Here is a 57,671-nt window from a genome sequence, read left to right on the forward strand (position 1 = left end):
CTGGCTGGGGAACCCGTCCACGCCATGGACATCGCCGCCATGGCGGCGATCCTGGTCGGGGTCGGCGTCCTGCAATCAGGGCGACGCCTGTCGGCGAGAGACCTCTGACATATCCCTCCTGCACCACATACTTGGACAAGGCTCGTCCATGCCCGACCCGGTCGCAATGGTATCGCCGGGTCGACCGGCCTTGAGCCGGCAAAGCCGTGCGCTCTAGGAGAGATGCCGGGGGCGTGAGCCCCCGCATCGATCAGGCGTTCGCGCCGCCGTCGACGGTCAGCGCCGTCCCGGTGATGTACTGGGCCTTCGGGCCCGCCAGGAACGCCACCATGTTTCCGATGTCCTCGACCTTGCCGTATCGGCCCAGGGCGGTGATCGACCGGAGCGTCTCGCCGAACGGCCCGTGGGCCGGGTTCATGTCGGTGTCGATGGAGCCGGGCTGCACGACGTTGACCGTGATGTCGCGCGGACCGAGTTCCCGGGCCAACCCCTGGCTGAAGGCGGTCAGCGCGGACTTGGACAACGCGTAGACGGGAAGTCCCGCGCCCCCGGGAACCTTGTCGGCGAAGAAGCTGCCGATGTTGATGATGCGGCCACCTTGACCGAGGTGCGGGATGGCGGCCTTGCTCGCCACGACCGGCGCCCGGACGTTGACGTTCAGGAGCGCGTCGATGTCCTCCAGTGACATGTCCGCGACGGTGGACAGCCGGAGGATGCCGGCGTTGTTGACCAGAATGTCGAGGCCGCCGAGCTTCTCGACGGCCGTCGCGATCGACGCCTGCACGGCGGTGACGTCCGCGTTGTCGGCCTGGATCGCCACGGCGCGCCGGCCCAGCGCCTCGATGGCGCGGACCACCTCCGCCGCGGCGTCGGCCGACTTCTCGTAGGTGATGGCGACGTCCGCCCCTTCGGCGGCCAAAACCTTCGCGATACCCGCGCCGATGCCTCTGCTGGCGCCCGTGACGAGGGCGCGTTTTCCCGTGAGTGTCATCGTCTTACCCCTTATGTGCTGATCGACACATAAGTCGCTAAACCGATTGATCCGGGCGGTCAACGGTTTTATGCTGATCGTCACAAAAGGAAGGGTCATGACGACGATCGGGCGGCCAAGGGAGTTCGATCGCGACGCGGCGCTGAAGGCCGCCATGCTCGTCTTCTGGCGCAAGGGCTTCCTCGCGACCTCGATGAACGATCTCTGCGATGCAATGGGCATTCGCTCGCCGAGCCTCTATGCCGCCTTCGGCAGCAAGGAGGATCTCTACCGCGCCGCCATGGAAAACTACGTCGAGACGATCGTGCCGCTGGTCTGGGGTCCGCTCGCGGATGGACCCACCGCGCGCGCCGGCGTCGAGGGCTTCCTGCTGGCGGCCGTCAAGCTGCTGCCCGAATGCGGCGCTGTGCCGGGCGGCTGCATGGCGACCCTGGCCGCCCTCGGCGAGGACATGCCTGGCACGATCCCGGACATCGTGAGAAGCGGCCGGGTTCAGTGCCTGGAGATGCTACGGACCCGGTTGAATGGAGCCGTGGCAACAGGCGAACTGCCGGCCTCGACAGGTGTCGAGCGCTGGAGCCGGTTCTATCTCGGCGTCTATCAGGGGATGGCCGTCCAGGCGCGCGACGGCGCGACCTCGGCCGATCTGAAGGGGATCGCGGAGACGGCCATGGACGCGTGGCCCGGCCAGGGGCGATGATTCAGGCCGCACATCCCGGATGAGGTTGCGTGTAGCGCTCCGTCTGCGCCGGAAAAGCCGCGAGCTTCGACCGAGGACGCGACGGACGAGATCGCCACCGCAGTTCGGACAGCAACCGCCCAGCCTGTTCTCCACGCAGTCGGCGCAGAACGTGCATTCGAACGTACAGATGCGTGCGCGAGGGTCGCCGTTCGGCAAGTCGCAATCACAACACTCGCAATTTAGACGCAGAACCAGTGGCATAGCGTCGGCTCCAATGTCGGGACGATCGTAGTCCACCCTCCCATCGCCGTTCCAGAGCCGCTTCGCGCGGCTAATAAGAATTGCCACGTCCAGGAATTCGGGTCGTCTCAGCACAAGCCGCTATGGCGCCGAGCTCGTGGAGCCCGGATGTTGCCCTCCTGGCGCCAACGGGATCGTCGGTCGCACCCAACTCGACCAGGAACCGCCACACGGGCGCGGCATCGTCAAACATGCCAGACGCCGCGGCGCGAGCGCTACGTGAGGTTCAAACCTCCATCCGAGAGCAAGATCTCCCCGGTAAGATAGTCCGACGCCGCCAGCAGTGCGACGGCCTGGGCGATGTCCTCCGGCTTGGCAGCCCGGCGCATGGGCGACCGCTCCCGCCAGAGCGCCTGGGCGGCAGTCCAATCGGCTGTCAGGGGTGTATCCACCAACCCGGGAGCAACGGCATTCACCCGAATGTCCGGAGCCAACGATACGGCGAGCAGACGGGTCATGTGGTTCAACGCCGCCTTAGATGCGGCATAGGGGATCGATGCGCCCTTGGGTCTGACCCCGGCGTGCGAGCTGATGTTGACAACACAGGCTGAACGACCTCGCCGCGCGGCGTCCCGCAAAGCGGGTTCGGCTTCTGCCACGAGGCGGAACGGCGCCACCACGTTGACCTCGTGCAACTCGTGCCAGACGGCCGGCGAGGCGGCATTGAGATCGGCGTGAGGGATGACCTGGCTGATGCCTGCGTTGTTGACCAAAACATCGAGGCGGCCCCAGCGGGCGATGGCCTGCCGCACCAGCCTGACCCTGTCGGCGTCATCGGCCAGATCGGCCTGGACGTATGCGGCCTTCCCGAGTTCGGCGGCTAGCGCGTGTCCCGTCTCCGCAGAACTGCGCGAGTGCAACACGACCGCGTAGCCATCACTGGACAGCCGACGAGCGATCGCCGCCCCGATGCCGGACGTGGACCCGGTCACGAGGGCGACGGGCGGCTCATCATCAGGGGCTTGACTCAAGTTCTATCCTCCATTCTGCGGCCATACGGTCTCGGACCCAACAGCGAACGCGCGATCGCCGCAATGGTCCAACGCGCGGCGCCGTCGTCGGCTTCGGATGCCAGAGTTAGCGCGTCCAGAGGCAGACATTCAGGGCGGCCTGCTTCGGGTCGATTGTTGCCATTCCGTGATACGAAGCGGCGTCTCAAACAAGCTTGAGACTCACGACCCCGGTTGCAGAACCCGTCACTGTTCGACAGGACCACGATGGGCCGTGACTTGCTGTTACGGAAAGGCTGGAGGGTCTGAAAGATTCAGACAAGGGATCTTTGGCGCCTTCCGCCTTCAGGCTGGGTCAGCCAATGCACGCAGCGTTGCGAAGGCTTGGTCAAGGTGTCCCCCGAGACGCTGCTGCATCAACTCGTTCCCGACCAACGCCCGTTAGGCATTACATGCGGATCATGGTCGAAGATGTTATCCAGACGCATCAGCGATGACGCATCATCTTTCACGTTCTTGATCGGTGGCGGCGCAATAGGCGCACTGATGCGTTCGCGGGATTGGTCCACGTCGCCGCTCGGCGACCCCGGGACATGGCCCGCGCCGCTTCGCATGACCGTCAGCCTGATGCTCGGTTCCGCGTTCCCGATGTTCGTGGCCTGGGGGCCCGACCTGGGGTTCCTCTACAACGACGCCTACGTCGACGTCCTTGGCGGAAAGCACCCGGATGCGCTCGGGCGCCCCTTTCAGGCGATCTGGGCCGAGATCTGGCCCGACATCGAGCCCCTGGTCCGGAGAGCCATGGCTGGCGAGGCCACGTTCGCGGAGGACCTGCCCCTTTGCATGCAGCGGAAGGGTTTCGAGGAAGACACGTGGTTCACGTTCTCCTACTCGCCCGTTCGCGACGAGGACGGCGTCGTTCAGGGCATGTTCTGCACCTGCACCGAGACCACGGCGCGCGTCCACGCCGAGGAGGCCGTGAAGCGGCGGGAGGACGAGCTGCGCGAACTGAACGCGACGCTCGAACAGCAGGTCGCCGAGCGGACCGAGCAGCTCAGGCTCTACGGCGACATCATACAAGCGTCCGGCGCACCCATCTGCGCCTTCGACACCGATTTCCGCCTGATCACGTTCAACCGGGCACACAGCGACGAATTCTACCGGATCTTCGCCCACCGCGTTCAAATCGGCGAGGTCTTCGCGGACCTCTTTCCCCCGACCAAGCGACGGTGATGAGGGGCTTCATGGCCCGCGCCCTTGCTGCGGAGGCCTACATCGTCGCTGAGGAGTTCGGCGACCCCGATCTAGCAAAGCCCCGCTGGAAGGTGTCCTACTCGCCCCTACGGGACAGGGACGGTCGGATCATCGGCGCGTTCCACTACGCCCGGGATATCTCCGCTCGGCTCCGAGCGGAAGTCGAACTCGCGGCCACGCAGGACGCGCTGCGCCAGTCCCAAAAGATGGAGGCCATCGGTCAGCTCACGGGCGGGGTCACCCACGACTTCAACAACCTGCTCACGGTCATCAAGTCGTCCACCGACCTGCTGAAGCGGCCAAGCCTTCCGCCGGAGCGTGCCGCACGGTACGTTGGAGCAATCTCCGCCAGCGTGAACCGCGCCGCCAAATTAACCGGTCAGATGCTCGCCTTCGCGCGTCGACAATCTCTGAAGCCCACGAAGTTTTCCGCCTGCGACAGCGTCCGGGCGCTGTCGGGCATGTTGGGTACCCTCATCGGTTCGCGCACCGACATCGGGACCGACCTGCCGGAGGAAACCTGCTTGGTCAACGCCGACCCCAACCAGTTCGACACGGCGCTCATAAACATAGTCATCAACGCGCGTGACGCGATGGACGGCGGGGGGCGGCTCACCGTCGCCGTCAGGGCCGTCGAGGAGATGCCGGCAGTGAGGACCCATTCCGGGGTTCCGGGCGAGTTCGTGGCCGTGTCCGTCAGCGACACCGGCATCGGCATTCCCGAGGAGAACCTCGGGAGGATCTTCGAACCGTTCTTCACCACCAAGGGCGTCGGCAAGGGGACCGGTTTTGGGCACAGCCAAGTGTTCGGGTTCGCCAAGCAGTCGGGCGGCGATGTAATCGTCAAAAGCGAGGTCGGGTCGGGCTCGACCTTCACGCTCTACCTAGCGCGCGTGGCCGGTGGGGAGCGGTCGGTGGATACGCAGGAACCCGAGCCGCTGATCGACCGTCACGGGACGTTCATTCTTGTCGTCGAGGACAATCCGGACGTTGGCACCTTCGCGGTCCAAACACTCGAAGACCTGGGCTACCGCACCGTGCTGGCGAAGGACGCTTCGGAAGCCTTGGCCGAGCTGGCGAAGGACGCCGACCGTTTCGACGTGGTGTTCACCGACGTTGTGATGCCCGGCATGAACGACATAGACTTGGCGCACAGGATCCGCGACGAGCATCCCGACCTGCCGTTGCTGCTCGCCTCCGGCTACAGTCACGTGCTGTCACAGAATGGAACTTACGGGTTCGAATTGCTGCATAAGCCTATTCGGTCGAGCAGCTATCCCGACTCCTGCACAAGGTCGCGACGTGGCAGCGGCGCATGCGGATCATGGGCCATTAGTAGGAGGCGCCCACCGCGTTGAGAAAGCGCTTGGCCGCCAGGTTGAAGACGGCCGTGGGCTCGGTCCTGGCAGTGTCGATCGTCCGGGCCTCGCGCACCGCCGCGAAGCCGATCGACATGGTGACTTATGGTCGTCAACGCCGATCACGCGTTGAGTTTGCACAAACGCTCCTTGTCGGCCTCGATCGCATCCGCGATCCGTTCGAACCGCTGCAACCGATCTTTCGTCGTCATAGGGGGCATCCAGGGTGTCGCCGCCGTCTGGCTCAGCCGGCGCGGAACATCGCGCAGTCGCAGGGATGGTCGAGCAGCGGGGTGAGTTCGTCGTCGAGTAGCATCAGGGTGATCGAGGCGCCCGCCATCTCCAGCGAGGTGCAATAGGGCCCGACCCAGGAGGCATGGATGCCGATGCCTTGCGCGTCGAGCCGTTGCTTGACGCGCCGCTGCAGCAAATAGAGCTCCATGAGCGGCGTGGAGCCGAGCGAATTGATCAGCACCGCGACCTTGTCGCCGCTCCTGGCCGGCATCTCGGTGAAGATGCGGTCCATGATGTCGTCGGTCACCGCATCCGCCGTCTTCAGCGTCTCTCGCGAGACGCCGGGCTCCCCGTGGATGCCCAGCCCGACCTCCATCTCGTCGTCGCCGATCTCGAAGTTCGGCGTCAGCGTCTGCGGCAACGAGCAGGGGCTGAGCGCCACGCTCACGGTGAAGGTACGGTCGTTGGCGTGCCGGGCGACGCGCTCGCATTCGTCGAGGCTCTTCATCATGTCGGCCGCCGCGCCGGTGACCTTGAACACGAAGAAGTTGCCGGCCACGCCGCGACGCTTTTCGCGCTGGTCGCGCGGGGCCGAGGTGACGTCGTCGGTGGTGACCACAATGCGGGCCTCCAGATCGTTCATGCTGGCCAGTTCAGCCGCCATCCCGAAATTCATGACGTCGCCGGCGTAATTGCCGAACACGAACAGCACGCCCTTGCCGCCATCGACCGCCTTGGCGCATTCGACGATCGGGTCGGGCGTCGGCGAGGCGAAGACGTTGCCGACCGCGCAGGCGTCGGCGAGGCCGCGCCCGACAAAACCGAGGAACGTCGGCTCGTGGCCCGAGCCGCCGCCGACGACCAGACCTACCTTGCCCGGCCGCGGCCCGTCGACCGCAACCAGCGAGCGGGGCGAATGCGGCAGGAGCCTGACGTGTCTTGGATGGGCGGCGACCACGCCCTCCAGCATCTCCTCGATGATGGTCCTGGCATCGTTGACGAGTTTCTTGGTCTTCACGCCCGACCCTTCCGGTTCTGTCGAGATCGATACGAGACCGTTCCGGTTGAAGATTTGCGGCGCGCCATCAGCCTTGAGCACGCCGCCCGCTGTCGCGGCATCCGTCACTAGCACCGTGGCGTGGCCGCCACGCAGGCACGCAAGGATCGCGGCAACCTTGTCGAGGCCTCCCGCCACCGCGATCCGCACCTTGATGGCGCCGAACTCCGCAAGAGTCAGCCCGAGTATCCGCTCGTCCTGGGGACCGTTCAGGGGCACGCCGTCCTGGTCGATGAAGCGCCCGGCGATCGCGGCGGTGGCGCGCTGGGCGAGCAGCATCTTCATCGATGCGGCATCGACCTGGCCGCTTGCGAACACGAGGCTGTCGCGGCGCATGTTGCAGACGCCGAAGATCAGCTTGTCCGCTCGCCGAATGAGATCAAATCGCTCGCGAACGACGGGTTCGGCCCACATCATGTCGCGCACGACCGGCGTCGAGACGAGCGCCGGCGCAGCCAGCGTGATGCAGCGGGCGCCGAGCGCGGCGGCCAGCCGGCTCGCGCAATCCTCGGGCGAAAAGTCGACAGCCACCTGCGTGCCGCCCGTCGCCTGCACGACCGACAGGTCGGGCAATCCGAGCCGGCGGCCGATGTGATCGGCCACGCTCATCATCGTCCGGCTCCAGGCGACCCCGAGCGTGTCGCCCGCCCGCAGCAAGTTGCGCAACACGCCGCCCCCCGCCTCGCCGAGGCGATCCATCAGCGGGCGACCACCGTTGCCGCCGGGGATCACGACGCAGTCGCTTAGCCCGAAATGCTGCTTCAGGGCCTGAGCGGTTTCCGTCGCGCGAAGGCGGTCTTGATCGATGCTGACCTGCACGATGCCACGGGCGCGAGCCTCGGCGAGATAATTGTTCACGGTCGTGCGCGACACGCCCATGACCGAGGCGATGTCGTTCTGGGTCAGTCCGTCCTGGACATAGAGCCAGCCGGCCCACACCAACGGGTCGTCCTGATATCGCAGGGGCACGGGATGCGGCTGCAAGGCCTCCTCACCGGGTGCGTTTGCCGCCCTTTTCGTCGTTCTTTTCGTCATTGACATTTTTCAGGTTGCCTTGAAATATGTCTAAACGACAATTTGACGCAATGGGTGTCGCAGCGGGATTATTTGCTGCACCGCACCAAACGTCAGAGACGAAACCGGTCTTTAGCCGGGTCGGACAGTCGCCAATGTGCGACATCGGGAGGGAAGCGATGGAAGAATCCTACAAGCGTGCCGGTCTTGCGTTGCCGCGCCGCACTCTGCTGAAGGGGGCCGGCGCGGCGGGCCTCTCGACGGCGCTGGGGGCGCCGTTCATCAACCGCCTCTACGCGATGGAAGCCCATCCGCTCGCTGGCAAGAAGATCGACATGAACATCCTGGGCATCGCCGGCTGGCTGCCGTCGTCGCTTGGGGTGAAGATGTCTCCCCTGTTTGCCGACTACGTGAAGCAGCGCTACGGCTACGACGTCACTTTCGGCTTCGCCGAGGCGCCGTTCTCCGACCTTTTTCAGAAGGCCGCCACCTCGCTCGCCACCAAGAGCCAGGAATACAACATCATCATCTCGGACTCGCAGTGGCTCGGGGCGCTCGCCAAGCCGGGCTGGATCCTTAAGCTCAACGACATCATCGCCAAGAACAAGGGGCTGCAGCTCGACTGGTACTCGCAGACCGTCATCGATACCTACATGGCCTATCCCGACGGCACCAAGGACGTCTGGGGTCTGCCGCAGGAGGGCGACACCAAGGCCCTCTATGTCCGCAAGGATCTGGTGCAGGACCCCAAGGAGCAGGCCGCCTTCATGGCGAAGTACAACATGAAGCTGCCCTCGACCTTCGAAGACTACGAGAACCTCAACGCCGACGACTACGAGAAGGTGATGGAGTTCTTCACGCGTCCCGAGAAGGGCCTGTGGGGCGCCGCTTGGCAGTACAGCCGCGTCTACGATTTCTGCACCTGCCCGCTGTTCTCCGCGATGTGGAGCTCGGGCGGCGAAATCTGGGACGCCAAGACCGGGCAGATCGAAGGCGTGCTCAACACCGACGCCAACGCCGCCGTGATGGAGCGCTACAAGTCCTGGTTGAAATACATGCCGCCCGGCGCGACCAACTACGGCATCGCCGAGGAGATCGACGTCTTTACCCAGGGCAAGGTTGCGACCTGCCTGCAATGGGCCGCCGTAGGCCTGGCGATGATCAACGCCGAGAACAAGGACAAGGTGATGGTCGTGCCGCCGCCGAAGTTCGGCAAGGGCGCGGAGGCCAAGCGCATCTACTGCATGGGCGGACAGCCTTGGGTGATCAACGCCTTCAACGACGACGCCAAGATGCGCGTCGCCATCGACTTCATGAACTGGTGGTACCTGCCTGAGACGGCCAAGGAATACGCCAAGCGCGGCGGTAACCCGTGCGACAAGGCGACCCTGTCGAGCTCCGAATTCGACGACGTCAATCCGTGGAACCGCGCCTACAAGTTCATGCTCGAGCCTGGCCGCTCGCGCGACTTCTGGCACGATCCGAAATATTCCGAGATGCTGTCGCTCCAGCAGGAGGGCTTCACCTCCTTCATGACCGGGCAGTCGAAGAGCGCACGCGGCGTTCTCGACTATATCGCCTGCGGCCAGCAGCAGATCCTCTACGACGCCGGCACGGCCAAGAAGGAGCCATCAGGCGTCTGCGGCAACGTCTCGCTGTAACGCGCCTTCGAGTCCTCGGGGAAACGGCACGGTCCGGCGCCGCTTCCCCCTCCAGCCGGTGCAGTTTCCTTCATGACGGCAGTCTCAGGCAGTCCCCGGTCGTCTCGCCTCCGCCGGACGCGCGTCGCCCAGGCCCTCGACAATCGCGGCACGCTGATCGCGACGCTGCTGGTGCCGGTGCTGATTTTCTTCGTGCTGTTCAACACCATCCCGACGCTGTGGCTGCTCGGGCTGTCCTTTTATAACTATTCGCTGACAAGCGGCTCCCCGCCGAGCTTCGTCGGGTTTCGCAACTTCATCCAGATTTTCAACAACCGGAACAACATCTGGGCCGACCTGTCGCGCACCTTCACCTTCGTGGTTTTCGGGGTCGGTATCCAGACGGTGTTGGGGCTCGCGCTCGGTTTCCTGTTCTGGGGGTCGAAGGAGATGCCGGGGCGGCGCGTGGCGCTCACCATGCTGTTCACGCCCATGGTGCTGACACCCGTCGCGACGGGTACCTTCTTCCGCTTCATCTACGATCCCGATTTCGGCGTGCTCAACGTGATCCTGCACGGGCTGTTCTCGACCCGGCCGATCAACTTCCTGAGCGAGCCCGGCACGGCCTTCTGGGCGGTGCTCGCGGTCGACTGCTGGATGTGGACGCCGTTCATGATCCTGATGGCGCTGGCCGCTCTCGGCTCCGTGCCGAAGGCGGAACTGGAGGCGGCCGAGGTCGACAGGTTGCCCTGGCGCAAGCGGTTGACGCTGGTCATCTGGCATCACGGCAAGTTCATCCTGATGCTCGGCATTCTCCTGCGCACCATCGACAGCTTCAAGACGCTCGACCTGATCATCCCGCTGACCAAGGGTGGCCCCGGCCAGGAGACGCGCCTCGTCGCCATGGAGGTCAACAAGCAGGCGTTCGAGAGCTTCAACATGGGCTGGTCATCAGCCTATTCGGTCCTGCTCCTGCTGATCTCCATCGCCATGACCTCCGTCTTCATCTTCATCCTCAACCTGCGTCGCCGGAGGGGTGCGTGAACGGCCGCGGTTTTCGCCAGCACCTTTACTACGCGGCCCTGTGGCTCGTGGCGCTGTTCTTCTTCGCGCCGGTCGCCTGGATTGTGCTGTCGTCGTTTAAGACGCGCGAGCAGATCCTCGCCGTGCCGCCGAAGCTGATCTTCGTGCCGACGCTTGCCAACTACACAGACCTGCTGTCCCGGCAGGGACTGCTGCTGCAAGTGTTCAATTCGATCTTCCTGTCGGTGGTCGCGGTCTGCGTCGCGGTCGTAGTGTCGTTCCTCGCCGCTTTCTGCTTTTCGCGCTTCAAACCGAAAGGTACCGACTTCCTGATGTTCCTGCTGTTGTCCATCCGGATGCTGCCCGGACCGGCGGTGATACTGCCGGTCTACCTCATGTATGCGGGATTCGGTTGGAAGGATAATCACTTCTGGCTGGTGATGTTCTATGCAATGTTCTCGATCCCCTTCTCGGTCTGGATCCTGAAGGGCTTCCTCGACGGCGTGTCGGTGCGGTTCGACGAGACAGGCCTCGTCAACGGGGGTTCCTGGTTCCACGTCATCTTCAGGGTCGTCATGCCGCAGGTGAAGCCCGGGCTGATTGCCGCCTTCATCTTCAACATGATCTTTGTGTGGAACGAGTTCTTGTTCAATTTCATAATCGGCGGCGTCTCGACACAGAATATTCCATATGCGCTGGCGGTCGGCACCTATTCCGACGGCGGCGTCAACTGGACCTTTATCGCCAGCATGACGACGATCTACGTGATTCCGCCGATCCTGTTCATCTATTTCTTTCAGAAATACCTCTTGGTCGGCATGACCTTCGGGACGGTGCGGGGAGAAGTCTAGCGATGCGGCTGACCTTTCCCGAGCGCGCGGAGCGCGTCCTCATCGCTGGCATGCTGGTCGGCATCGTGCTGATCCTGCAGCGCTACAGCCTGGCGCTGTTCAAGACGGGCCTGTGCATCCTCGTCCTGTCGACCCTGCTGCAGATCGCCGTCGGCAATATTCCGAAGACGGGGTCGACCGGCGGCAGCCTCGTCCGCATCGTCATCCTGCTCGGCGTTGTTGCCGCCGTCTTCGGGCTTGGCGTTCTGCTCGTGCCGACGCTGTCGCGGTTGGGGCGCTGATGTCGTCTCTCGCGTTTCGGGATCTGACCAAGCGTTACAAGGGACAGCCCGCCGTCGACCATTTCGACCTCGACGTGGAGCCGCGGAGCTTTACCGTGCTGTGCGGGCCGCCGAAATCCGGCAAGTCGGTGTTGTTTCGCCTGCTCGTCGGGCTGGAAAAGCCTGATGCGGGGCGGATCATGCTCGCAGGCGAGGACATCACCGATCGAGCGCCCGCCGCCCGCGCCATTGGTTATGTGCCGCAGAGCTTCGCGCTCTACCCGCACCTGACCGTGTACGACAATATCGCCTACCCACTGGCGCTCGCCGGCGCGTCGCGCGACGAGATCGCACGTCGTGTCGATCGCGCTACCAGCCTTCTGTCGATCGGCCACCTCGTGAAGAAGACGCCCGACCAGCTGTCCGGTGGTGAGAAGCAGCGCACCGCGCTGGCGCGCGGGCTGCTCAAGGATGCGAGCCTATTCGTGCTCGACGATCCGCTCGTCGGGCTCGACTACAAGCTGCGCGAGCGGCTGATGGACGAGTTGAAGGCGCTGCGCCAAGATCTCAAAGCGACCTTCCTCTATGCCACCTCGGACTCGCTCGAGGCCCTCACCATGGCGCAGAGCCTTGTCGTGATCGACCGTGGCCGTGTCGTCCAGCAGGGCGACGTCATCGGCCTCTATCACGCGCCGCGCCACGTGCGCTCGCTGGAACTCGTGGGTTTCCCCAAAGCCAACGTGCTGGCCGGCGTCGCCGCGGGGGGCGTAGTGACGGCGGGCCCGCTGCGCTGCCCGGTCGGCGCGTCGGTGCGAGACGGCCCGGTGACGGTGGGGCTCCGGCCCGAAGCCATCCGACTCGGTTCGAGCCGGGGTGTCGCGGGCAAGGGCCGGGTGCGGCTCGTAGAGAATCTCGGTGGCGAACTCGTCGTCTATGTCGATGTCTCCGGCACGGACCTCGTCATGAGTTTTCCGGTGACGGACGCCGCCGCGCCCGTTTTTGACAGCACGGTCGCCTTCTCGTTCGACCCCGCCGACGTTCTGGTGTTCGACCCCGGGGACGGCCGGCGGCTCGACAAGGCGACGACCCATGGCTGAGATCAACATCGACGGCGTCACTAAGCGGTTCGGCACCTTCACGGCGGTGCAGGACATGGACATCCGCTTTGCCGACGGCGAGGTCGCTTGCCTCCTCGGTCCCTCCGGCTGCGGCAAGACCACATTGATGCGGATGATCGCGGGGCTGGAGCACCCGACCTCCGGCCGCATCCTGTTCGGCGATCGCGACGTCACCGCGCTGCCGACGCATGCCCGCAATGTCGGCATGGTGTTCCAATATCCAGTGATGTACCCGACCCTCTCAGTCGCCGAGAACATCGCCCTGCCGCTGAAGCAGGACCGGTCGCTCTCGGCCGCCGAACGCGATCTGCGCGTCGCCGAGATGCTCGACGTGCTCGACATGCGCGAGCACGGTGGCAGCTTCATCGACGAGCTCGATTCGGGAAACCGGCAGAAGGTGGCGGTCGGGCGCGCCATCGCCCGGCGCTCGGACATCGTGCTCTTCGACGAGCCAACCACCAACGTCGAGGTCAATGCCAAGCTGCAATTGATCCGCGCCATCAAGACCGTGATCCAGCGCACGCGGCAAACCATCGTCTACGTCACGCACGACCAGACGGAGGCGATGACGCTCGCCGACAGGATCGCGCTGATGTACGGCGGCAAGATCATCCAGTACGACCGGCCCGACGTGCTCTACAATCAGCCCCTGACCGAATTCGGCGGCTGGTTCCTCGGCAATCCCGGCATGAACTTCGTGCCGGCAACCGTGGCGAACGGGCAGATTTCTGCACCGATCCTGGCCGAGCCCCTCCCGGCGCCCGCCAACCTGCCCTCGCAGGGCGCGATCAAGATCGGCATCCGCCCCGAATGGATCGCCATGCACGACACGCCGCAGCCCGGCTCAGTGGAGGGGACATTGGCGGACCAGACGGTCGGCATCGCGGGGCGCTATCTCACGCGCGTCTCGTTCGGTGATGTCGACGTGAAGGTGAAGACCGACGGCCGCCCGCCCGCGCCGATTGGCGGACGCGTTCACCTCGTGCCCCGTCGCGGGCGCATCACGCTGTATGCGGACGGCAACCGCCTGGCCTGAGCGCGCCCCAGCCCTTCCAACCGAGCGGGACCAGGACATGCGCTACGACGTTTCTGTGATCGGCCTCTATATCCTCGACATTCTGGGGCGGCCGGTCGTCGCGATCCCCGAACGCGGCAACGTGGACTTCATCGAGGAGATCCGGCTGACCGTCGCCGGCACGGCCGGCGGAACCGTCGTCGACACCGCCAAGCTCGGGCTCCGTAGCCTCGCGGTGGGTGCGGTGGGTGACGACGAGAAGGCGGATTTCGTTCTGGCCACCATGGCCAAGCATAGCATCGACACCTCGGCCATGCAGCGGCTGGCCGGCGTGCCGACCTCGGCCACCATCCTGAACGTCCGCCCCAACGGCGACCGCCCCGCCCTGCATGTGCGCGGCGCCTCCGATCATTTCGACCTGTCGCCCGGCCTCTACGATCAGGTCTTCGACGCCCCCATCGTCCACCTCGGCGGCACGGGCCTCCTGCGCAAGCTCGACGGCGAACCCAGCCGCGTTCTACTTGCCGAAGCAAAGCGCCGTGGCTGCACGACGACCTTCGACCTCATCGCGGCCCGGCCGGAGACCATCCGCGACGTCGAACCGCTTCTGCCCTTCATCGATTACTTCATGCCCTCGATCGAGGAAGCGCGCGACATGTCGGGGCAGATCAGCCCGGACGATTGCGCGCGGTTCTATCTCGACAGGGGCGCCCGCTGCTGCGTCTTCACCCTTGGCGGCGAGGGCGCTTATTACGCCCATGCCGACGGCACGCGCCTCGGGGCGCCGGCCTATGCAATCGACGTGGTCGACACGACGGGCTGCGGCGACGCTTTCGACGCCGGTTTCATTGCGGCGCTTGCCACGCGATGGACCCTGAGCGGAGCCTCTTCTTCGCGCAGGCCGCCGCCGCCCTTGTCGCCAGCGGGCTCGGGTCGGACGCGGGGATCAAATCCTTCGAGCAGACGATGGACTGGATGCGGGCGCACCGTTGAACGCCGACGCTGCCAGTCGTCAGAGCGGCGTCGACGGGTTCGAGGGGGCCTAGGTCCGCTTGGTCTTACGGGCTGCTCCAGAGCAGACTGACGGCCTTCCGCTCATGGCCGCCGCCGCATTCCTGGCAAAGCTCACCGCCGATCTCAAACGCGTGGCTTGGAACAAACCGAACGAAACGAGTCCAAACTCCAAAATCGCCGCCTGACCCTCATGGCGAGGCTCGTGCCCATCCTGCCGGAAATCCGCACCCTCTTTGCCAACCTGCTGGTCCGGCAAAGGTCCACAAAGGCCTTCATCTTCAAATGGTCGATATGGCGACGAAAGCACCATTACGCTGCCGCACTCTCCCACTACAAAAGACACCAATGGTCGGATGCACAACTGTAGTATTAGAGTCGATGTGGTGATCGCCGTCAGGACAGGATGCCCAGGGCGGGCATCAAGGCGGAAGTACCGGTGCCCTGTCAGCTTGGCGAGTTGGATGACGAGCCGATACGCGACATCAGGCTCCGTCATCCAGTCCCGGTGTTGCTCCAGCACGGCATGGGCTAGCGACGCGACATCCGGCATGGTGTCGAAGTCCATCGCATCCGGGCTGTCCCGCAGGGCGAACTCGCTCGACACGGACTGATGGATCGCAACCGCGAAGCCCCAGGCCGCCGGTCCTGTGACCGCGTGCAAGCCAACGCGCGACAAGACGACTTTCGAGAATCTGCCCCAGGGGTAGAGACCTTCCCTAAAGCAGATATCGTACCAAGCCTCGACCGCCCTCCCCAATTCGATGAGCATCTCGGGCGTCGCACGTTCCAACTTGTCGACCAGCTGCCGACATCAAGATGCCAGCGGCGCACCATGGACTGAAGAAGGCTGCTCGATCGAAGTCTGCGGCGTAACATCTCTCCGAAGGTCATCGCCTCTGTCGGAGTAGATCCCGCCAAGGCGGTCGCGATGACTTCGATTTCGTTGGGTGTGAAGATCTGCCGGATCCCCGCCAGGAGATCGTTGTTCAGTGCAGGCGTTGGCGAGAGCGTACGATGAGTGTCGGCCATGACGTGATATCCTTGTTGAACTTGAGAAGGGGGAAAACAAAATTGAAATCCCAAATCGATCCCAAGCTCTTGGGGAGATCTCGCGACGGATCCCGCTGACGTCTATGCAGCTCATTCCGGGCCGGCCCGAAGTCGCGCAACATACGTGCGAGACTGCACGGCCCTTCAACGCCGGATTGTCTCACTGAGGGAAGCTATCGACGGCCGGAGCCGCCCATGATCATATGCTCGCCGTTCATCGTCACTGATCGCAGCGAGAGATTGTCAGCCGAGTTCGGGTAACTCCTGCCGACACGTCGATGCCGGGAGGTCTGCTTTAGCTGAAGCTGATTGGCCGCGAGCGGGCGAGGTTGGCCGAGAAGAGATGGTCCGGTTTGCGACGGTCGAGGTGGCGAAGCGGACGTGAAAGCCGGTGTGTGGTCGACCGAGGTGGAAACCGAGATGGAGAGAGTGGTCGGCGCAGCCAAGTGAGCGGGTTCGGATCGGTGGTTTGGGCGTTTCTGCTGCCTACGCGAAATCTTGAGTTTCTCCGGCAGGAGCCGCGGCGGGAGGCATAATTCAAGCGACCGTCCGTAGTTCACCGGCGATAGTCGGGATCAGCTCGGAGACCGTGGGGTGGATGTGCATGGTCTCGCGCAGCCGCGTTGCCGTGGCGCCATTCGCCATCATGTCGAGGATCGTGTGGATCGCTTCATCACCGCTGGTGCCGAGGATCGTCCCACCCAGGATGGCGTCGCTGTCCGCGTCAGCCACGATCTCCATGAAGCCCGCCTGCTCGTCCTTCTCAACGGCGCGCCCGACCCGGCTCATCGGGCGGCGCCCGACCTTGATGCGGTAGCCAGACGCCTCGGCCTGCCCGGCGCTGAGGCCCACGCGCCCGAGCGGTGGGTCGGTGTAGAGGGCATAGCAGGGAATGCGGTCGCTCACCTTGCGGTCCGCGCCATCGAGGAGGTTGGCAGCGACGATCTCGAAATCGTTGTAACTCGTGTGCGTGAAAGCGCCCCGCCCGTTGCAATCGCCGAGTGCCCAAATGCCGGGTACCCCCGTCGCAAGACGGTCGTCGACCGTGATAAAGCCGCGCTCATCCGTCGCCACCCCGGCCAGGTCCAGGCCCAGATCGTGCGTGTTGGGCACGCGCCCCACGGCGAGCAGCACATGGCTTCCCACGATCTCGGGCGGGCCGTCCCTGCAGTCGACCCCGACGGCAATGCCATCCGGGTGAGCTGCGAATCGAATGCACTCTGCCCCTGTGCGGATGGCGATGGCCTCCGCTTCCAGGATCTCGCGCACCGCTTTTGAAACCTCCTCGTCCTCACGGCCGATCAGACGCGGCCCCTTCTCGATGATCGTCACGGCAGCGCCGAAGCGACGATAGATCTGGCCGAATTCCAGTCCGATATAGCTGCCTCCGATGATGACTAAATGTTCAGGCAGGGTGGCGAGGTTGAGCAGCGAGCTGTTGGTCAGCAGGGGCACGGTGCCGACCCCTGGCATGTCGGGGACCAGCGCCCGGCCACCGACATTGATGAAGATGCGCGGCGCGGTCAGCTGCTCCTCACCGACCCGCACCGTCTTCGGTACCTCGAAGCGGGCGTGGCCAAAGAACAGCGCGACGTTCGGCAGGCTGCGTAGCCAGGCCTCGTTGCCGGCGCGCCCGTCCTCGGAGATTTTTTGCGATCGGGCGTGGACCCTGGCCATGTCGATGTGCACCGGCCCGGTGATCACACCGAAATCCGCGCCCCGGCGCGCCAGATGGGCGGCATAGGCCGAGGCCACGAGCGTCTTGGTGGGCTTGCAGCCGGTGTTGACGCACGTGCCGCCGACGAGATGACGCTCGACGATGGCCACGCTCATGCCGGCGGCCGACAGACGCCCAGCCAGAGACGGGCCGGCCTGACCCGTGCCGATGATGATGGCGTCGTAGTTTGCCGCCATCACAGCAAGCCGACGATCGCCGCGCCGAGCAGGACGGCCACTGCGTCCTCGATAAGGGCCGCCGGCAGGTCGCGCCCGAAGGCAGCCGCCATTCGACCCCGCCCCGCCGCCCCGCCATAGGTTCCGACAACGGCGCCGACCAGCCCGGCCACAAGACCGACGATCCATCCACCGGCTGGCAGCCCGATGGCTGCGCCGCAGAAGCCGCCGCTGACAAGGCGCGCCCCGAACTGCATCGGCACCTTGCGGCTCGGTGTCGACGGCAACTGGTCGGTGACATATTCGACGAGCGCCAGGACCGTGAAGATCCAGGGCGTCCATTGATAGCCCAGGAAGGCCAGCCAAGTGTCACCGAGCGGAAGGTGTCCAAGCCGAGCGGCCCAGCTCACTGCAGCAAGAGGTGTAAAGGCGCGTAGTCCCGCCATTATCCCGGCCAGTAGCGCAAGGCCATAAGGCATTCTCGTCACCTCTCCCAGTTGAGTCGCGGCGTCATCACCGCGCTTGCACTTCACGATGCTTCAGAGCGTGCTCATTCCCGCATTGGACCCTCGATGCGCCTTGGCGTCCATGCCGAATTTGCCGCGCAGCACGATGGCAATCGAACCGGGCTGATCGCGGTGACGCAGACGCCGTGATCAATGGTAGCCGATATTACCGCGCATCTTGCCCCGGAATACCCAGTAAGACCATGCCGTGTACATCAGGATCACGGGCAGAAGCGCAAGCGTGCCGACGAGCAGGAAGGCTTGCGTACCCTCCGAGGAGGCGGCCTGCCAGACCGTGTAGTGGTGGGGCACGATCATGGGCCAGAGGCTGATCGCGATCCCTGTGTAGGACATGAAGAACAGCGCGAGGGCGCTTAGGAACGGAGCGGTGTCGCCACCTCGGCCCTCGAATGCGCGCCAGGCCCCGTAGGCGATCATCGCGGTCACGATCGGGACGGGGGCGAAAGCGAGTGCGCCGGGCAGTGTAAACCAGCGGGTCGCGATGGCGGAGTCCGACAGCGGAGTCCGACAGCGGAGTCCAAATGCTAACAAGCACGATCGCGCCCAGCACCGCAATGAGGCAGCGGCGCCCCATGTGCCGAGCCCAGCTTTGCAACTCGCCTTCCGTCTTGATGATCAGCCAGACTGCGCCGAGTAGGCCATATCCCGCCATGAGCGCCAGACCCGTCATGACCGAGAAGGGCGTGAGCCAATCCCAGGAACTAGCCACGAAGGTCCGGCCTTCGACCTTGAACCCCTGGAGGATGGCGCCCAGGACCGCGCCCTGCGCGAAGGCCGCGAGTGCCGAGCCGATGCAGAAGCCCCGGGCCCAGAACCGGCTAATCCAGGGTTGCTTGAAGCGGAACTCGAACGCGACACCCCGGAACACCAAGGCGAGAAGCATCAACAGTACAGGAAAATAGACGGCCGGAATGATGATAGCGAAGGCCAGCGGGAACACCGACAGGAGTCGAGGTAGGCGGGCGCGCAGCACAGGACATGGCGCCAGGGCGTCAGACGCCGCACGACGAGCTCCGAGTCGGGCGGCGGTGTCGTACGGATGACGATGTCCTGCTTATCCTGGATCAGGTCGACCATCGTGTCGCCCGTGGTGAGGTCGATCGAGGTCGCTGGATAGCGATCCAGGAACTCCGCCAGAATGGGGGCAAGGAACCGAACGATGTTGGCGCTGGCGTGCAGCCGAAGCGGCCCACGTGGCGTGGCATGCAGCGCACTCGCGATCTGATCGGCCTCGTCAAGATCCTGCAGGATGCGGGTCGACCGCTCGTAGTAGGCTTGGCCGATCTCGGTGAGGCTGACCTTGCGCGTGGTACGGTTCAGGAGCCGCGCGCCCAGCCGGTCCTCGAGGGCCTGGACGTGGCTCGATACCATCGTGACCGACATGTTGAGCCGTCGTGCTGCGGCCGAGAAGCCGCCGCACTCGACGACGCGCCCGAATACCGTGAGGCTGGTCAGCCGATCCATTGTCCGCTCCGACCGGAAGATGCTTCCATCATTCCGCGAATTCTCATGCTGCTCAAGTCGCGGCCTCGTCCTGTCACGCCGCAGGCAAGCTGCCGGCAACGAAATGACAGGAGGTCGCTATGGCCGAGATGCCCCGCCCTGAAACTTTCCATCAGGCTCAGGAGATCGGCGCGCCGGTCGCGATCGAGACGCCCACGCGGGCCGAGTCCACCGGTCGCCGGGTCAAAAGGATCGTTCTCGCCGCCCTACTTCTGGCTGGATCGGCCTTCGGTGGACGCTACGGTCATCAATACTGGACGGTTGGGCGGTTTATGGTCGAGACAGACGACGCCTATGTGAAGGCCGACGCGACGATCGTCGCCCCGAAGGTCTCCGGCTATATTGCAACCGTCGCTGTGCAGAATAACCAGCCAGTCAACGCCGGGGGCCTTCTGGCCCGCATTGACGATCGGGACTTCCACGCGGCTCTCGATCAGGCCCGGGCCGAGCTTAGCGCCACCGAAGCGGCCATCCGCAACATCGACGCCGAGACCGTTCTCCATGGCGCCGAGATCGATCAGGCTCAGGCTGCCGCAGCTGCGACGCAAGCCTCACTCGTCTTTGCCCAGAGCGACGCGGACCGCTACCGGAACCTGGCCCAAAGCGAGGCCGGCACCACGCAAAGGGCCGAGCAGACCCAAGCGCTGCGCGACAGGGCGAGCATCTCGGCCGCAGAGCGCAAGACGGCGGTGCTCGCAAATGGCGGTGGTGCCGCTCGGCGCCACCTACGTGGTCGCGAACTACAAGGAGACGCAGCTCGCCCATGTGCGCGCCGGACAGCCCGTCGACGTTGCGGTTGACGGCTTGCCGGAGCTCAAGCTGAAAGGACATGTCGACAGCTTGTCCCCGGCGAGCGGCCTCGAGTTCGCACTGCTGCCGCCCGACAACGCGACGGGCAACTTCACCAAGATCGTCCAGCGCATCCCGGTGCGGATCGCCATCGATGACACCCGTGCAGCGGGGCTCCTGCGCGCCGGCATGTCGGTCGAACCCGCGATCGACACGCGTGCGGCCGGCAACTCCGATTGAGCGCCGCACCGATTATCCGGCATCCCCGGATGGTGCTTCCCGAACTTCCCGCATTCTGCGCTGTCAGGCTCCGGTCCATTCTTTGGGGCAGCAAAAGGAACCCGTCATGGCCACGCTCTCCGCAACCCTTCCATCGTCCACCGCCCACCCGGTTACCACTGTCCTGCCCAGCACGGCGAAGACATGGATGGCCGTGATCGGCGCTACGCTCGGGGCGTTCATGGCGGTGCTGAACATTCAGATCGTCAATGCCTCGCTGGCCGACATCCCAGGTGCGATCGGTGCGGGCGTCGATGACGGCGGCTGGATCTCGACCTCCTACCTGGTCGCCGAGATCGTGGTCATCCCGCTGTCGGGCTGGCTTGCCCAGGTCTTCTCGCTGCGCACCTACCTCTTGACCATTACGGTCCTGTTCCTGGTCTTCTCGGTGGCATGCGCCTTTGCGCAGGACCTCGGCAAGATGATCGTCCTGCGCGCCGTCCAGGGCTTCTCCGGCGGGGTGCTGATCCCGATGGCCTTCACAATCATCATCACGTTCCTGCCCAAGGCGGAGCAGCCGATCGGGCTTGCGCTCTTCGCACTCTCAGCCATCTTCGGCCCGCCATCGGTCCAACGATCGGCGGCTACCTCACCGAGACCTACAGCTGGCAGACCATCTTCTACGTCAATCTCGTGCCAGGGGTGGTCATGCTTGCGCTGCTGTGGGTGTCGCTCGACCGGGCTCCGATGAAGCTCGGACTGCTGCGCCAAGGCGACTGGGCTGGCATCGCCCCGATGGCAGTTGGCCTCGCTGCCCTGCAGAACGCGCTTGAGGAAGGCAACAAGGACGACTGGTTCGGATCGGCCTTTATCGTCCGGCTCGCCGTTGTGGCCACCGTTTCGCTGTTGGCTTTCGTCGCCATCGAGCTGACGACCAGGAAGCCGCTCCTCAACCTGCGACTCCTGGGCCGCCGCAACTTCGGCTTCGGCATCCTGGCCAACTTCCTGCTCGGCATCGCGCTCTACGGCTCGGTGTTTATCCTCCCGGTCTACCTGGCGCGCATCCAGGGCTACAACGCCGAGCAGATCGGTCTCTTGTTGGCCTGGACGTGAGCCACGGCGTCGCCGATCAGGCTACGGCCAACCACCAGGCGATCGTCGCGCTCGCCCTCCGCATTCGCCAACAGGCCAACATCATGGCCTTCTCCGACACCTTCTTCCTGCTCGGATCGGCTCTCGTCGTCGCCCTTCTTGCGAGCCTCATGCTCCGCGAGGCCGTTTCTCCCGAAGCCAGCGGCTCCCACTAGGGATGCCAGGCAGATCTTCTTCACGCTTCATCGAAGGACACGTCATGATCCCCGAAACGCTCCTCACCACCTCCGACAACGCCATTGGCCTCCGCACCAAGGCCTGCCGCGTCCACGCCTTCGGGCCGCCCGCCAACATCGTCCTTGAAGACGTCGATCTGCCCGCACCGAGCCCCGGCGAGATGCTGATTCGGGTGGCGTCGGCGGGCGTTGGCCCTTGGGACGGTTGGATCCGTTCCGGCCACAGCGTCCTGCCACAGCCTCTGCCGCTCACCCTCGGTTCGGACCTTTCCGGCACCGTGGAGGAGATCGGGTCCGGGGTGACGGACTTTGCGCGTGGCGACGAGGTCTTCGGCGTGACCAACCCGCGCTTCGTCGGTGCCTATGCCGAGCACGCCATCGTGTCGGCCGGCATGATGGCCCGGAAGCCAGCACGGCTCGACCATATCGATGCCGCCTCGGTGCCGGTGATCGCCGTTACAGCCTGGCAGGCGCTCTACCGCGAAGCCGACCTGCAGGCCGGGCAGAAGGTGTTGATTCACGGCGCGGCCGGCAATGTGGGCGCCTACGCGGTTCAGCTCGCCCGCGGGGCCGGTGCGCACGTGATCGCCACGGCAAGCGCGGGCGACGTCGAGTACGTCCGCTCCCTTGGGGCCGATGTTGTTATCGACTATCGTGCCGACCGGTTCGAGGACCTCGCAAAGGACGTCGACATCGTGGTCGACCTTGTCGGCGGCGAGACCCAGACGCGCTCGTTCCAGGTGCTGAAGAAAGGCGGTGTGCTGGCCTCGGCCGTGTCCCAACCGGACGCAGCCCTTGCCGCGAGCCACGGCGTCAAGGCCAACTTTTTCCTCGTCGCGGTCAATACGGCGGATCTGACCCGCGTCGCCGCGCTGATCGAGACCGGCCATCTGCAGACCAATGTCGGTACCATTCTCCCCTTGGCCGGGGCGCGGTCCGCGCACGAGATGCTGGAGGGCACGCGCACCCGTCCTCGCGGCAAGATTGTGCTGAAGATCGCAAGATGAATGGAGCCATACGCAATCAGAACTGTTCAAATGCACGAGGGAGAACGCGCGGTTTGGAGAACGCGGGCCAAAGCGGCTGAACGACTTGGATGGGCGCGAAGCCGAATGTCCGGAGTCGGGTAGGTCGCCAACTGGGGAAAATCCAACTGGCCGCATGATCTCGGGCTTGCGAAGAGGTGGAGCACGGACTCTGCGACTTAGCTAGCTCGGTGCCATCGGGTATGGGCCGGCGCCACGCTGTTTGGGTCTTGGCCCAAATGACTGAAAGCTGGCGAACGCACCGGCTGATAACAGTTTAAGATTTGAGGATTGGACAAACCCGCCCGCATGGCATCAACCATGCAACGATTACGGATGACTTGATCAGTTCGCGCGGGCCGCCCATGCCACCAGTGGATACCGAGCACTTCCTCGGCAACCTTGACCAACTTCGCACGATCGGCGCCTATAAAACGGGCGTGCACCGGCCGACCTATTCAACCGAGGACATGGCTAGCCGGCGCTGGCTTATGACCGAGATGGAGGCGGTGGGACTTGAGCCTACCATAGACGGTATCGGCAATGTTCTGGGGCGAAATCGGGAGCCTGGCCCGCATCTCTTAGTCGGCAGTCATATCGAAACGCAGAATCACGCGGGCTGGTTGGACGGCGCGCTTGGCGTGATGACGGCCCTCGCTCTGGCCCGTGCCGGACTTCCGGTCGATGTCTGCGCCTATGCGGATGAGGAGGGGCATTGGGGCAATATGATCGGGAGTCGCAGCCTCGTGGGGGATCTCTCTGAGGAGGATATCGACAAAGCCCGCAACCGGGAAGGCAAACCCTTGCGTGATGCGCTAAAGACAGCGGGCTTGGCGGGTCTTCCTCGCCTGGCGTTGGAACCTGCCCGGTATCGCGGTGCGCTCGAGATCCATATCGAGCAGGGAACACAACTGGAAAGCAAAGGTCTCCGGATCGGAGTCGTGACGGGCATCGTGGCAATCCGTCATTTTAAGATCGTGTTTGAAGGTCAGCAGGACCACACTGGCGGCACCACTATGGCAGAACGACGCGACGCTGCGCTCTCGGCCGTGCGGTTGATGGCAGCGATTGATACAGAATTTCCCAAGGTTTGCGGCGAGCGAAGCGTCTGGACCACGGGCCGTATAGTGGTTGAGCCCAATCAACCAATGATCATTCCCGGTAGGGCCGAGCTTTCCTTCTCGTTCCGTGATCTTTCCGAGACTGTGATGGATCGAATGGAGGCTTGCCTGCGTGCACTCGTGCGCGAGAGCAATCGACGCGAGCGTTCCTCGGCGACCCTAGAGGAGGTCAGTCGTCTGAAACCGGAACTCTGCGACGATGCAATCATCGGCGCTTTGGAGGCTGCCGCCGAGATGCTCTGCCCCGGAGCTTGGCAGAACATGCAGAGCGGAGCCCTGCACGACAGTCAGGTGCTGGCCCGCCTAGTCCCTGTCGGGATGGTTTTCGTACCCTCCATCGGCGGCATCAGCCATCATTGGTCCGAAGACACAAAGCGCGAGGATCTCGAACTCGGTTGCCGGGTGATGGCAGAAGCCGCGATGAGACTCTTAGCAGGCTGAAAGCGAGGGTTAGAATGCCGATACCGACATTGTCGGTTACCTGGATCATAGCCAGTCCCGTGATCACGTCCGTCATCCTTGGAGCAAGCCGGCACGCGCAGCTCAGGGACACGCTCGCCGCCGCCGACCTCGTGCTCCCGTCCGACCTGAAGGCGAGGCTCAACGACATCACTGCCGAGTACCGCCGCGGTGATGCAGGCCGTTGATCAATGCCCACTCAGGCCTGCCGCGACGTTCCGGCGGCGTCCAGGAGCGTCGCAACGGCCTGCTTGGCCTGCACGAACGGGGAACTGTCACCAAGCGCCTGGGCGAGCACCACCGTTCCCTGAAATACAATGTTGATCTGCCGGCCGAGGTCTGCCGGGTGCGCGACACCGACCTCTTCGCACAAACGGACGAACTGGCTTTCCACCTCCCTCGCGGCCCGCTCGCCCCAGGCCGCGATGCCGGCGTGCCGGCCCGCGTATTCCTGGGCCGCCTTTATACCGAGGCAGCCGCGTGCGGGCTGCGCGTCGATCATGGCCGCGCGGAGATCAAAGAACGCCTCGATCTGCGCGCGTGCGTCGCCGCCCTTTGCCCTAACCGGGGCGAAGAGATTCTGGACAACCCCGGCCGCGTAGTGGTGGAGCACAGCCTCGATCAGATTCTCCTTGGTCGGGAAATGCTTGTACAGCGTGCGTTTGGAGATGCCGCTATCGGCCAAGACCGTGTCGACACCGGTCGCATGGAAGCCGCCATCGTAGAACCGGTCGTAGGCCCGCTTCACGATATCCAGCTTCTTGCCTCCAACCCTCTCCTCGTTCGTCACGCGCCCGCACTCCTTCGGTTCAGTTCGCGCATCAACGATAGCCGGTCGGCTTGAGGCCGTAAACAGATCGGTTTACCCGGATCCGGTACACTGATCTGTTTACATGCGGCGTCGGTCGGCGTGTTGCATCATGACGCCAACGAGGGAAATAGGCGATGTCTCTATCCAACAAGGTAATGTTCGTTTCGGGAGCCAATCGCGGGATCGGGGCGCCAATCGTGCGGGAGGCGCTCAAGGCTTCCGTCGCCAGGGTCTACGCGGCCGTCCCATCGCAGCTCGACATCACGGACCTGGCCTCGGTCGAAAGGGCGGTCGCGGCCGCGACCGACACCGACGTGCTGGTCAACAATGCAGGGCGGGCCGTGCTGGCTGACTGGCTGTCCGTGTCGCAGGATGACGTCGAAGCCGATATGAACACCAACTTCCTGAGACGCTCAGCTGTGCTGAGATGCGGCAATGTACCGGCTTCGAGCGCCGAAATGAGGTCAACCGGACCGTCGCCGACAGGCACAGGCGAGGCGCAAGCATCAAGGCGATCGTTCGAACCACCGGTCTGTCGCGCCAAACGGTGCGCCGGATTTTGCGAGGAACGCGAGACGACATCTTTCGCACCCGCGAAAGCTCGCTGGATCGCTGGGCGGACCGGCTCGAGGCCGAGTGGGACGATGGTTGCCGCAAGGGCGCCGAACTGTGGCGCCGTTTGAAGGCGGCCGGCTTCGGGGGCAGTCAGCGGGTCGTCACGGAATGGACGACGCGAAGGCGCAGAGCGGTTTCCTTCTCGGCGCCAGCGAGCGTTGGTCCCGTCGCGGTGCCGTCGTCACGCATCGTGGCCCGCCTGCTGACGTGCGACCGCGATGTCAGATCGGCGGAAGCGCTCCGCATCAGGGTCGCGGTGGAGACGGCGTGCCCCGCTCTGGTCGCGGCCCGCACCATCCTCGACAGGTTCAAGACCATGGTCGCGTCCGGCAAGTCCGGCGATCTCGACCCGTGGCTTGCCGATGCTACTGGGACCGAGATGGCCTCTTACGCGAACGGCATCACGGCCGACCGCGCCGCCGTGTCGGCCGCCATCACAGGGTCGTGGTCTAATGGGCAGACTGAAGGTCAGGTCACCCGGCTCAAGCTCGTCGAACGACAAATGTTTGGACGGGCCAAGGTCGATCTGCTGCGAGCCCGGCTCGTCCCGGCGGCTTAAATGACCACCGCCCTGCATCAAAATCGCGTCAGAGCCGAAGTTAAGAGCCGTTTGACAAATGACATGTCGGAAACCGGTGTTTGCTGGCCGACCCCCAACACGATACACCGCAAACCCATGATCACAAAAGAAAGTGAGCTATACTGATGAGAATTTCTGCAACCCGCTAGACCGAAAAGAGACCGCGATGTGCCTGGCTTGTAGCTTCCCCACCGCGGACGGCCATTGGAGCGATGCCGGGGCCGTCGCCGGGGGGCTCGGACCGGACCGCATGCTGGACCTGTTGCGGCGGCTGCTGGCCAACGAATCCCTGTCGATCCGACGCGTGGCCCCACGCGCGGGGTTTCTCGTGACGACGCCATCGGGGCGCGCGGCGCGCGCCACCACGATCGACGATGTCTGGCCGGTCGTCCAGCTGCTGACGGGCCGCACAATCGACCCGCTTCTGAGTGCGCCGCAGCGGTCGGACGGCGCAGGCCAGTGAGGCGAAGCCGAGCGCGGCTGACCGTGCTGGGCGGCTTCCTCGGGGCCGGCAAGTCGACCTGGCTGCGGCATCACCTCAGCTCCGGCGTATTCGACGGTGCCTGCGTGGTGGTCAACGAAGCCGCCGCCACGCCCATCGACGATCTGCTCCTCAGCGGGGCAGGACGCCTTGAGGTGGTGGCGGGAGGCTGCGCGTGCTGCGCGCGCAAGACCGAGTTGCTCGCGCTGATGCGGCAGGTCTGCGGCGAACCGGGGAGCGCAGTCGAGCGAATCGTCATCGAGACAAGCGGGCTCGCCGATCCGCAAGCGATCGTCCAGGCGATCCAGGACGATCCGTCCCTGGCGGGCGCGATCGAGATCGGCGAGGTCGTGGTCCTGGTCGATGCGCGTCACGGGCTCGACGTGCTGCGCCGCGAGGCTTTGGCCCGCCGCCAGGTCGCCAGCGCCGACTGCCTGATCCTCACCAAACTCGACGCGGTGGACGTGGCAACGACACAGCGATTGACGGCCTGTCTCGATTGGCTCAACCCGATGGCGTCACGGTTCGGCGCCGTCTTGGGCGCCGAGACCGCGCTGCCGCCGGACGACGGCGCCCTGGCGGCACAGATGCCCGACTGTATGGCCGACCAGGAAGGTGCGCCGCTACGGGCGGCGGAGGTCACGCTCAATGGCACGGACTGGTCGATGTTCAGCCTGTGGCTGTCAGCGCTCCTGCATGCGCGAAGGCCGGACATCGCCCGCGTGAAGGGCGTGATCGGCACCCCGGCGGGCCGATTGCTGGTGCAGGCCGTGCAGGGCGCCGTACATGCGGCCGCCATCCTGCCGGGGCCGCCCGCGACCGGCGACGGCACCATCGTCGTGATCGGCAGAGGTTTTGCGGGCGACGAACTCCAGCGCTCGTTCGAGCGCTTCAAAACGGCTTGCGGCGCTTGATCTTCGGCCTTTACAGCGCCGCAGGCCTTTCGTACGCGATCAGCAAGACACCGCTGAAAGCAGCGATCGACCCCCGGGAGGACGACTGATGAAAACCAGCACTGACGGCATTCTGACCACTCACACGGGCAGCCTCCCCCGCTCGAAAGCGCTGTCGTCGCTGCTGGTCAAGCGGGAACAGCGCAAGCCATTCGACGCGGAAGCGCTACGGACCGAAATCGAGCACAATCTCGACGAGAACGTGAAGCGGCAGGCCGAGAACGGCATCACGGTCGGCAACGATGGCGAGACGCCGCGCGTCGGATTCTCGACCTACACGACCGAGCGGATGTCCGGTTTTGGTGGCGAGTCGGTTCGCAAACCGACGCTGGACGCGGTCAAGTTTCCCGGCTTCGCGGATTTCATGAAGCGCCAGATCGGCGTGGCAGACGATCTCGCGAAGGTGTGGAACGCGCCGCAAGCCGTCGGCAAACTGCACTACGACCCGACCCTGACCGAGGCCAAGGAAGAGTCGGTCGCGTTCCAGGACTCCCTAAAGCGCACGGGCACGAAGTTCGTCGAGACCTTCATGTCGGCGGCCTCCCCAGGCATCGTGTCGACCACCATGCTGCTGTCGCCCGACAATCCCGAATACAAGACTGACGCAGACTATGTGATGGCGATCGCCCGCGAGCTGAAGCAGGAATACGAATACATCGTCAGCCAGGGCTACGTGCTGCAGCTCGATGCGCCCGATCTTGCGATGGAGCGGGTGATCATGTTCGGCGATCAGCCCCTCAACGTCTTCCTCGACCGTGTCGCGTTGCATATCGAAGCGATCAACGTCGCGGTCGCGAATATTCCGCGCGATCGGGTTCGCCTGCACGTCTGCTGGGGCAACTGGAACGGGCCGCATCAGGACGACGTCGATATGGCCGACCTGCTGCCGCTGCTCTACAAGGCGAAGGTGGGCGCGTTGTCGATCCCGGTCGGCAATCCCCGCCACGAGCACGAGATCGAGACGTTCCGGACCCTCCCGCTACCCAAGGAGATGATCCTGATTCCCGGCGTTATCGATGTGACAACCAACTATCTCGAGCATCCCGAGGTGGTGGCGAACCGCCTGTGTGCGGCGGTCGCGGCGGTGGGCGACAAGGAGCGGGTGATCGGCGGCACCGATTGCGGCTTCGGCACGTTCGCGAGCTACGAATTCATCGCCGAGGATATCGTCTGGGCGAAGCTGAAGACGCTGTCGGACGGCGCCGCCATCGCGACCAAACGCCTGTGGGGCCGTGCCTGATATCAAACCGAGCAGCGCCTTCTCCCGGGCGGGAGGAGGCACTGACTGCCGGGCCGATGACTAGACGCCGAGTGAAAACCCCTCGTCCATCACCATGATGGCGCCGTGGACGGGCTTGCTGTCCTCGCACGCGAGGTAGAGCGCCATGCGGGCGATCTCCTCGGGTTGCGAATAGGTCCGGCCGCTCGGCGTGCGGGCGGTCATCATGTCGAGAAAGCCGCGGTACTGCTCTTCGGTGCGCAGGTTTTCGTTCATGGGTGTGGCGGTGTTGCCCGGCGCGATGGCGTTGACGTGGACACCATCTCGGCCGAATTCGATCGCGAGCGAGCGCGTCAGCATGTTCACCGCGGCCTTGCTGGCGCAGTAGGCGGCGTAATTGGCCAGCGCCATGGTCCCCAGCACCGACGAGATGTCGACGATCCAGCCGGTTTTCCGGGCACGCATTTCCGGCGCGATGGCCTCGATCGTGTTCCAGGTGCCTTTCACGTTGATGTCCATGACGCGCTCGAAGGCGTCCGGCTCGGTGCTTCCCGAGGGCGTGGGCGGGAAGACGCCGGCCGAGTTGACGAGGATGTCGATCGGTCCGTGTGCCGCCACGGCGGCCGCGACCGCGACCTTCACGGCATCGGCCTTGCGGACGTCGGCCGCGTAGGCCGAGGCCGATCCCCCCGCGTCGCGAATGGCTTGCGCCACGCGCTCCGCCTTGCCGAGATCGGTACTCGCCAGCACCGCGACGCTGGCGCCTTCCCGTGCGAAAAGCAGGGCTGTCTGTTCGCCGATGCCTTGCGAGCCTCCGGCGATGAATGCAACGCGACCTTCAAGCTTTCTCATGGCGTTTCTCCCGTTTTTTGTCTTGAACCAGTCCACCGAACTGCGCCGCAACTCCATCACGAGCCATCACCCCAGCGCATGGAGGTCATTACGCCTCCTGATTTGACCGGGTTGGATCATGTGTTAGCGTTCCAAGGCTAACGTTTATGCCACAATAAACGCAACAAAAAACAAGAGTAGCAACCAACGATAGGGATCCAATACTTCCTATCTTGAGGATTGCTTGCAAAAGTTGTCAAAAGGGGAACGCGAAATGGATCGGACCATCATCCGAAATGCTATCGTGCTGTCGATGGATTCGACGATAGGTGAACATCTCGATTGCGACGTGTTGATCGAGGGCACCAAGATCGTCGCGGTCCAGCCCAATCTCGGCCCGGTCGATGCGCTCGAGATCGACGGTCGCGACTCGATCGTTATGCCAGGCTTCGTCGATACGCATCGCCATACCTGGCAATGTCTGCTTCGCAATACTGCGACGGATTGGAGTCTCGCACAGTATTTCGGTGGTGTTCGCGGCGTGATGGGCGAGCTCTACACACCCGATGATATGTATGTGGCAAATTACATCGGCTCTCTCGAAGCCCTCGATGCCGGCATCACCACGATGGTGGACTGGTCTCACAACAACAATTCGCCCGACCACGCCGATATGGCCATCAAAGGCTTGCGCGACGCTGGGTTGCGCGCCGTGTTCGGTTACGGCAATGCCAATCGCGAATGGTTTCCCATCAGCAACCTGCCGACCGACTTCGCCGATGTGGCCCGGGTGCGCAAACAGCACTTCTCGTCCGACGATGGGCTGGTCACCATGGCGTTCGCGGCGCGCGGTCCGCAATTCGCCACGATGGAGCAGACCGAGATCGACTTCCGTCGGGCCCGCGCGCTTGACCTGCCGATTACGCTCCACGCCGGGGATGGCCTTTGGGGACTCGATCACCCGATCGACCAGCTCAACGCCAAGGGCCTCTTGGGGCCACGCACCACCTACGTGCATTGCTGCACGCTTAGCGACCACGAGTTCAAGCTGATGGCCGAGTCGGGCGGCAGCGCCTCGTTGTCGGCCGAGGTGGAACTCAACATGGGGCACGGCAACCCCGCGACGCTAGGCTGCCTGAAGTACGGTCTGCGCCCGAGCATCTCGATCGACGTCTGCACCTCAGTCGGCGGTGATATGTTCACCCAGATTCGCGTGCTGATGGCGGCGAGCCGCGGTGTGGTCAACGCCGAGGCGCTGCGGGACCGCAAACTGCTCGACCCCGTCCCGCTGACGGCGCGCGACATGCTGGATTTCGCGACCCTGCAAGGCGCCAAGACCGCCAATCTCGATCACAGGACCGGTTCGCTGACGCCCGGCAAGGACGCCGATCTCATCATCCTCGACACCAATGCGCTGAACATGTTCCCGGTCAACAACCCGGTCGGGGCCGTGGTGTCGGATGCCCATATCGGCAACATCGACTCGGTGTTCGTGCGCGGCCGTGCCGTCAAGCGGCATGGCAAGCTCGTGGACGTCGACATCAAGGCCCTGCGCCGTCGCATGGAATCGACGGTCGAAGGCCTGTTCGAACGGGCCGGGGTCGCGCGGGACGGTAATTGGCTGCCGAAACCCTACGTGGGCGGCACGGACGCCGACGTGTCGGACATAGATTAGGGCCGGGGAGCGCTCGACGATGCCGCGCTACACCTACGAGTGCGCCGCTTGCGGCAGCTTTGACGAGAGCCGCCCCATGGCGGCTTACTCGGAGCCCTTCGCCTGTCCGCACTGCGGCGATCTCGCGCCGCGCGCGATGGCTGCGGCCCGGATCGGGGGAGGGGCCGCGCGGGCGCCCGCCGGGGCCGCCGCACCGTCGCGACGTCACAGCGCCGGGTGCGGCTGCTGTTCGCCGCGGCTGAGCGGCGCGATGCGGGCCGAGGCCGTTGCGGCAGGGGCGCCGCGGCGCGGTCCCGCGCCGACGGCCGGCTCCTTCCTCACGCGAGAATGATGATGTCGGGCAACGGTCAGGCCGCGGCGTTGCGCGGGGTCGGCGGATGGCGCCGGGCGGTTCCGCCGCAATTCCTGATGATCGTGCCGGCCACCCTCCTGCTCTACGCGATCAGTCTCGTCGTGGCCCCCGGCAGCGTCGCGCCCAGTTCGCTCCTGACCGTGCTGTGCTTCGCGTCGATCCTGGCGCTCGCCGCGCTCGGGCAGACGCTGGTGATCCAGCAAGGCGGACTCGATTTGAGCGTGCCGGGCGTGATCTCGCTTGCGGCCGTGCTTGTCACCAAATTTCCTGCCGGTGACAATGCCGTTCTGGCACTTTGGATCGCGGCCGCCCTGGCGAGCGGCCTTCTGTCCGGTCTGCTCTGCGGCGTCGCGATCACCCGGTTCCGGGTCACGCCACTCGTCGCGACGCTCGCGGTCAACGCGCTGCTTTACGGCACGGTCCTCTACCTCACCAAGGGCACCTCGACCGAGGCCGTCCCATCGGGGCTCGGCACCTTCGCGGTCGGGCGCACGATCGGCGTCCCCAACCTCGCCTGGTTCGCGCTCGTCGTGGTGACGCTCGCCGAGGTCGTGGTGCGCGCGACCGTGATGGGCCGCCGGTTCGTCGCCGTCGGGGTGTCGGCCCGCGCCGCCCGCGCCGCCGCCCTTCCGGTCACAAGCACCAAGATCATAACGTATGGGGTTGCCGGGGTCGCCTACGCGCTGGCCGGTGTCCTGCTGGCAGGCTACCTCGGGGTACCGAGTCTATTGGTTGGCCAGACTTACCTGCTGCCGACCATCACGGTGGTGGTGCTGGGTGGAACGTCGCTGACGGGCGGCGCGGGCAGCGTCGCCGCTACCGCGATCGGCGCGATCTTCCTGGTGCAGCTCCAACAGGTCATCATCGGCATGGGCGCCCCCACCTCGGCGCAGTTCATTATCCAGGCCGCCATCATCCTGCTTGGCATGGCATTGCGGGCTGTGCCATGGCGGATCGGCGCGGGAGGGCTGCGGGCGCGCGTCGCCGGCCAACGCGCGCTTCGTCCAGGGGGCTAGCGCAAGCACCGGAGCGGCCGCCGCATCGAACCACCACACTATAACGGCCGCAAAGGCCGAACCAGGGAAGGAAACACACATGATCTCCTCCAAGTCGAAACGCCTCATGATGGGCGCGGCCGCCGGTATGGTGCTGGCAGCCAACCTCACGCCGGGGCTCGCCGCCGAGGATGCCCAGGCGATCATCGCCAACGCCGGCAAGACGACCGACACCTCGTTCTGCGGCACCAAGCCGATTACGCTCGGCGTGCATGATGGGTTCGGCATCAACGGGTGGTCTCGCGCCTCAATGGCGGCGGTCCGCTCGGAAGCCGCCAAATGCCCCAACGTCAAACAGGTGGCGCGCATCGGCCAAGGCGACCTGCAAAAGTCGATCGCGGACGTCAACGGCATGGTGTCGGAGGGCATCGACGCGCTCGCGATCATTCCTGATTGGGGCAAGTCGCAACTGCCCTCGCTCCGCTCCGCCACCGAGGCTGGGGTCAAGACCGTGCCGTGGGGCGCCGATCCCGGCGGTCAGAAAGGCAGCGACTATGTCGATTATCTCGATTGGAACGAGCACGCGGCGGGCGTCGCCTGGGCCGAGTGGGTCGCCAAGGCCATCAAGGGCGACGGCAATGTGGTGTTCCTCGGTGGCCCGGCCGGCAACCCGGTGAGCGCGCACGCGCTGGCCGGCATCGTCGAGGCGTTCAAGAAATACCCCAAGATCACGCTGCTGACGGGTGACAAGGACTGGCCGGTGACCAATTGGGACGCGTCGCTGATCCAGCAGAACATCACCGCGCTGCTGGGCAAATACCCGAAGATCGACGCCGTGATCAACGACAGCGATGGCTTCGCGGCGCTGGGCGTGGTGCGCGCCTACCAAAGCGCCAACAAGCCGCTCGTGCCCCTCGCTTCGTTGGAAGCGAACGGGTTGGCTTGCGAATATCTGAAGCTCAAAGGTGTCAACGCGGGCTTCCAGATCGGTACCATCTCGGGCCGCAACTGGATCGGGCGCGTCGCGGCCCGCAAGGCCATCGCGGCAGCCGAAGGGCTCTCTAACGACGAGCCCAACCGCTTTGACCTTGGCATCTACGAGGATTCGCTCGGTGGCCGCGCGCCGGTCTGCGATCCCGCGCAAGGGCCCGATGCCTTCACGTCGTCGGGCCTGAGCGCGAGCGACCTTGCCCAGTATGGCAAGGCCGAGTGAGCCACGGGAGCTGGTCCGCATGAGCACCCTGCCGCGCCCCGTTCTGCGCCTGACCGACGTGGTCAAGACCTTCCCGGGCGTCGTTGCGCTCGGGGGCGTCAGCCTGGAGGTGGTAGCGGGCGAGGTCCATGCCCTTCTGGGCGAAAACGGGGCTGGAAAGTCCACGCTGATGGCGGTTGCGGCCGGCGCGCTTGCGCCCGACTCGGGCCAGATCGAGATCGGCGGAGAGCTGCTGAGCGAAGCCTCGCCGGCGCTGGCCCAGGCGCTCGGCATCGCGGTCGTGTACCAGCACACCTCGGTGATCGAGGATCTCACGGTCGCCGAGAACCTGCTGTTTTGCGTGCCCGCCGCGCGCCGCGCTGGCGCTGGGGGCGAGGTGGCGTGGATCAATGCGCAGCTCGCCGCCGTAGGGGCCACCTTCGACCGCCGGACGCGCGTCAGCGATCTCAGCGTGGCCGAACGCCAGCTCGTGGAGATCGCGAAAGCGCTGGCGCTGCGGCCAAAGGTGCTGGTGCTCGATGAGCCGACCGAAGCCCTGACCGCCATCGAGACCGAGCGTCTGTTCGCCCAGATCGGGCGCATCACGGAGCAGGGCACCGCGGTCGTCTATATTTCGCACCGCCTGCCCGAGGTGCGCCGCATCGCGGAGCGCATCAGCATTTTGCGCGACGGGCGTTTCCGCGGCACCTTCCCGGCCTCGGGCGTGTCGGAAGAGGAGATCCTGGCGCTGATCATCGGCCGCTCCGTCGACCGCGCCTTTCCGCATAAGGATACCGCCAAGCTCGGCGCCCCGCCCGTGCTGGTCGCCCGAGACGTGCGAAACGACCGGCTCCAGAGCGTCGACCTCGAGGTCCGCCCTGGCGAGGTCGTCGGGTTGGCCGGGGTCGAGGGCAACGGGCAACGCGACTTCATCCGGGCGTTAGCCGGGCTGACACCCATTACAGGTAGGCTCACGGTGCGCGATCGGCCGGTCGCGACCTCCGACCCCATCGCGGCGCAGAACGGCGGCCTGATCTTCCTGCCTGGCGACCGGCATGCCGAAGGGCTGCTGCTGCCGCTCACGATCCGCGAGAATCTGACGTTGCTCGTGCTCGGCACGCTGACGCGCTACGGCCTCGTGGCACGCGACAAGGAACTGGCGCTGGCGACGAGCTATGGTGAAAAGCTTGCGATCAAGGCGCCTTCGCCGGAAGCAAACATCGGACATCTCTCGGGCGGCAATCAGCAAAAGGTGCTGTTCGCGCGCTCCATGGCGGCCAACCCGGCCGTGTTCCTTGCCGACGAGCCGACCCGCGGCGTCGATGCGGGCGCGCGCGTGGAGCTCTACAAGGTGGTGCGCGACGTCGCCAGAGCCGGCGCGGGCGTCGTGGTGCTGTCCTCCGATGCCGTGGAACTGCAAGGGCTGTGCGATCGCGTCCTGGTGTTCTCGCGCGGCAAGGTGGTGAGGACGCTGACGGGCGACGACCTGACGGAAGAGAACATCACGGGCGCGGCGATCGGCTCAGCGACCCAGCGCGACGCCCCGACCGCGGCGGCCGGTGCATCCTGGTTCCGTCGGTTCACCTCCGGCGACATCGCCCCGACCCTCATCCTGGCAGCGCTGATCGTGCTGCTCGGCCTCTACACGGCGGGGGTCAACCCGAAATTCCTCAGCGACCGCAGCCTGAGCGGGACGCTGCTGCTCGCGAGCGCTCTCACGTTCGTCAGCGTCGGGCAGCTTTTCGTGTTGCTCACCGGCGGCATCGATCTGTCGGTCGGGCCCCTGACCGGGCTGATCGTGGTGGTCCTGTCCTTTTTTGCCGACGGCGATCATGGGCCGGCCACCTTCGTGCTTGGCCTTGGAGTCGCACTCGCGGTCGCGGCCTTGATAGGGCTCGTCAATGGGGTCCTGATCCGCGTCGTGAAGCTGTCGCCGCTGATCACCACGCTGGCAATGTTCATCGCGCTGCAAGGCGCCTCCTTGTCGCTTCGCTCGACGCCGGACGGCTTTTTTCGACGCGAGATCACGCAGACGCTGACGACCCGGTTCGGCTTCCTGCCGGCGGCCTTCATCGCGGCCGCCCTCGTGGTTGTCGCTCTCGAAATCATGCTGCGCCGCACCCGGTTCGGTATGGAGCTACGGGCGGTCGGCTCGAGCGAGGTGGCGGCCTATCGGCTTGGCGCCCGCCCTGTCCGCACGGGCATCCTGGCCTATGTGGCGTGCTCGTGTTTCGCGGCGGTCGGTGGGCTCCTGCTCGCCGCGCAGGTCGGCGTTGGCGATCCGACGGTCGGCCAGACCTACACGCTGCAGAGTATCTCGGCGGTGGTGCTGGGCGGCGCCAGCATCTTCGGCGGCCGTGGCTCGTTTTTGGGCGCTCTGGCCGGCGTCCTGTTGGTGCAGGAGATCACGGCCACCACCGGCTTCCTGGGCCTGAGTTCGGCGTGGCAATATTGGTTGCCGGGGCTGCTGATCCTCACCGCGACGGCACTCTATTCTCGCACACGCACCGCGTCCGAATCGCACTAAGGTCTCGCTCCGCCGCGCGGCGGGGGTGGGCCAGGAGAACGTCATGGGTCAGGCAGTGGGCATGGTCGGCGTCGGCGTCATGGGCTTCGCCATGGCGGCCAATCTGCGGCAGGCTGGCTTCGAGGTCGTGGGTTATGATCCCGTACCGGCCGCGATCGCGCGATTGGCCGGGATCGGGGCGAGCGGGGTTGGTTCGGCCCGCGCAGTGGCCGAAGCATGCTCCATCGTGATCCTGTCGCTGCCCTCGTCTCAAGCGCTCGCGGCCGCGGTCGAGGGCGATACCGGTCTTGCGGCGGCGGCGACCGAAGGACTGGTGGCCATCGAGTGCTCGACGCTTCCGCTCGCCGACAAGCGCGCCGCGTTCGAGGTGATGGCGGCTGCGGGCCAGACGCTGCTGGACTGCCCTCTGAGCGGCACTGGTGCCCAGGCGGTCGTCAAGGATCTCGTAGTGTTCGGCAGCGGCGATCAAGCCGCGTTCGAGCGCTGTCGCCCGGTGTTCGAGGGCATGTCCCGGGTGCAGCGCTACCTCGGTGCGTTCGGCAACGGCAGCGTCATGAAGTATCTCGCCAATCTTCTGGTGACGATCCACAACGTCTCCACCGCCGAAGCCATGGTGCTGGGACTCAAGGCGGGCCTGGATCCGAGCCTGATCTACGACACGCTGGCCGATAGCGCGGGTACGTCCCGGATGTTTCAGGTGCGCGGCCCGCTGATGCGCGACGCGTCCTACGACACGCCGACTTTCACGATCCGCACCCACCTCAAGGATCTCGCCATCATCGGCGACTTCGTGCAGGAGTTGAACAGCCCGACGCCGCTGTTCTCCGCCGCGGCCCAGATCTACCACGCCGGCGCGGCGCAAGGGCGGGACATGCAGGATACAGCTGCGGTCTGCGCGGTGCTCGAAGGCCTCGCCGGGCTGCCTTCCCGCTAACGGCCGATCAGGCGACCGACGATCCACCGAGAATCGCGGCCGCCTGCGCGCCAAAGGCCAGCGGCCGCCCCATCCCGCGTGCCAAGGTCGCGATGGCTGCGACACGCTCCCGGTTGTCGGCCGCCACGCGCCCATCGGCGTGCAGAAGCGAGTTCTCGAACCCCACCCGCATATGGCCGCCCGCTGCCATCGCGGCTTCGAGCACCGCCGTCTCGCCCTGGCCGAAAGCGCAGACGGTCCAGACGGTGGTGTCGGTCAGGCCCAACCGGTCCATCGTGGCCAGTCGCGCGGCGAACTCTGCGATGTCGCTGTTCTGACCCTCGGTGTAGCGCCCCATCACCACAATGATGCGGTGCCGGGTCCCTGGCAGGAGTCCGCGCGCCACGAGGTCACTGAACCAGACGAGGTCCCGGTCGTCGTAGACAATGTATTGGCACGCGACCCCACTGGCCTGCGCCGCGAGCAGCGCCGCGGCCGCCGGCGCCTCTGCGTCGGCGAAGAACTCGCGGATCGCCACGGAAACGAAGCGCGGACGCAGCTCGGTCAGCAGCGCCGCCTGGTCGGCCGGGCTGTAGCGTCCGACGGCCTCCGTCGTGACCTGCACGACGATGTCCGGGGCCGCGACTGCAATCCGCGCCAGCTGCGCGCGATAGGCCGCGACGTCGAGCAGATGCGCTCCGGCGGCATCACGCACATGCGCGTGGATCGCGCCTGCCCCCGCCGCGAAACAATCGGCCGCGGTCTCGGCGATCGCGTCGAGCGTGATCGGCAACGCCGCATGATCGCGCGGCATGCGTCTGGCACCCGTCGGAGCCACCATGATCAGCACGGGACGCGTCGCAAGAACCGCCCGCGACAGCGACTGCGTCAATGTTGGATCAGCCGGCGCACCGACCCGCGATGGAACACCAGCGGCGCCGCGCCGTGATCATGCACGGCCATCACCTCGCCAACGTGGATCTCATGGTCGCCTCCCGGATAGCGCGCGAAGGCGCGGCATTCGAGATAGGCGGCCGTCGCATGCAGTACGGGCACGCCCGTCACGCCGCGATCGAACCGGATGTTAGCGAACTTATCGGACGAAGGGGTTGCGAATTGCCGACACAGCGGCTCCTGGTCTTCAGCCAGGATATTGATCGCGAAATACGCATGCTGCCGGAAGGCAGCCAAGCTCGGAGATTTCAGGGCGAGGCTCCACAGGATCAACGGCGGATCCAGCGAGACTGAATTGAACGAGTTCACGGTCAACCCAATCGGCCGGCCGTCTTCGCCCAGCGTGGTCACCACGACCACGCCCGTCGTGAAGGAGCCGAGCACATCCCGAAATTGACGGGCTTCCAGCGTCCTCGGGCTCCCCTGCTGCACGCTCGGCATCGCTGCTCCTTCGGCCGCCTCGATCGAACGCTGCATCACTCGGCGGCCTTTCGCACGACCGCTCCGACCTGGAACGTCACCTTTTCGGCCAGTAGGATCATCGAACGGCGCGCGAGCGACGGATCGACCCAATCCTTGCCGGCATAGAGCAGCGTTCCGAAGGGCCCGACCTCCTGCTGGAAGCGCGCCAGATCGTCCGATACCTTGTCGGGCGTCCCCCAGACGACGAGCTTGTCGAGGACGTAGTCGATCGTGACCTCGTCGTCCGGCATCGCGGGATCGGATTTGAACAGCACGGCGCGACCGTTCTTCTTCATCTTGGTCAGTAACTGATTGTAATAGAACCGGTAGGGGCTCTGAGGCCCCAGCGCATAGTCCCGCGCGGTGTTCATATCATCGGCCACGAAGACGCTTTTGGCGACGCGCCAATCCATTGGATCGGCGACCGCGCCGACCCGCTCGCGGCCCTCGACGTATTTTGGCCAGTGGGTCGCGACCCATTGCGGCAACAGGAAGTTGGCCGAGATCGGCAACCATCCCCGCGCCGCGGCCTCGGTGATGCCCTTCGAATGGGGCGCCACCACGGTGACCACGATCGGCGGATGCGGTTGCTGGAGCGGCTTGGTCATGATGCCCTGGCCGATCTCCGGCATCATGGTGCGCTCGGTCGTGATCGTCCAGAAACGGCCTTCGATGTTGTAGGGCGGCTCGCCGGACCAGATCTTCAGGACGGTGTCGATGCCCTCGACCAGCATGGCGTTGCGGTCTTTGTCGAGGTTGCCGAAAACTTCGGCGTCCGACAGCAGCCCGCCGGGGCTGATCCCGAAGTTGAACCGGCCATCCATCATGTGATCCAACATCGCGATCTGGCCCGCGATCGCGGCCGGATGGCTATTGGGCATGTTGATGGTGCCGGTACCGAGCCGCATGCGCTTGATGTCGCGTGCGATCCAGGTCAGGAACATCGCGCAGGACGTGATGTTCTCCGCCTGATCGGTGATGTGTTCCCCGCAGTAAGCTTCGGTGAAGCCGAGTTCATCGGCCAGAACGAATGCTTCGCGATCTTCCCTGAGGCAAAGACGCCAGTCTTTGTCCAAGGGGTGGATCGGCATCGTGAAGAAACCCAGATGCATCGCCAACTCCTCAATCTGCAGCGATCTGTAGCGATGCCGCGCAGGGCGCAAAAATGATCATTCCTGATGCTTGGGATCACGCAGCGTGATCTGCCAGCTCGGCGTTCAGGCGGCGTCTGCCGTCGTGGCCAGCCATGCGCCGACGACTGCATCGAAGCGCTCGGGATTCTCGACGTTGCAGACATGGGCGCCGGGATCGACCTCGGCATAGACGGAGCCCGGCGTCGCGCCCACCATATCCCGCATCACGGCCGGGGCTGCGGCCAGATCCTGGGCGCCGCATACGAACAGGGTCGGGGCCCGGATGGCCCCGAGGGAGCGCCGGTAGTCGAGCTGCTTCAGCGCGCCCGCGCAGGCGATGTAGCCATCGGGATCGGTCGCCTGGATCATCGCGGCGGCCGCCTCGATCGCGGCCGGCTCCCGCGCCGCGAAGGCCGGCGTGAACCAACGTTCGATCGTGATGTCGACGATGGCCGCCATGCCGCCGTCCCGCACCGCCGCGATCCGCGTGTCCCAGTTCGCCACGAAAGGCGGGGGCGCGTCTGCCCGCGCGTCGCAGCAGATGACGCGTCCCAGGCGCGCGCCATGCGCGATCGCGAGACCCAGCAGTGTCATGCCGCCCATCGACAGGCCGATCACGTCGGCTCTGGCGATGCCGAAGTGATCCATCAGTCCCAGCACGTCACGCCCGAGTTCGGCAAGGCTGGTGGGTCCCGCGAACGCGGCGCTGTCCCCATGGCCGCGGGTGTCGTAGCGCAGCACGCGATGCGTACGGGTCAGCATCGGGATCTGCAGATCCCAGCACGCCATGGTGCTGGCGAGACCGTTGGACAGCACCATCCAGGGCCGACCCGGCTCGCCGTCGAGGCGCGTCGCGAGGTCGACGCCGTTGCTACGCACGATGGATTGTTGGCTCACCCGGTCCGCCCTCCTGCTCGACGTGTTGGGAAGCTAGGGCGCGGCGAGAGGTCAGAGTACAATCAAAAGCTGTAATGCCCGCGATCAATTGACCTGATGACGCGAGGCGGCGCCTCGTTTGGCGATCGACTTGCACTACAGCCCGCAAGTCTGCTTCAGTATCACGAACGGTGGCCTCAAGTCCGCCGGCGGGGGGAGACGACATCGAAAGCCTGACAGACATTCGCATCTTCGTCGCGGCCTACGAGGAACGCTCGTTCACCGCGGCCGCGATGCGGGAACATGCCACACAGTCGGGCGTCTCCCAGCATATTCGCAAGCTCGAAGAGGCCTACGGGGTCAGCCTGTTCACGCGCAGCAAGGGCCAGGTCGCGCCGACGCCGGCCGCCGATGCCTATTACGAACGGTGCATCCAGGTCCTGCGGTGCCTCGCGGCCGGGAAAAGTGCCGTACGGGCTTTCGCGGGCATCGCGGGCGACGTCCATGTCGGTCTGATGCCCACCATGACGCGCGCCACACTCGCGCCGTCGATCAAGCGCGTCGTCGAAGAGCATCCCAACGTGGTGGTGCACGTGGTCGAGGCGTATAGCCGGATCCTGACCGAGAAGGTCATCACCGGCGACCTCGATTTCGCAATCGTGCCCGCGTTCGTCGGCGGACCAGGTCTCAAGGTGCAGCCGTTCCTGCAGACTTGGGAGACCCTGGTGGCTCATCCGAACCGGGGGGCCCACCTCTCCCGCGTCCGCCTGCGAGACGGACCGCCGTTGCGCGTCGTACTCCCGAGCGGGGTCAATACCCGTCGTGGCACCCTCGATACATACATCCGCAGCAATGCCGTTCCAATCGATCGCATGCTCGAGATGGACACCATGATGGGGGCGCTCGATCTCGTGGCGACCTCCGATTGGGTGACGATCGTTCCTGCCCTTCTGATGAACGGCGATATTGACGGCAGACAGTTCTCGGTCAGCTTGATCGTCGATCCGGTCGCGACCCTGGATCTTGTTCTGATCGAGCCGTTGCGCCAGACTCTCAGTCCTGCCGCGCAAGCGTTTCTGGATATCATCAAGGCTGAAGCGCATCGCTTGAACGAAGTCTGGCGAGAGCTGTTCTCCGAAACAGTGGCCCCCCACCAGACGCCGTCGATCGCCTTCCGCGCTGCCGACCTCCCGCAAACCGCCTTGACCTAACGGTCATTCCCTCGCAATCCGGAATTCATCGAGGTCTTCACCCGACTGACTGTCGGGGAGACATCGCTGGCCTGTCGCAAATCGCAGCGCGGGCCACAGAATGGTCCATCAAACCCCTGCTTCACGCTTTGTTACCTCTGTAAGTCCGAAGCAGAATGCGAGCAGGCGCGCTTCTGCGGTGACACGACCCTGCTGAAAACCTCGGCCACGATCCAGCACCGGCAGACGGGTAGCCGAGAGCAGGATGATCTGAGCCCGCTGGACGTGCTGCACGGGCCGACCGCGGTCCTCGATGATCCCATGAAGCCCAGCGCGATCGTAGCCGAGAGCAGAAGCGAGAGAGTTTGAGCCGTGCGGACAGACTCGCATGACTTGATGCCCTCGTGAAACCTCCAATCGCCTTACAGCACTAGCAGGCTGCGGAAATTTGCGTCAGTATAGCTGATTGCCTCTTGTGATCATGGGTTTGAGGTGCGTCGTGATGGGCTCCGGCCTGCGGACACCACCTTTCGACGTGCCATTCACCCTGAAGTCGCGGCCAAGAGGTTCGGGAGTCGAATGAGGTTGTAGGCGGCGGCCCGCATGGTGAACATCCACCCGACTCTTTCGCGTCCACGGTGTTTTGTTTGCCGGAAGCCCCCGGCTGCCTTCATCCAGCCGAACGGCTCCTCGATCCGCTTGCGGATGCATTGGCTGATGGCGTAGCCGGCATGGCGGGTCGTGCGTCCGTCGATGGCCGAGCGGCGGTTCTTCTGGTTTTGCGCCACATGCGGCGTGACGCCCAGATGGCGCAGGTTGGCCACGTGGGCCTTGGTGTCATACCCTCCGTTCACCACCCATCCCAGCTCCACTGGGACGGGAGCCTGGTTCACTCCGCCCTTGTCGGCCCCGAGCGTGACGCCGCCAGCCGGTGCGGTGGTCTCGATCATCGCCTCGGCGGCGGCGCGCTCCGCCACCCTGTGGCCTGGGTGAGTTCGGCATCGACGATGAGACCATTGCGGTTCTCTATCAGCACAGGGCCGAGATAGCAGAGCTTGGCCGGTTGCCCGTCGCTCTTGCGATATAGGCGTGCCTCGGGATCGGTCGTCGATTGATGCGTCTCGTTCGACTGTTTCGCACCCCGAAAATCCCGTTCCCCGCGCGGTCTCGATCGCGCGCTTCTGGCCCGGCTCGTCGCCGGCGACTGGATCGACCGCCATCAGAACTTGCTGATCTGCGGCCCGACCGGGATCGGGAAGAGCTGGCTCGGCTGCGCGCTCGGGCACAAGGCCTGCCGCGACGGCCGCTCCGTCCTCTACCACCGCGTTCCGCGGCTGTTCGAGGCCTTGGCGCTGGCCCGCGGCGACGGGCGCCACGCCCGCATGCTCAAAGGCCTCGCACACATCGACCTGCTCATCCTCGACGATTGGGGATTGTCGGTCCTCAACCACAACCAGCGGATCGAACTCCTGGAGATCCTCGAAGACCGGAGCGGACGCGAATCCACCCTCGTTACCAGCCAAGTGCCGGTCGAGCAGTGGCATGAGGTGATCGGCGACAACCCGACGCTCGGCGGTGCCATCCTCGACCGCCTCATCCACAACGCTCACCGCATCGCCATGACCGGAGAAAGCATGCGAAAGATCGCCGGCAAGCGATCCCTTGACGCCAGCCGGAACCCCTGACTCCATAGCCGCCGTCGGTCAGGCCGCACACTGCCCATGATCGCGTGAAATCGCTGACCACCATGGCGTGAAATCACTGCCCACGATCCGCGAAATGCGCAGACGGGTGAACCCCACGATCTTCAGACAGGCCCAGAGAGGCCGTTACCTCGTTCTCACGACCTCGCCGGCCCTACCGCGAGAGCGGTTTAGTTCTATGGCGCATCCTGATCGGACCTCGACGACCGAGAGTGGCCGAAAGGAGAATGGCCGCAACGGAGGCAGGAAGTGAGCTTGGCCGACATCGGCGGTCGGGACCGCCGATGCGACGTTGCGGGCCTGTCGGTCTTCAGGGGGGAGTCGCTGGCCGTACTCCGCATCGGATCGTCACCGTTCCCATCCTGCCGAGGGGCATGGTGAACAGCTTCATCGGTCCGGGCATACATGGCCCGTGAGCCCAGGTTGGGCGTTCTCCGAACACCACCGACGGGCGTGGCGTGACAAACCAACGGCTCTCCTCGAGAGGTCTGGTCGAAGGTATCATTTTGCTCATCGAACCTGATTCACCCCTCGTCTTCCGTCCATGGGTGGAACACGATGCTGGCATTCACACCTCCGAACCCGAAGCCGCTCAAGATAGCGTAGTCGATCGTCATCCCGCGGCCGGAGCCAACGACAAGGTCGAGCGGGTGCACTGCTGGAACCGGATCGCTTAGGTTGAGCGTGGGCGGGGCGATCTGATCTCGAAGCGCAAGGATCGTGAAAATCGCTTCCAAGCCGCCGGCCGCACCGAGGAGGTGTCCGGTCGCGGAATTGGTGCCGCTGATCGCGATGCCGCCGCCAGTACCGAAGACGGCCTTGATCGCTTCGATCTCACCCCGATCACCCAGCTGCGTTGAGTTCGCGTGGGCGTTCAGATGCTGGATGTCGCTTGGGCCGATGCCGGCCCGGGCGATCGCTAGTTGCATGGCCCGGCGCGCGCCGTCTCCGTCCTCCGGGCCCGACGTTTGTGATGGGCGTCGGCTGTCGTGCCGTAGCCGACGAGTTCGCAGAGGGGCGTCGCGCCTCGCGCGAGGGCATGATCCAACGCTTCGATCACGACGATGCCCGCGCCTTCGCCCATCACGAAACCGTCCCGCGCCTGGTCGAAGGGCCGTAACGCACTCTCGGGGAGATCGTTGAAGCGGGTCGACAGGGATCGGGCCGCGGCAAAGCCCCCTAGACTGACGACATGAATGCATCCCGCGGCGCCGCCGCAGATCGCGACGTCGGCTTCATCCGCGCGGATCAGGCGCGCGGCGTCGCCGATCGCCTGGACGCCCGCCGCGCAGGCGGTCACAGGGGTGCCGATCGGGCCCTTGAAGCCGAAGCGGATCGTGACATGCCCAGCCGCAAGGCTGGTCAGAAACGAGGGCACCGTAAACGGCGAAAGGCGCCGCACACCGCGCTGGTCAACCGTGCGCCCCGCCTCGGTGATAGCGGGGAATCCGCCGATGCCGGATTTACCGGCAAGAAGGCGCGACCAGGTCGCCAGCACGCCCGCCGCAAGCGGGCTGAGCGCCCCCATGCAGGTGACCACGATACGGCGCATGGATGCTCCTCTTTTCGGCTGCGTTATTCGGTCGCCGCCGCGTGTGCCACCAGGCCGACCGTCGTCGTTTGCGCCTCGACCTCTGCCGCGGTTGGCCCGACGCGGAACCAGATGGCGTAGAGCGCCGGCAAGAAGACGAGGATCAGCACCGTTCCCACGGCCGTCCCGCCGATCAGGGTGAAGGCCATGGAGCCCCAGAACACCGATTGGGTCAGGGGGATGAAGGCCAGCACCGCCGCCAGCGCGGTCAGGATGACCGGACGCGAGCGTTGGACGGTCGCTTCCACCAAGGCCTGGTAGGGCGCGAGACCTTCCTCCTGGTTGGTATGGATCTGGCCGATCAGGATCAGCGTGTTCCGCATCAGGATGCCGGACAGTCCAATCAGCCCCAGGATGGCGTTGAAGCCGAACGCCTGATTGAAGATCAGGAGAATCGGCACGGTCCCGATCAGGCCAAGCGGCGCCGTCAGGATGACCATGGCCATCGCGGCGAGCGACCTGACCTGCATGATGATCACCAGCAAAGTGAGGAGCAGCATGATCGGGAATACGGGGGCCAGCGCCGCATTCGCCTTCCCGGCCTCCTCGATGGAGCCGCCCATTTCGATCCTGTAGCCCTCAGGCAGTTGCGCGATGATGGGCTGCAGGGCCTGGCTGACCTCCATCGAGACCTGCGGCGGCTGCAAGTTTTCGTCGATGTCCCCGCGCACCGTGATGGTCGACAACCGATCGCGCCGTCTCAGGATCGGATCCTCGTTGCGGATCTCGACATGACCGATCTGGCTCAGCGGGATCAGCTTGCCGTCCCGGGTCGTCAGGGTCAGGTCGCCGATCCTGGCGGGGTCGAGCCTCTCGGTGCCGGCGCTCCGGGCGGTAATGTCGACGGTCCGGATGTCCTCGCGCACCTGGGTTACCGGCGCGCCCGTCAGGAGGAACTGCATCTGCTGGGCTGCGTCGGCGGGCGAGAGGCCAATGAGATGCAGGCGGTCCTGGTCGAAGACGAAGTGGACGGTCGGCGCCTGTTCGCTCCAGTCGGTGTTGACCTGCCGCATGTGCGCGTTCGCCCGCATGACGCCGAGCACCTGCGCGGTGATCGCCCGGACGCGGGCGAGGTCAGGTCCCATGACCCGGAAGGCGACTGGGAAGGGCGAATAGGGTCCGAAAACGAGCTGCGTGGCGCGCACCTTCGCCTCCGGCGCCAGCCCTTGGCTGACGGCCTCGCGCAGCCGCAGCTTGAGCTGCTCGCGTGCGTCTTCGCTGGGCGTCAGCACAATGATCTTGGCGAAGGACGGATCAGGAAGCTCGGGATTGTAGGCCAGGAAGAAGCGGGGCGCGCCCTCGCCGATATAGGCGGTGACGATCTTCGCTTCCGGCTGCTGTTTCAGCCAGGCCTCGACCTTGGCGGTCGCGGCGCTGGTCGTCTCGATGCTTGTGCCTTCCGGCAGCTGCACCTCGACCAGAACCTCCGGCCGGTCGGAGCTCGGGAAGAATTGCTGCTTCACCGATCCCATGCCGACAAAGGCTAGGGCGAACAGGCCCAGCACGGCGCCGGCAACGGCGAACTTGTGGCGGACCGACCAGCCGATGATGCGTCGGAGTCTCTCGAAGTTCGGCGTCGCGTAAACCGCTCCATGGCCGCCCTTGACGGTCTTGATCTCGGGCAGCATCTGCACGCCGAGATAGGGCGTGAAGACCACGGCCACGACCCAGGACGTAATCAGCGCGAAGCCGACGATCCAGAAGATGTTCCCAGCATATTCGCCTGCAGTCGATCGCGCAAAGCCCACGGGGGACAGCCCGATGACGGTGACGAGCGTACCGGACAGCATGGGGGCCGCCGTATGGCTCCAGGCATAGGCGGCGGCCTTCGTGCGCTCCCAGCCTTCCTCCATCTTCACCACCATGATCTCGATGGCGATGATGGCGTCGTCGACCAGCAGCCCGAGCGACAGGATCAGGGCGCCGAGCGTGATGCGGTCGAAGTCGCGGCCCGTCGCCAGCATGATCACGAACACCGCCGCGAGGGTTAGCGGCACGGCGGCCGCGACCACGATGCCGACCCGCCAGCCGAGGCTCACCAGGCTGACGATCATGACGACGGCCAGGGCGACCACGAACTTCAGCATGAACTCGCCATAGGCCTCCTGGATGTTGACGGCCTGGTCGGTGATCTTGGAGAAGGTGATGCCTGCGGGCAGGTCCGCCGCGATCACCTTGGACTCGGCCTCCAGGGCCTTGCCGAGCTCAAGGCCGTTCCAGCCCTCCTGCATGACGACACCGAGCACCATCGCGGATTCGCCGTCGTGGCGGATCAGGAAGGTAGCGGGGTCCTCGTAGCCGCGCTCGACCCTGGCCACGTCCGACAGCTTGAGCACCCGGCCGCCGGCCACAATGGGCGTGTCGCGGATCTTCTGGAGGTCGTCGTAGGCGCCGTCGAGCCGGACGAAGACCTGCGGGCCGGCTGTGTCGATCGAGCCCGCGGGCGTCACCACGTTGAGGCCCTGCAGGGCGGCTATGATGTCACGCGCATTGACCCCCAGCGTTGCCAGCTGGGCGTATGAGAACTCGACGAAAATCTTCTGCGGGCGCTCGCCGAGGATGTCGATCTTCTTCACCCCCGGGACATGCAGCAGGCGCTGACGCAGCGCTTCGGCCTGTCGGGTCAGCAGGCGCGGCGGCAGGCCATGGGCCTCGACCGAATAGAGCGCGAAGGTGACGTCGGAATATTCGTCGTTGATGAAGGGCCCGAGCGCGCCGGTCGGCAGGTTGCGGGCCTCGTCGCCAAGTTTTTTGCGGGCCTGATAGAACTGCTCGGGCACCTGGGTCGGGGGTGTCGAGTCTTTCAGGGTCACCATCATCACCGCCATCCCGGGGCGCGTGAACGTCTCGACCCGGTCGTACCAGCGCAGCTCCTGCATGCGTTTCTCCAGAGGCTCGGCAACGAGGTTCTGCATCTCCTCGGCGGTGGCGCCGGGCCACGCGGCCGTCACGGTCAGAACCTTGACGGTAAAGCTCGGGTCCTCGGCCCGGCCCAGCTTGAAGAAGGCGAAGCCGCCCGCGAGCGTGATCGCGACGATGAGGAAGAGGGTGACGGCGCGTTCCCGCACCGCCAGCGCCGAAAGGTTGAAGCCGCTCATCGCGAGGCCTCCTGGACCGTGGCGGAGCGGACCCGCTCGCCATCGTGAAGGAACTGCGCGCCCAGCGCGATGACCCGATCCCCCGCCGAGACCCCGCCGATCAGGACGGCGGCTTCCTGACCCATCTGCCGGACCTGCACGGGTCTGAACGAGACGTTGTCTTCGTGGAGGATCCAGACGCCCGTTCGCGTTCCGTCGTTCATCAGCGCACCCAGGGGGATGCTGACGTCCTCGCCGTTTCGCGCCGAGGGGATGCGGATCGTGACCGTCGCGCCGAGCGGCGCCTGGACGGCGGCACCACCCAGCACGTAGCGGGCCTCGAAGGTGCGCGTCAGGGGATCGGCGACATCCGACAATTGCCGGAGGCGGGCGGGTGAGCGGGTTTGCGCCCTGTCGTAGAGATCCGCCTGGGCATCGGAGCCGAGGTCCGGCCGGAGCGTTTCGGGAAGGTTGACGGTGGCCTCCCGGGGGCCGGCATGGGCGAGCCGCACAACGGTCTGCCCGGCCGCCACGACCTGGCCGGGCTCCGCCACGGTCTCCATCACCACGCCATCGGCATCGGCGAGTAGAACCGAATAGTCGCCTTGGTTGCGGGCGACATTCGCCTGAGCCTCCGCGGCGGCGAGTTGAGCCTTGGCTGTGTCGAGCGCGGCCTTGCTGGCGTCCCACTTCTGGCGCGGCGTCCAGCCCTTGGCGAGCAGGTCGCGGTCGCGGGCTTCGTCGTTCGTGGCTTGCACCAGCACGGCCTTGGCGGCCGCGACCGCATTGTCTTGGGCCGTGATGGCGAGCTGGAGGTCCGTGCGATCAATGCGCATGAGCGGCTGGCCGGCGAGAACCGTCTGGCCCGTGTCGACGAGCCGCTCGACGACCTTGCCCGGCACGCGGAAGCCAAGATTGCTCTGGACTCTTGCCGACACGGTTCCTGTGAACGCGCGTTCGACGTCGCCGGCCGGCTTGACCAAAGTGGTCATGACCAGGGGCGGTTCAGTCCTCGCGTCACCCTCCGGCTTCTCGCACCCGGCGAGGCCGAGGGCCGCGAGGATAGCGGCGGTGATCAGATGATGATTGCGCATGTCCGCTCTCGTTGCTTGGCTACCCTGGAAGGCCCGCGCCAATTGAGTTGATAACAACCTTTTGGCCCGCAAGATGGTGTTATAACGGTTGAAATTCAGACCGCGGTCGCAGCCCGCAAGCCAGCCCGGAACCCGTCGATGTCGTCGATCGCAAGGTCGCGTTCGACGGCGCCCTCGACCTGCTTCCAGATCGCGTAGGCCTGCTGCAGCAGTTCGCTTCCTGCCTCGGTCAGTTCGACGCGACGGGCCCGCTTGTCCGTAGCATCCTGCTTGATGCTCACGAGACCGCGTCGCTCGAGCGGCTTCAAGCTCCCCGTGATCGTCGTCCGGTCGATGGCGAGGTCCTTGGCGAGCACGTTGATGGTCGGCGGCTCCGGGCGGTTCAGCGCGACCAACAGAGTGAATTGCCAATTCGTCAGGTCGAGCGGCCGGAACGCTTCGTCGAAGCGACGCCCGATGGAGCGGGCGGCTCGCTGGACATTCGTGCACAAGCACTTTTCCGCAACCATCCACGTACCCTCGAAGGTCAGTCTATCCTGTTCCATCGATCGTCCCTGTGGCGACGTTTCGATCAGCTCAACGCGAAGGTCTTTTGAAGGCTGTGATCCACCGGACCAGCCGGCATGTACCGACGAAGCCGGCTGAGCAGCTTGGCGCCGGAACCGACCGGCCGGCGCATCTGGTAGCTCTCCTCCGCCGCACGCAGGATCTCCGCAGCGACGGTCTCCGGACCGGGCGCCGCCTTCATGGCCTTGCCGGTCGCAACCGACACGCGCTGCTTCAGGAGGCCGTAGGCCTCGATCGATGCGGCGACCGAGACCGCGTTGTCTCCGAGTTCCGCCTTGGTGAAATTCGGCTGTACAAGGACGACGCGGATGCCGAAGCCCCGGACCTCGTGATCGAGCGACTCGGACAGGCCCTCCACGGCGTGCTTGGAACTCGCATAGGCGCCCTTGAAAGGCGCGGGCAGGAAGCCCAGCACCGAACTGGTGTTGACGATACGGCCGGAGCGCTGCTTGTGCATCGTCGGCAGCAATGCCCGGACCATACGCAGCATGCCCAGCACGTTGGTGTCGAACAGCGCCTGTGCCTCGTCCGGACTTGTCTCGTCGACGGCCCCTACCATGGCGTAACCAGCGTTGTTGACGAGCACGTCGATGCGGCCAGCCCGTTCGAGCACCTGGGCGGTGCAAGCCTTGACGGAGGCCTCGTCCCGCACATCCAGCGCAACGAACTCGACGCCGGAGATTGCGGCCGTCGCCTCCGGACGGCGGGAGGTGCCGAAGACGCGGTACCCTTTTTCGGCGAACAAGCGAGCGGTGGCTCGTCCGATGCCGGACGAGGCGCCAGTGATGAGGAGGACGGGCGATGTCATCGTTGATGTCCGATCCTATTTGTTGACCGCATGAGCGATCGCTTGAAGAGCAAAATAGGTTGGTACCAACTTTTGTCAAGAGCCTATCGAGCTGGTCCTTGCGTTACGAGAGCGAGCAAAGGCGGGGACGAACCAATTTGTGGCTGTGGAGGCTATCGCAGGAAGGTCTCGCTCTCTGGCGCCAGGCGAATGGCTGCTTTCGGTGCGGCGCGCTTACTGATGGAACGCCGGGCATGGGCGCGAAGGCGCAGCCGAGATCCGAGAAGGTGGGCTGCGCCTCCTACGTTCAGATCTCGGTACGTTCAGACAAGGTCAGCGCGTCTTCGACATCCACGCCGAGATAGCGCACCGTGCTCTCGATCTTCGTATGCCCAAGAAGGATCAGCACCGCGCGCAAGTTGCCGGTCTGCTTGTAGATGATCGACGCCTTCGTTCGCCGGAGTGAATGGGTTCCGTAGTCTTTCGGCCGCAACCCAATTCCAGTCACCCACTCGTCGACAAGCCGTGCATACTGGCGGGTGCTCATGTGCCGGGCATGGTCGATCCGGCTCGCAAAAACGAAGTCGTCGAGTGATCCGCCTCGACGTTCGAGCCAAGCCAGGATGCTGACTCGAGCAGCTCAAATTGAACAGGCCGGCCGGTCTTCTGCCGGACCACGATCGCGCGGTTTCGGACCCGGCCGCCGGCAACGAGGTCGCTGATCTTGACCTTCACGACATCGCAGCCACGCAGCTTGCTGTCGATCGCCAGGTCGAACATCGCGCGATCACGTAACCGGTCTTCCCGACCAAGCCGGAACCGAACAGCCCAACTTGCTGCGGCTTTAACGCTCGCTTGGCGCCGAGCTTTCGGCCGGCATTCCAGGAGCGCCGTTCTTTGAAGCCTGGATCGAATTCTGGATGTCCCATCGTTACTCCCCCACGGCCGACAGCGGCCATAGGTAGAAAAGGCGAGCAGCCACAAACTGGAGAGCATGGCCGAAAGCTGGAATGGCTGCTTCGGGCGATCGATGCATTAAAGCGGACGTGCTCGCAGGGGCGGCCCCGGCTGATCGCCAACGCAGCACCGCACCTTCACTTGGATGAAGGTATCACCTGACCCCGATTCCGGCCTTTAGTCCGCCGTCGATCAAGTAATCGCCGCCGGTACAGAAGCTGGCGCGCGGACCCGCCAGGAAGACGATCATCTCAGCCACTTCCTCAGCTTCGGCGATGCGGCCGAGCGGATGAGCGTCCCCGAAGCGGCGGAAGACTGCCTCGACATCAGCGTCCGGGCCGTCGAAGTGCCGCGCCGCCACCGCCAGCATAGGCGTCCGGACCGAACCGGGGCTGACGGAATTGACCCGGATGTTGTCTGGGGCGTGATCGAGCGCCATGGCGCGCGTCAGCGCGTGGATGGCGCCCTTTGTGGCCGTATAGGCCGCGACGCCCCTCTGGCAGGCGTGGCCCTGGATGGAAGCCAAGTTGACGATGGAGCCGCCGCCCCGATTGCGGAGGGCCGGAATGCCGAAGTGACCGGTCAGGTAGATCGAGCCGAGATTGACCGCAAGGCACCGCGCCCAGGTTGCGGCATCAGTGTCGACCACCGTGCCGAAGGGGTGGATGGCGGCCGCGTTCACGATGACGTCGACCCCGCCGAACCGGTTGACCGCGTCCGCCACACAGGCCTCGACGTCTGCCGCCTCGGCCATGTCGGCCCGGCGTACCACGATGCCCGGGGTTCTTTCGCGCAAAGTCGCATTGGCGGCTTCGTCGATGCCGCAGGCGAGTACGCGAACCCCGAGTTCGAGCAAGCGAGCGCATGTCGCTGCCGCGACCCCGGACGTCCCGGTGACCAGCGCGACTTTCCCATCCATGTCTCGATCCATCCTTCGCTCCCTCCTCCGTACACGCTGCTATCGTTGGACCAGCGCAACGGTTGCACCAAGTTAGACCACTCACATTTGATCTCGTAGCGTCAACAAACAGTTCAAAACAGTCCATTGACACCTACTGGTCCAACAAATTAGCTTGATCGAAGTCGGTGCAGCGCCGGCGCGCTGGAGACATCGCGTTCATGAAACTCGGCTTCGGGCTCTACCGCCACATGCTGGACGACGCGCATTTCGCGTTCGCGCGGCAGTGCGGAGCGACCCACATCGTCGTGCACATGTGCGACTACTTCCGCGGCAGCGACCAGACCTCGCGCGCCGACCAGCCCATCGGCGACGGGTCGGGATGGGGGATCGCCGAAGGGCGCGTGTGGGAGATCGCGGATCTTGTCGCGGTCCGGGACGCCATGGCGGCGCATGGGCTAACCTTCTACGCGATCGAGAATTTCGATCCGGCCTTGTGGTCCGACATCCTTTTCGGTGGCCCGCTCCGGGACGCCCAGATGATCGACGTGCAACGCCTCATCCGCAACGCCGGGGCGGCTGGCATCCAGGTGTTCGGTTACAATTTCAGCCTGGCGGGCGTCGCGGGCCGGATTACCGCCAACGTGGCCCGTGGCGGTGCCCCCTCGGTGGGGCTCGCCGGACCCAATGCAGTGACGCAGAGCCCCCTGCCGGCCAGCATGGCCTGGAACATGGTGGTCGACCCCGCCGCTACAGGCGTCCGCCCCACCCTGTCGAGCGAAGCGCTCTGGGCGAACCTGCAGTGGTTCCTGGACCGCATCCTGCCCGTGGCCGAGGAGGCCGGCGTGCGCATGGCGGCCCATCCGGATGACCCGCCACTCCCAACCGTGCGTCAGCAGCCTCGCCTCGTCTACCAGCCGCACCTCTACCAGCGCTTGGTGGACATAGGGTCGAGCCGCGCCAATGCGCTCGAGTTCTGCGTCGGCACGGTCGGCGAAATGGCGGAAGGCGACGTGTACGAAACGGTCGACCGGCACGCTCGACAGGGACGCATCGCCTATGTGCACCTGCGCAACGTCCGGGGCCGCGTCCCGCACTACCAGGAAACGTTCATCGACGAGGGCGACATCGACATCCCGCGCGTGATCACCTTGCTGCGCGAGGCCGCCTTCGACGGCGTCATCGTGCCCGACCACGCGCCACCGATGACCTGCGACGCCCCCTGGCATGCCGGCATGGCTTTTTCGATGGGCTACATCAACGCGCTGATGGGGCCTGGCATCGCGGCGCTGCCGCAGCAGACCGCGGACGGCCGGCCGTGAGCGCCTGGGCCGACGACACGGCGCTGTTCGACGCGGTACGGCGGGAACTGTTCGTCGCCGTGGTCGGCGACGTGCTGGACAAGCTGGGCTACCAGAAGCAATTCCTGTCGCCCTCCCTCAAGCCGATCAATCCTGCGATGGTGGTGCTCGGGCGCGCCATGCCGGTCCTCGAAGCGGACTTCTTCGCCGAGCGCTCGTCCGGGCAAGCCGCCGTCAGCGCGCAGCCCTTCGGGCTCATGTTCGCGGCGCTCGACGACCTCAAGCCCGGCGAGGTCTACATCTGTGCCGGGGCGTCGCACCGCTACGCGCTCTGGGGCGGACTCATGTCCACGCGCGCACAAATGTGCGGGGCCGCTGGAGCCGTGCTACACGGCTTCCACCGGGACACCAACGAAATCCTGCGGCTCGGTTTCCCGGTCGCCTCCTTCGGCAGCTATGCCCAGGACCAGGGACCGCGCGGCAAGGTCGTCGACTGGCGCGTGCCGATCGAGCTGGACGGGGTGCGGGTCGAGCCGGGCGACGTGGTGTTCGGCGACCGCGACGGGGTGCTGATCGTGCCCAAGACCGTGGTGGAACCGGCTTTCGCGGGAGCCTTCGACAAGGTGCGGGGCGAGAACGCCGTGCTCAAGGCTCTGCAGGAGGGGATGACCACCGTCGCGGCCTTCGAAAAGTTCGGGATCATGTAATGGGGCTCGAGACATTCCCTTCGCGGGCCTCGGCCGCCGCCCCGCACGGGACGACCGTCGACGTGCTGGTGCAGAAGATCCGCGCGCTGATCCGGGATCGCGGCCTCGGCGTCGGCGATCCGCTGCCCACGGAGCGCGAACTCGGCGATTACCTGTCGGCCAGCCGCAACACCGTGCGCGAAGCGCTGCGGACGCTCAAGACGTACGGCCTCATCGACGTGCGCCCGAAAGTGGGCGCCATCATCGTCGACCGGGGCGTGGAGGCGGCCTTCGACTTGCTGTCGGCCAATTTGGACGTGTCGATCGAGACCTTCGCGGACGTGCAGGGCTTCCGTCGCATCGTTGAGGTCGGCATCGGGGATGCGGTGATGGCCGTGGCGGCGGCGGATCTCGCGCGGCTCGACGAGCTGAATGCCGCGATGCGGGCCGTGCACGGCATGGAGGCGGCCGCCGAAGCCGATTTCCGCTTCCACAGCGCCTTGATCGGCCTCGCCCGCAATCGCACGCTCGACGAGATCTACCGTTTTCTGAAGCCGGCCGTGGTGCGGCTCATGCTACTCGGCAAGTCGCGGCGGCCGGTCATCGACGGCACGTTCCAGGAGCACGACGCCATCGTCCAGGCGGTGCGGCGGCGCGATCGCACCGCCTACGCCTACCTGGTGAGCCGACACCTCGAATACGGCGCGCAATTTATCAGCGCGACGGATGCGACCGCCGAACCAATCGGCGGCTGAACGGACAAGCAACACGATCGGGAGAGGAACACGTCCATGACGATGACACTGAAGCATGTCGCCGGCGCCGCCATCATCGCGGCCGGCCTGACGGCCAATCCGGCCCGCGCCGCGGAGCTGCCCACGATCGGCGGGATCGTTTTCCAGCAGGACCAGTACTTCCGCGGCATCCAGCTCGGCTTGCAGGCCGGCGCCAAGGATCATGCGACCCTGCTGCAAGGCAACTCGGAGTCCAAGGCTGAAAAGGAAGCGACGTTGGTCGACACCTTCGTGGCGCGCGGCGCCAAAGCCATCGTGATCGCGCCCATCAGCGCCAAGGCATCCGTTAAGGCGCTGCAGCGCGCCAATGACAAGGGCGTCAAGATCGTACTGTACGGCACCCATATGGACGCCGACTTCCCGGTCGCGTTCATTGGCACGTCGGACGGCGACATCGGGATGGGCTCGGGCAAGATCGCGGCGAAGTTCATCAAGGACAAGCTGGGCGGCAAGGCCAAGCTCGGCATCCTGGCGTTCCGCTCGCAGCTTGCTGAGCAGAGCGACGCGCGCACCAACGGCTTTCTGGCCGCCGCCAAAGAGGGCACGACCCTCGACACCGTGGCGCAGCAGGACGGCTTTCTGGCCGAGAAGGCGGTGGCGGTCGCCAGCGACCTGCTGACCGCGCACCCCGAGATCAACGTGATCTATGCAGCCAACGAAGGCGGTACCGTGGGGGCCGTCCAGGCCGTGCGGCGCGCCGGCAAGCAGGGCAAGGTGTTCGTGTTCGGCACCGACGGATCGGAGCAGCTCGCCAATTTCCTGCTGGACCCCGATGGCGTGCTGATCGCCACCACGGCCCAGCAGCCCGCCGAGGTCGGCAAGGACGCGATCGAGACCGCGCTCCAGGCCATCGGCGGCAAGACGGTGGAGAAGCAAGTTCTGGTCCCGGCCCTGCCGCTTTCCCGCGACGACAAGGCCGGCGTCGAAGCCTTCCTGACCAGCGCCAAGGCAATGCAGTGACGGCCGGCCGGCGCGCGCTCCGCTCGCGGTGACCGATCCATGACGCAAGGCGCCATCGAGCTCGACGGTGTGGCGAAAGCCTATGGGCCGACGCTGGCGCTGGCGCCCTTCACGCACCGGTTCGAGCCCGGCCGCGTGCATGCCCTCATGGGCAAGAACGGGTCGGGCAAGTCGACCCTCATCAAGATCCTGGCCGGGGCGGTCAAACCGACCCTCGGCCGGATGACGATCAGCGGTCGGCCGGCGACGTTCGACAGTCCCGTGGATGCCTTCAAGGCCGGCATCGTCACGGTTCACCAGGAACTCTCGCTCGTCCCCGTGCTGTCGGTCGGCGAGAACATCTATCTGGGGCGCCTGCCGCACCGGCGCGTGCTGGGACGGAGCGTGGTCGACTGGCCCCGCGTCCATGCCGATGCCACCCGCCTGCTGCACGGCATGGGTCTCGACATCGACTCCAAGGCCCCGGTCGGCTCGCTCAGCGTCGGCCAGCAGCAGGTGGTCGAGATCGTCAAGGCGATGTCGTTCGAGCCCGCCATCCTGCTGCTCGATGAGCCGACCTCTGCCCTCGCGTCGCGCGAAGTCGAGCTCCTGTTCGATCTGGTGCGGCGGCTGCGCAGCGGTGGCGTGACCATGATCTACATCACCCACCGCATGAACGAGCTGTTCGAGATCGCCGACACTTGCACGGTGCTGCGTGACGGTCGCGCGGTCGGCACCACCGCGATGGCGGCCACCACGCCGGACGGGATCGTCGACATGATGTTCGGCGATATAGCCCGCGCGGTGCGGCCCCCGCGCCGGGCGGCCACGCGGGGCGCACCG

The 57,671-nt window shown here is 65.3% G+C and carries 46 protein-coding genes and 10 pseudogenes (1 of these 56 running past the window's edge); 31 read left to right on the plus strand and 25 right to left on the minus strand.

The window, feature by feature from the left end; genetic code table 11:
- Positions 1-250: 250 nt before the first annotated feature.
- Positions 251-991, minus strand: coding sequence for a 3-oxoacyl-ACP reductase family protein (locus tag M8523_RS24485; protein ID WP_282587536.1), 741 nt, complete (start codon positions 989-991; stop codon positions 251-253).
- 97 nt (positions 992-1,088) lie between these two features.
- Here M8523_RS24485 and M8523_RS24490 point away from each other — a divergent pair, with 97 nt between their 5' ends.
- The gene (locus M8523_RS24490) at positions 1,089-1,691 is read left to right on the plus strand and encodes a TetR/AcrR family transcriptional regulator (RefSeq protein WP_282587537.1); all 603 of its coding nucleotides are present in this window, start codon (positions 1,089-1,091) and stop codon (positions 1,689-1,691) included.
- 1 nt (position 1,692) lies between these two features.
- Here M8523_RS24490 and M8523_RS24495 read toward each other — a convergent pair.
- Positions 1,693-1,934, minus strand: a pseudogene (locus M8523_RS24495) (DUF1272 domain-containing protein).
- Between the two features lie 254 nt (positions 1,935-2,188).
- On the minus strand, positions 2,189-2,944 hold the full coding sequence (locus M8523_RS24500; protein ID WP_282587538.1) for an SDR family NAD(P)-dependent oxidoreductase: 756 nt from the start codon (positions 2,942-2,944) through the stop codon (positions 2,189-2,191).
- A 525-nt stretch (positions 2,945-3,469) separates the two neighbouring features.
- Here M8523_RS24500 and M8523_RS24510 point away from each other — a divergent pair.
- Positions 3,470-5,513: pseudogene (locus M8523_RS24510) on the plus strand (hybrid sensor histidine kinase/response regulator).
- On the opposite strand, the gene M8523_RS24515 reads toward M8523_RS24510, so the two are convergent.
- Positions 5,510-5,632 carry a hypothetical protein gene (locus tag M8523_RS24515; RefSeq protein WP_282587539.1) on the minus strand — a complete coding sequence of 41 codons (123 nt, stop codon included), beginning with the start codon at positions 5,630-5,632 and terminating at the stop codon, positions 5,510-5,512. The pseudogene M8523_RS24510 and the gene M8523_RS24515 sit on opposite strands and share 4 nt — an antisense overlap.
- 147 nt (positions 5,633-5,779) lie before the next feature.
- The gene (locus M8523_RS24520; RefSeq protein WP_428351221.1) at positions 5,780-7,861 is read right to left on the minus strand and encodes a bifunctional sugar-binding transcriptional regulator/dihydroxyacetone kinase subunit DhaK; all 2,082 of its coding nucleotides are present in this window, start codon (positions 7,859-7,861) and stop codon (positions 5,780-5,782) included.
- A gap of 158 nt (positions 7,862-8,019) precedes the next feature.
- Between M8523_RS24520 and M8523_RS24525 the strand changes: the two genes are divergently transcribed.
- The 7 genes from M8523_RS24525 to M8523_RS24555 all read left to right on the plus strand — a co-directional run bounded on the left by M8523_RS24525 (position 8,020) and on the right by M8523_RS24555 (position 14,831).
- On the plus strand, positions 8,020-9,501 hold the full coding sequence (locus tag M8523_RS24525) for an ABC transporter substrate-binding protein (RefSeq protein ID WP_282587541.1): 1,482 nt from the start codon (positions 8,020-8,022) through the stop codon (positions 9,499-9,501).
- A 72-nt stretch (positions 9,502-9,573) separates the two neighbouring features.
- Positions 9,574-10,524, plus strand: coding sequence for a carbohydrate ABC transporter permease (locus tag M8523_RS24530; protein ID WP_282587542.1), 951 nt, complete (start codon positions 9,574-9,576; stop codon positions 10,522-10,524).
- Positions 10,521-11,354 carry a carbohydrate ABC transporter permease gene (locus tag M8523_RS24535; RefSeq protein ID WP_282587543.1) on the plus strand — a complete coding sequence of 278 codons (834 nt, stop codon included), beginning with the start codon at positions 10,521-10,523 and terminating at the stop codon, positions 11,352-11,354. The genes M8523_RS24530 and M8523_RS24535 overlap by 4 nt, the downstream gene beginning before the upstream one ends.
- A gap of 2 nt (positions 11,355-11,356) precedes the next feature.
- On the plus strand, positions 11,357-11,635 hold the full coding sequence (locus M8523_RS24540; protein ID WP_282587544.1) for a hypothetical protein: 279 nt from the start codon (positions 11,357-11,359) through the stop codon (positions 11,633-11,635).
- Positions 11,635-12,711, plus strand: coding sequence for an ABC transporter ATP-binding protein (locus M8523_RS24545; protein WP_282587545.1), 1,077 nt, complete (start codon positions 11,635-11,637; stop codon positions 12,709-12,711). Before M8523_RS24540 ends, M8523_RS24545 begins: the two co-directional genes overlap by 1 nt.
- Complete coding sequence (locus tag M8523_RS24550) at positions 12,704-13,768, plus strand: ABC transporter ATP-binding protein (protein WP_282587546.1); 1,065 nt, start codon at positions 12,704-12,706, stop codon at positions 13,766-13,768. The genes M8523_RS24545 and M8523_RS24550 overlap by 8 nt, the downstream gene beginning before the upstream one ends.
- A gap of 37 nt (positions 13,769-13,805) precedes the next feature.
- A complete protein-coding gene (locus M8523_RS24555) occupies positions 13,806-14,831 on the plus strand; it encodes a carbohydrate kinase family protein (RefSeq protein ID WP_282587547.1) in 1,026 nt (341 codons plus the stop codon).
- Here M8523_RS24555 and M8523_RS24560 read toward each other — a convergent pair.
- From M8523_RS24560 to M8523_RS24580, 6 genes and pseudogenes are all read right to left on the minus strand, one after another.
- Positions 14,790-15,326 carry a hypothetical protein gene (locus M8523_RS24560; RefSeq protein ID WP_282587548.1) on the minus strand — a complete coding sequence of 179 codons (537 nt, stop codon included), beginning with the start codon at positions 15,324-15,326 and terminating at the stop codon, positions 14,790-14,792. The two genes, M8523_RS24555 and M8523_RS24560, sit on opposite strands and share 42 nt — an antisense overlap.
- Before the next feature lie 1,022 nt (positions 15,327-16,348).
- The gene (locus tag M8523_RS24565) at positions 16,349-17,725 is read right to left on the minus strand and encodes an FAD-containing oxidoreductase (protein ID WP_282587549.1); all 1,377 of its coding nucleotides are present in this window, start codon (positions 17,723-17,725) and stop codon (positions 16,349-16,351) included.
- A complete protein-coding gene (locus M8523_RS24570; protein WP_282587550.1) occupies positions 17,725-18,183 on the minus strand; it encodes a DUF4126 family protein in 459 nt (152 codons plus the stop codon). The genes M8523_RS24565 and M8523_RS24570 overlap by 1 nt, the downstream gene beginning before the upstream one ends.
- Positions 18,184-18,360: 177 nt before the next feature.
- A complete protein-coding gene (locus M8523_RS24575) occupies positions 18,361-18,762 on the minus strand; it encodes a cytochrome d ubiquinol oxidase subunit II (RefSeq protein ID WP_282587551.1) in 402 nt (133 codons plus the stop codon).
- Between the two features lie 22 nt (positions 18,763-18,784).
- Positions 18,785-19,204 (minus strand): annotated as a pseudogene (locus M8523_RS36830) (cytochrome d ubiquinol oxidase subunit II); the annotation flags it as partial.
- Positions 19,153-19,695: pseudogene (locus tag M8523_RS24580) on the minus strand (LysR family transcriptional regulator); the annotation flags it as partial. The pseudogenes M8523_RS24580 and M8523_RS36830, both read right to left, overlap by 52 nt.
- Before the next feature lie 119 nt (positions 19,696-19,814).
- Here M8523_RS24580 and M8523_RS24585 point away from each other — a divergent pair.
- The 5 genes and pseudogenes from M8523_RS24585 (at position 19,815) to M8523_RS24605 (ending at position 24,863) form a co-directional block, all read left to right on the plus strand.
- Positions 19,815-20,763, plus strand: a pseudogene (locus M8523_RS24585) (HlyD family secretion protein).
- Positions 20,764-20,869: 106 nt separating this feature from the next.
- Positions 20,870-22,049: pseudogene (locus M8523_RS24590) on the plus strand (DHA2 family efflux MFS transporter permease subunit).
- Between the two features lie 44 nt (positions 22,050-22,093).
- On the plus strand, positions 22,094-23,077 hold the full coding sequence (locus M8523_RS24595; protein WP_282587552.1) for an NADP-dependent oxidoreductase: 984 nt from the start codon (positions 22,094-22,096) through the stop codon (positions 23,075-23,077).
- Between the two features lie 383 nt (positions 23,078-23,460).
- Positions 23,461-24,657 carry a Zn-dependent hydrolase gene (locus M8523_RS24600; protein WP_282587601.1) on the plus strand — a complete coding sequence of 399 codons (1,197 nt, stop codon included), beginning with the start codon at positions 23,461-23,463 and terminating at the stop codon, positions 24,655-24,657.
- Positions 24,658-24,671: 14 nt separating this feature from the next.
- Positions 24,672-24,863, plus strand: a complete 192-nt coding sequence (locus M8523_RS24605; protein WP_282587553.1) for a hypothetical protein — start codon at positions 24,672-24,674, stop codon at positions 24,861-24,863.
- A gap of 11 nt (positions 24,864-24,874) precedes the next feature.
- Here M8523_RS24605 and M8523_RS24610 read toward each other — a convergent pair whose 3' ends face one another.
- Positions 24,875-25,465: a TetR/AcrR family transcriptional regulator gene (locus M8523_RS24610; protein WP_282587554.1), complete on the minus strand. Its 591-nt coding sequence runs from the start codon at positions 25,463-25,465 to the stop codon at positions 24,875-24,877.
- Between the two features lie 448 nt (positions 25,466-25,913).
- Here M8523_RS24610 and M8523_RS24615 point away from each other — a divergent pair, with 448 nt between their 5' ends.
- The 4 genes from M8523_RS24615 (at position 25,914) to M8523_RS24630 (ending at position 29,355) form a co-directional block, all read left to right on the plus strand.
- Positions 25,914-26,660, plus strand: coding sequence for a hypothetical protein (locus tag M8523_RS24615; RefSeq protein ID WP_282587555.1), 747 nt, complete (start codon positions 25,914-25,916; stop codon positions 26,658-26,660).
- A gap of 187 nt (positions 26,661-26,847) precedes the next feature.
- Positions 26,848-27,144 carry a hypothetical protein gene (locus M8523_RS24620; RefSeq protein WP_282587556.1) on the plus strand — a complete coding sequence of 99 codons (297 nt, stop codon included), beginning with the start codon at positions 26,848-26,850 and terminating at the stop codon, positions 27,142-27,144.
- Positions 27,141-28,076 (plus strand): CobW family GTP-binding protein, encoded by a 936-nt coding sequence (locus tag M8523_RS24625; protein ID WP_282587557.1) that lies wholly within the window; start codon positions 27,141-27,143, stop codon positions 28,074-28,076. The genes M8523_RS24620 and M8523_RS24625 overlap by 4 nt, the downstream gene beginning before the upstream one ends.
- Before the next feature lie 88 nt (positions 28,077-28,164).
- Complete coding sequence (locus M8523_RS24630; protein WP_282587558.1) at positions 28,165-29,355, plus strand: uroporphyrinogen decarboxylase/cobalamine-independent methonine synthase family protein; 1,191 nt, start codon at positions 28,165-28,167, stop codon at positions 29,353-29,355.
- 60 nt (positions 29,356-29,415) lie between these two features.
- Here M8523_RS24630 and M8523_RS24635 read toward each other — a convergent pair whose 3' ends face one another.
- Complete coding sequence (locus tag M8523_RS24635; RefSeq protein ID WP_282587559.1) at positions 29,416-30,186, minus strand: SDR family NAD(P)-dependent oxidoreductase; 771 nt, start codon at positions 30,184-30,186, stop codon at positions 29,416-29,418.
- Between the two features lie 253 nt (positions 30,187-30,439).
- Between M8523_RS24635 and M8523_RS24640 the strand changes: the two genes are divergently transcribed.
- The 6 genes from M8523_RS24640 (at position 30,440) to M8523_RS24665 (ending at position 37,840) form a co-directional block, all read left to right on the plus strand.
- Complete coding sequence (locus M8523_RS24640; protein ID WP_282587560.1) at positions 30,440-31,840, plus strand: amidohydrolase family protein; 1,401 nt, start codon at positions 30,440-30,442, stop codon at positions 31,838-31,840.
- A gap of 19 nt (positions 31,841-31,859) precedes the next feature.
- The gene (locus tag M8523_RS24645) at positions 31,860-32,171 is read left to right on the plus strand and encodes an FmdB family zinc ribbon protein (RefSeq protein ID WP_282587561.1); all 312 of its coding nucleotides are present in this window, start codon (positions 31,860-31,862) and stop codon (positions 32,169-32,171) included.
- Positions 32,172-32,173: 2 nt separating this feature from the next.
- Positions 32,174-33,208, plus strand: a complete 1,035-nt coding sequence (locus tag M8523_RS24650) for an ABC transporter permease (RefSeq protein WP_282587562.1) — start codon at positions 32,174-32,176, stop codon at positions 33,206-33,208.
- Between the two features lie 79 nt (positions 33,209-33,287).
- On the plus strand, positions 33,288-34,400 hold the full coding sequence (locus tag M8523_RS24655) for a substrate-binding domain-containing protein (RefSeq protein WP_282587563.1): 1,113 nt from the start codon (positions 33,288-33,290) through the stop codon (positions 34,398-34,400).
- 19 nt (positions 34,401-34,419) lie between these two features.
- Positions 34,420-36,906: an ATP-binding cassette domain-containing protein gene (locus M8523_RS24660; RefSeq protein WP_282587564.1), complete on the plus strand. Its 2,487-nt coding sequence runs from the start codon at positions 34,420-34,422 to the stop codon at positions 36,904-36,906.
- Positions 36,907-36,931: 25 nt separating this feature from the next.
- Positions 36,932-37,840, plus strand: a complete 909-nt coding sequence (locus M8523_RS24665; RefSeq protein ID WP_282587565.1) for an NAD(P)-dependent oxidoreductase — start codon at positions 36,932-36,934, stop codon at positions 37,838-37,840.
- Between the two features lie 7 nt (positions 37,841-37,847).
- Here the strand turns inward: M8523_RS24665 and M8523_RS24670 are convergent, their stop codons facing one another.
- The 4 genes from M8523_RS24670 to M8523_RS24685 all read right to left on the minus strand — a co-directional run bounded on the left by M8523_RS24670 (position 37,848) and on the right by M8523_RS24685 (position 41,265).
- Positions 37,848-38,711 (minus strand): beta-keto acid cleavage family enzyme, encoded by an 864-nt coding sequence (locus tag M8523_RS24670; RefSeq protein WP_282587566.1) that lies wholly within the window; start codon positions 38,709-38,711, stop codon positions 37,848-37,850.
- Positions 38,708-39,250: a flavin reductase family protein gene (locus M8523_RS24675; protein WP_282587567.1), complete on the minus strand. Its 543-nt coding sequence runs from the start codon at positions 39,248-39,250 to the stop codon at positions 38,708-38,710. Before M8523_RS24675 ends, M8523_RS24670 begins: the two co-directional genes overlap by 4 nt.
- Entirely contained in the window at positions 39,250-40,347 is a 1,098-nt protein-coding gene (locus M8523_RS24680) for an LLM class flavin-dependent oxidoreductase (protein ID WP_282587568.1), read from the minus strand. The genes M8523_RS24675 and M8523_RS24680 overlap by 1 nt, the downstream gene beginning before the upstream one ends.
- A gap of 105 nt (positions 40,348-40,452) precedes the next feature.
- Positions 40,453-41,265, minus strand: coding sequence for an alpha/beta fold hydrolase (locus M8523_RS24685; RefSeq protein WP_282587569.1), 813 nt, complete (start codon positions 41,263-41,265; stop codon positions 40,453-40,455).
- A gap of 170 nt (positions 41,266-41,435) precedes the next feature.
- Between M8523_RS24685 and M8523_RS24690 the strand changes: the two genes are divergently transcribed.
- Positions 41,436-42,455, plus strand: coding sequence for a LysR family transcriptional regulator (locus tag M8523_RS24690; RefSeq protein ID WP_282587570.1), 1,020 nt, complete (start codon positions 41,436-41,438; stop codon positions 42,453-42,455).
- Positions 42,456-42,976: 521 nt separating this feature from the next.
- Here the strand turns inward: M8523_RS24690 and M8523_RS24695 are convergent.
- Positions 42,977-43,584 (minus strand): annotated as a pseudogene (locus tag M8523_RS24695) (transposase); the annotation flags it as partial.
- Here M8523_RS24695 and M8523_RS24700 point away from each other — a divergent pair.
- Positions 43,565-44,119: pseudogene (locus tag M8523_RS24700) on the plus strand (ATP-binding protein); the annotation flags it as partial. The pseudogenes M8523_RS24695 and M8523_RS24700 overlap by 20 nt on opposite strands.
- A gap of 542 nt (positions 44,120-44,661) precedes the next feature.
- On the opposite strand, the pseudogene M8523_RS24705 reads toward M8523_RS24700, so the two are convergent.
- The 7 genes and pseudogenes from M8523_RS24705 to M8523_RS24735 form a co-directional block, all read right to left on the minus strand.
- Positions 44,662-45,689, minus strand: a pseudogene (locus M8523_RS24705) (beta-ketoacyl-ACP synthase II).
- Positions 45,690-45,712: 23 nt separating this feature from the next.
- Entirely contained in the window at positions 45,713-48,826 is a 3,114-nt protein-coding gene (locus M8523_RS24710) for an efflux RND transporter permease subunit (protein WP_282587571.1), read from the minus strand.
- On the minus strand, positions 48,823-49,899 hold the full coding sequence (locus M8523_RS24715; protein WP_282587572.1) for an efflux RND transporter periplasmic adaptor subunit: 1,077 nt from the start codon (positions 49,897-49,899) through the stop codon (positions 48,823-48,825). Before M8523_RS24715 ends, M8523_RS24710 begins: the two co-directional genes overlap by 4 nt.
- A 95-nt stretch (positions 49,900-49,994) precedes the next feature.
- Positions 49,995-50,444, minus strand: coding sequence for a MarR family winged helix-turn-helix transcriptional regulator (locus M8523_RS24720; protein WP_282587573.1), 450 nt, complete (start codon positions 50,442-50,444; stop codon positions 49,995-49,997).
- A gap of 26 nt (positions 50,445-50,470) precedes the next feature.
- Positions 50,471-51,274, minus strand: a complete 804-nt coding sequence (locus M8523_RS24725; protein ID WP_282587574.1) for an oxidoreductase — start codon at positions 51,272-51,274, stop codon at positions 50,471-50,473.
- A 286-nt stretch (positions 51,275-51,560) separates the two neighbouring features.
- Positions 51,561-52,182: pseudogene (locus M8523_RS24730) on the minus strand (tyrosine-type recombinase/integrase).
- Positions 52,183-52,364: 182 nt separating this feature from the next.
- Positions 52,365-53,129: an SDR family NAD(P)-dependent oxidoreductase gene (locus M8523_RS24735; protein WP_282587575.1), complete on the minus strand. Its 765-nt coding sequence runs from the start codon at positions 53,127-53,129 to the stop codon at positions 52,365-52,367.
- A gap of 200 nt (positions 53,130-53,329) precedes the next feature.
- On the opposite strand from M8523_RS24735, the gene M8523_RS24740 reads away from it, so the two are divergent.
- The 5 genes in view from M8523_RS24740 to M8523_RS24760 are tightly spaced (at most 39 nt apart) and all read left to right on the plus strand, a layout consistent with a single transcriptional unit that may run on beyond the window.
- Positions 53,330-54,430 carry a mannonate dehydratase gene (locus tag M8523_RS24740; protein WP_282587576.1) on the plus strand — a complete coding sequence of 367 codons (1,101 nt, stop codon included), beginning with the start codon at positions 53,330-53,332 and terminating at the stop codon, positions 54,428-54,430.
- Positions 54,427-55,116 carry an RraA family protein gene (locus M8523_RS24745; RefSeq protein WP_282587577.1) on the plus strand — a complete coding sequence of 230 codons (690 nt, stop codon included), beginning with the start codon at positions 54,427-54,429 and terminating at the stop codon, positions 55,114-55,116. Before M8523_RS24740 ends, M8523_RS24745 begins: the two co-directional genes overlap by 4 nt.
- Complete coding sequence (locus M8523_RS24750) at positions 55,116-55,850, plus strand: FadR/GntR family transcriptional regulator (RefSeq protein WP_282587578.1); 735 nt, start codon at positions 55,116-55,118, stop codon at positions 55,848-55,850. Before M8523_RS24745 ends, M8523_RS24750 begins: the two co-directional genes overlap by 1 nt.
- A 36-nt stretch (positions 55,851-55,886) precedes the next feature.
- Entirely contained in the window at positions 55,887-56,849 is a 963-nt protein-coding gene (locus M8523_RS24755) for a substrate-binding domain-containing protein (RefSeq protein ID WP_282587579.1), read from the plus strand.
- 39 nt (positions 56,850-56,888) lie between these two features.
- Positions 56,889-57,671: the 5' portion of a sugar ABC transporter ATP-binding protein gene (locus M8523_RS24760; protein WP_282587580.1), read on the plus strand. The gene runs 726 nt beyond the window's last position; the window shows 783 of its 1,509 coding nt (coding positions 1-783); it begins with the start codon at positions 56,889-56,891; its stop codon lies off the right edge, out of view.

This window comes from Lichenifustis flavocetrariae (assembly GCF_026130545.1).
In the GTDB taxonomy this organism is placed as follows: Bacteria; Pseudomonadota; Alphaproteobacteria; order Rhizobiales; family Beijerinckiaceae; genus Lichenihabitans; species Lichenihabitans flavocetrariae.

Bases quoted from the DNA above. Each gene is read 5' to 3' on its own strand.
- M8523_RS24660 (WP_282587564.1), top strand. From the start codon at position 34,420: ATGAGCACCCTGCCGCGCCCCGTTCTGCGCCTGACCGACGTGGTCAAG.
- M8523_RS24520 (WP_428351221.1), bottom strand. From the start codon at position 7,861: ATGACGAAAAGAACGACGAAAAGGGCGGCAAACGCACCCGGTGAGGAG.
- M8523_RS24540 (WP_282587544.1), top strand. From the start codon at position 11,357: ATGCGGCTGACCTTTCCCGAGCGCGCGGAGCGCGTCCTCATCGCTGGC.
- M8523_RS24645 (WP_282587561.1), top strand. From the start codon at position 31,860: ATGCCGCGCTACACCTACGAGTGCGCCGCTTGCGGCAGCTTTGACGAG.
- M8523_RS24735 (WP_282587575.1), bottom strand. From the start codon at position 53,129: ATGGATGGGAAAGTCGCGCTGGTCACCGGGACGTCCGGGGTCGCGGCA.
- M8523_RS24570 (WP_282587550.1), bottom strand. From the start codon at position 18,183: ATGCCTTATGGCCTTGCGCTACTGGCCGGGATAATGGCGGGACTACGC.
- M8523_RS24545 (WP_282587545.1), top strand. From the start codon at position 11,635: ATGTCGTCTCTCGCGTTTCGGGATCTGACCAAGCGTTACAAGGGACAG.
- M8523_RS24680 (WP_282587568.1), bottom strand. From the start codon at position 40,347: ATGCATCTGGGTTTCTTCACGATGCCGATCCACCCCTTGGACAAAGAC.
- M8523_RS24710 (WP_282587571.1), bottom strand. From the start codon at position 48,826: ATGAGCGGCTTCAACCTTTCGGCGCTGGCGGTGCGGGAACGCGCCGTC.
- M8523_RS24655 (WP_282587563.1), top strand. From the start codon at position 33,288: ATGATCTCCTCCAAGTCGAAACGCCTCATGATGGGCGCGGCCGCCGGT.
- M8523_RS24675 (WP_282587567.1), bottom strand. From the start codon at position 39,250: ATGCAGCGTTCGATCGAGGCGGCCGAAGGAGCAGCGATGCCGAGCGTG.
- M8523_RS24515 (WP_282587539.1), bottom strand. From the start codon at position 5,632: ATGTCGATCGGCTTCGCGGCGGTGCGCGAGGCCCGGACGATCGACACT.
- M8523_RS24740 (WP_282587576.1), top strand. From the start codon at position 53,330: ATGAAACTCGGCTTCGGGCTCTACCGCCACATGCTGGACGACGCGCAT.
- M8523_RS24720 (WP_282587573.1), bottom strand. From the start codon at position 50,444: ATGGAACAGGATAGACTGACCTTCGAGGGTACGTGGATGGTTGCGGAA.
- M8523_RS24550 (WP_282587546.1), top strand. From the start codon at position 12,704: ATGGCTGAGATCAACATCGACGGCGTCACTAAGCGGTTCGGCACCTTC.
- M8523_RS24555 (WP_282587547.1), top strand. From the start codon at position 13,806: ATGCGCTACGACGTTTCTGTGATCGGCCTCTATATCCTCGACATTCTG.
- M8523_RS24715 (WP_282587572.1), bottom strand. From the start codon at position 49,899: ATGCGCAATCATCATCTGATCACCGCCGCTATCCTCGCGGCCCTCGGC.
- M8523_RS24615 (WP_282587555.1), top strand. From the start codon at position 25,914: ATGCGGCAATGTACCGGCTTCGAGCGCCGAAATGAGGTCAACCGGACC.
- M8523_RS24485 (WP_282587536.1), bottom strand. From the start codon at position 991: ATGACACTCACGGGAAAACGCGCCCTCGTCACGGGCGCCAGCAGAGGC.
- M8523_RS24650 (WP_282587562.1), top strand. From the start codon at position 32,174: ATGTCGGGCAACGGTCAGGCCGCGGCGTTGCGCGGGGTCGGCGGATGG.
- M8523_RS24620 (WP_282587556.1), top strand. From the start codon at position 26,848: ATGTGCCTGGCTTGTAGCTTCCCCACCGCGGACGGCCATTGGAGCGAT.
- M8523_RS24605 (WP_282587553.1), top strand. From the start codon at position 24,672: ATGCCGATACCGACATTGTCGGTTACCTGGATCATAGCCAGTCCCGTG.
- M8523_RS24530 (WP_282587542.1), top strand. From the start codon at position 9,574: ATGACGGCAGTCTCAGGCAGTCCCCGGTCGTCTCGCCTCCGCCGGACG.
- M8523_RS24640 (WP_282587560.1), top strand. From the start codon at position 30,440: ATGGATCGGACCATCATCCGAAATGCTATCGTGCTGTCGATGGATTCG.
- M8523_RS24560 (WP_282587548.1), bottom strand. From the start codon at position 15,326: ATGGACTTCGACACCATGCCGGATGTCGCGTCGCTAGCCCATGCCGTG.
- M8523_RS24750 (WP_282587578.1), top strand. From the start codon at position 55,116: ATGGGGCTCGAGACATTCCCTTCGCGGGCCTCGGCCGCCGCCCCGCAC.
- M8523_RS24725 (WP_282587574.1), bottom strand. From the start codon at position 51,274: ATGACATCGCCCGTCCTCCTCATCACTGGCGCCTCGTCCGGCATCGGA.
- M8523_RS24635 (WP_282587559.1), bottom strand. From the start codon at position 30,186: ATGAGAAAGCTTGAAGGTCGCGTTGCATTCATCGCCGGAGGCTCGCAA.
- M8523_RS24630 (WP_282587558.1), top strand. From the start codon at position 28,165: ATGAAAACCAGCACTGACGGCATTCTGACCACTCACACGGGCAGCCTC.
- M8523_RS24565 (WP_282587549.1), bottom strand. From the start codon at position 17,725: ATGGCGGCAAACTACGACGCCATCATCATCGGCACGGGTCAGGCCGGC.
- M8523_RS24490 (WP_282587537.1), top strand. From the start codon at position 1,089: ATGACGACGATCGGGCGGCCAAGGGAGTTCGATCGCGACGCGGCGCTG.
- M8523_RS24600 (WP_282587601.1), top strand. From the start codon at position 23,461: ATGCCACCAGTGGATACCGAGCACTTCCTCGGCAACCTTGACCAACTT.
- M8523_RS24525 (WP_282587541.1), top strand. From the start codon at position 8,020: ATGGAAGAATCCTACAAGCGTGCCGGTCTTGCGTTGCCGCGCCGCACT.
- M8523_RS24595 (WP_282587552.1), top strand. From the start codon at position 22,094: ATGATCCCCGAAACGCTCCTCACCACCTCCGACAACGCCATTGGCCTC.
- M8523_RS24755 (WP_282587579.1), top strand. From the start codon at position 55,887: ATGACGATGACACTGAAGCATGTCGCCGGCGCCGCCATCATCGCGGCC.